The sequence below is a fragment of the Natronospirillum operosum genome (genome assembly GCF_004768465.1).
Lineage (GTDB): Bacteria > Pseudomonadota > Gammaproteobacteria > Pseudomonadales > Natronospirillaceae > Natronospirillum > Natronospirillum operosum.
The window spans coordinates 166,320-223,990 of record NZ_SRMF01000001.1; the positions used below are offsets into that span (position 1 = coordinate 166,320).

53 protein-coding genes (2 of these 53 cut by a window edge) are annotated in these 57,671 nt (G+C 58.9%); 26 read left to right on the forward strand and 27 right to left on the reverse strand.

The features are described 5' to 3' along the window. From E4656_RS00845 to E4656_RS00865, 5 genes are all read left to right on the forward strand, one after another. On the forward strand, positions 1-213 hold the 3' portion of the coding sequence (locus E4656_RS00845) for an HAD family hydrolase (RefSeq protein ID WP_167855873.1). Its footprint begins 378 nt before the window's first position; the window shows 213 of its 591 coding nt (coding positions 379-591); its start codon lies off the left edge, out of view; its stop codon occupies positions 211-213. 139 nt (positions 214-352) lie between these two features. Beyond that, complete coding sequence (gene adk / locus E4656_RS00850) at positions 353-1,009, forward strand: adenylate kinase (protein ID WP_135480319.1); 657 nt, start codon at positions 353-355, stop codon at positions 1,007-1,009. A gap of 3 nt (positions 1,010-1,012) precedes the next feature. Continuing rightward, a complete protein-coding gene (gene tsaB, locus E4656_RS00855; RefSeq protein WP_135480321.1) occupies positions 1,013-1,699 on the forward strand; it encodes a tRNA (adenosine(37)-N6)-threonylcarbamoyltransferase complex dimerization subunit type 1 TsaB in 687 nt (228 codons plus the stop codon). 107 nt (positions 1,700-1,806) lie between these two features. Beyond that, positions 1,807-2,058, forward strand: a complete 252-nt coding sequence (locus tag E4656_RS00860; RefSeq protein ID WP_135480323.1) for a hypothetical protein — start codon at positions 1,807-1,809, stop codon at positions 2,056-2,058. After that, positions 2,045-2,845 carry a class I SAM-dependent methyltransferase gene (locus tag E4656_RS00865; protein WP_205849060.1) on the forward strand — a complete coding sequence of 267 codons (801 nt, stop codon included), beginning with the start codon at positions 2,045-2,047 and terminating at the stop codon, positions 2,843-2,845. The genes E4656_RS00860 and E4656_RS00865 overlap by 14 nt, the downstream gene beginning before the upstream one ends. Here the strand turns inward: E4656_RS00865 and E4656_RS00870 are convergent. Genes E4656_RS00870 through E4656_RS00880 form a run of 3 tightly spaced genes read right to left on the reverse strand, consistent with a single transcriptional unit; the run spans position 2,826 to position 8,801 of the window. After that, positions 2,826-5,453: a bifunctional diguanylate cyclase/phosphodiesterase gene (locus E4656_RS00870; protein ID WP_135480325.1), complete on the reverse strand. Its 2,628-nt coding sequence runs from the start codon at positions 5,451-5,453 to the stop codon at positions 2,826-2,828. The genes E4656_RS00865 and E4656_RS00870 overlap by 20 nt on opposite strands. Next, entirely contained in the window at positions 5,443-7,584 is a 2,142-nt protein-coding gene (gene pta / locus E4656_RS00875) for a phosphate acetyltransferase (protein WP_135480327.1), read from the reverse strand. The genes E4656_RS00870 and pta overlap by 11 nt, the downstream gene beginning before the upstream one ends. Positions 7,585-7,604: 20 nt before the next feature. Further along, the gene (locus E4656_RS00880) at positions 7,605-8,801 is read right to left on the reverse strand and encodes an acetate/propionate family kinase (RefSeq protein ID WP_135480329.1); all 1,197 of its coding nucleotides are present in this window, start codon (positions 8,799-8,801) and stop codon (positions 7,605-7,607) included. Between the two features lie 101 nt (positions 8,802-8,902). On the opposite strand from E4656_RS00880, the gene E4656_RS00885 reads away from it, so the two are divergent. Further along, positions 8,903-10,420 (forward strand): alpha/beta fold hydrolase, encoded by a 1,518-nt coding sequence (locus E4656_RS00885; protein ID WP_135480331.1) that lies wholly within the window; start codon positions 8,903-8,905, stop codon positions 10,418-10,420. Positions 10,421-10,428: 8 nt separating this feature from the next. Here E4656_RS00885 and E4656_RS00890 read toward each other — a convergent pair whose 3' ends face one another. Genes E4656_RS00890 through E4656_RS00925 form a run of 8 tightly spaced genes read right to left on the reverse strand, consistent with a single transcriptional unit; the run spans position 10,429 to position 18,455 of the window. Next, positions 10,429-11,913, reverse strand: coding sequence for a PH domain-containing protein (locus E4656_RS00890; protein WP_135480333.1), 1,485 nt, complete (start codon positions 11,911-11,913; stop codon positions 10,429-10,431). Then, positions 11,910-12,464 carry a PH domain-containing protein gene (locus tag E4656_RS00895; RefSeq protein ID WP_135480334.1) on the reverse strand — a complete coding sequence of 185 codons (555 nt, stop codon included), beginning with the start codon at positions 12,462-12,464 and terminating at the stop codon, positions 11,910-11,912. The genes E4656_RS00890 and E4656_RS00895 overlap by 4 nt, the downstream gene beginning before the upstream one ends. Next, complete coding sequence (locus tag E4656_RS00900) at positions 12,461-12,880, reverse strand: Na+/H+ antiporter subunit G (RefSeq protein ID WP_240753874.1); 420 nt, start codon at positions 12,878-12,880, stop codon at positions 12,461-12,463. Before E4656_RS00900 ends, E4656_RS00895 begins: the two co-directional genes overlap by 4 nt. 11 nt (positions 12,881-12,891) lie before the next feature. After that, complete coding sequence (locus tag E4656_RS00905; protein ID WP_135480336.1) at positions 12,892-13,161, reverse strand: K+/H+ antiporter subunit F; 270 nt, start codon at positions 13,159-13,161, stop codon at positions 12,892-12,894. Next, positions 13,161-13,694: a Na+/H+ antiporter subunit E gene (locus E4656_RS00910; protein ID WP_135480338.1), complete on the reverse strand. Its 534-nt coding sequence runs from the start codon at positions 13,692-13,694 to the stop codon at positions 13,161-13,163. Before E4656_RS00910 ends, E4656_RS00905 begins: the two co-directional genes overlap by 1 nt. Continuing rightward, complete coding sequence (locus E4656_RS00915; protein WP_205849061.1) at positions 13,691-15,250, reverse strand: monovalent cation/H+ antiporter subunit D; 1,560 nt, start codon at positions 15,248-15,250, stop codon at positions 13,691-13,693. The genes E4656_RS00910 and E4656_RS00915 overlap by 4 nt, the downstream gene beginning before the upstream one ends. Continuing rightward, positions 15,247-15,660: a Na+/H+ antiporter subunit C gene (locus E4656_RS00920; RefSeq protein ID WP_135480340.1), complete on the reverse strand. Its 414-nt coding sequence runs from the start codon at positions 15,658-15,660 to the stop codon at positions 15,247-15,249. Before E4656_RS00920 ends, E4656_RS00915 begins: the two co-directional genes overlap by 4 nt. Beyond that, entirely contained in the window at positions 15,660-18,455 is a 2,796-nt protein-coding gene (locus E4656_RS00925) for a monovalent cation/H+ antiporter subunit A (protein ID WP_135480342.1), read from the reverse strand. Before E4656_RS00925 ends, E4656_RS00920 begins: the two co-directional genes overlap by 1 nt. Positions 18,456-18,770: 315 nt before the next feature. Between E4656_RS00925 and E4656_RS00930 the strand changes: the two genes are divergently transcribed. Continuing rightward, a complete protein-coding gene (locus E4656_RS00930; RefSeq protein ID WP_205849062.1) occupies positions 18,771-19,208 on the forward strand; it encodes a GFA family protein in 438 nt (145 codons plus the stop codon). A 30-nt stretch (positions 19,209-19,238) separates the two neighbouring features. After that, a complete protein-coding gene (locus tag E4656_RS20175) occupies positions 19,239-19,382 on the forward strand; it encodes a hypothetical protein (protein WP_167855874.1) in 144 nt (47 codons plus the stop codon). A 39-nt stretch (positions 19,383-19,421) separates the two neighbouring features. Here the strand turns inward: E4656_RS20175 and E4656_RS00935 are convergent, their stop codons facing one another. Continuing rightward, positions 19,422-19,622, reverse strand: coding sequence for a helix-turn-helix transcriptional regulator (locus E4656_RS00935; protein ID WP_135480343.1), 201 nt, complete (start codon positions 19,620-19,622; stop codon positions 19,422-19,424). A gap of 180 nt (positions 19,623-19,802) precedes the next feature. After that, positions 19,803-20,102: a hypothetical protein gene (locus E4656_RS00940; RefSeq protein WP_135480345.1), complete on the reverse strand. Its 300-nt coding sequence runs from the start codon at positions 20,100-20,102 to the stop codon at positions 19,803-19,805. Positions 20,103-20,382: 280 nt separating this feature from the next. Here E4656_RS00940 and E4656_RS00945 point away from each other — a divergent pair, with 280 nt between their 5' ends. From E4656_RS00945 to E4656_RS00970, 6 genes are all read left to right on the forward strand, one after another. Further along, positions 20,383-20,898 carry a Rossmann-fold NAD(P)-binding domain-containing protein gene (locus E4656_RS00945; RefSeq protein ID WP_167855875.1) on the forward strand — a complete coding sequence of 172 codons (516 nt, stop codon included), beginning with the start codon at positions 20,383-20,385 and terminating at the stop codon, positions 20,896-20,898. Positions 20,899-20,981: 83 nt separating this feature from the next. Further along, positions 20,982-21,368 (forward strand): tautomerase family protein, encoded by a 387-nt coding sequence (locus E4656_RS00950; RefSeq protein WP_135480348.1) that lies wholly within the window; start codon positions 20,982-20,984, stop codon positions 21,366-21,368. A 279-nt stretch (positions 21,369-21,647) separates the two neighbouring features. Next, entirely contained in the window at positions 21,648-22,061 is a 414-nt protein-coding gene (gene rnk, locus E4656_RS00955; protein WP_135480350.1) for a nucleoside diphosphate kinase regulator, read from the forward strand. A gap of 88 nt (positions 22,062-22,149) precedes the next feature. Further along, entirely contained in the window at positions 22,150-22,545 is a 396-nt protein-coding gene (locus tag E4656_RS00960; RefSeq protein WP_135480352.1) for a hypothetical protein, read from the forward strand. 68 nt (positions 22,546-22,613) lie between these two features. Then, complete coding sequence (locus E4656_RS00965) at positions 22,614-23,141, forward strand: hypothetical protein (protein WP_135480354.1); 528 nt, start codon at positions 22,614-22,616, stop codon at positions 23,139-23,141. A gap of 222 nt (positions 23,142-23,363) precedes the next feature. Then, positions 23,364-23,954 (forward strand): GNAT family N-acetyltransferase, encoded by a 591-nt coding sequence (locus tag E4656_RS00970; protein ID WP_135480356.1) that lies wholly within the window; start codon positions 23,364-23,366, stop codon positions 23,952-23,954. A 123-nt stretch (positions 23,955-24,077) separates the two neighbouring features. Here E4656_RS00970 and E4656_RS00975 read toward each other — a convergent pair whose 3' ends face one another. Genes E4656_RS00975 through E4656_RS00990 form a run of 4 tightly spaced genes read right to left on the reverse strand, consistent with a single transcriptional unit; the run spans position 24,078 to position 27,968 of the window. Continuing rightward, the gene (locus tag E4656_RS00975; RefSeq protein ID WP_135480357.1) at positions 24,078-25,100 is read right to left on the reverse strand and encodes an NAD/NADP-dependent octopine/nopaline dehydrogenase family protein; all 1,023 of its coding nucleotides are present in this window, start codon (positions 25,098-25,100) and stop codon (positions 24,078-24,080) included. Between the two features lie 29 nt (positions 25,101-25,129). Next, positions 25,130-26,431, reverse strand: coding sequence for a TRAP transporter large permease (locus tag E4656_RS00980; RefSeq protein ID WP_135480359.1), 1,302 nt, complete (start codon positions 26,429-26,431; stop codon positions 25,130-25,132). Beyond that, the gene (locus E4656_RS00985; protein WP_167855876.1) at positions 26,428-26,928 is read right to left on the reverse strand and encodes a TRAP transporter small permease; all 501 of its coding nucleotides are present in this window, start codon (positions 26,926-26,928) and stop codon (positions 26,428-26,430) included. The genes E4656_RS00980 and E4656_RS00985 overlap by 4 nt, the downstream gene beginning before the upstream one ends. Before the next feature lie 53 nt (positions 26,929-26,981). After that, positions 26,982-27,968, reverse strand: coding sequence for a TRAP transporter substrate-binding protein (locus tag E4656_RS00990; protein ID WP_135480363.1), 987 nt, complete (start codon positions 27,966-27,968; stop codon positions 26,982-26,984). Positions 27,969-28,093: 125 nt separating this feature from the next. Between E4656_RS00990 and E4656_RS00995 the strand changes: the two genes are divergently transcribed. The 10 genes from E4656_RS00995 to E4656_RS01040 all read left to right on the forward strand — a co-directional run bounded on the left by E4656_RS00995 (position 28,094) and on the right by E4656_RS01040 (position 43,466). After that, a complete protein-coding gene (locus E4656_RS00995) occupies positions 28,094-29,050 on the forward strand; it encodes a LysR substrate-binding domain-containing protein (protein ID WP_135480365.1) in 957 nt (318 codons plus the stop codon). A gap of 104 nt (positions 29,051-29,154) precedes the next feature. Continuing rightward, positions 29,155-30,369, forward strand: coding sequence for a serine hydrolase domain-containing protein (locus E4656_RS01000; protein WP_135480367.1), 1,215 nt, complete (start codon positions 29,155-29,157; stop codon positions 30,367-30,369). Positions 30,370-30,536: 167 nt separating this feature from the next. After that, positions 30,537-31,532, forward strand: coding sequence for a helix-turn-helix transcriptional regulator (locus tag E4656_RS01005; RefSeq protein ID WP_135480369.1), 996 nt, complete (start codon positions 30,537-30,539; stop codon positions 31,530-31,532). A gap of 57 nt (positions 31,533-31,589) precedes the next feature. Further along, positions 31,590-32,483, forward strand: a complete 894-nt coding sequence (locus E4656_RS01010) for a substrate-binding domain-containing protein (protein WP_135480371.1) — start codon at positions 31,590-31,592, stop codon at positions 32,481-32,483. 235 nt (positions 32,484-32,718) lie between these two features. Then, positions 32,719-33,915, forward strand: a complete 1,197-nt coding sequence (locus E4656_RS01015; protein ID WP_135480373.1) for a GGDEF domain-containing protein — start codon at positions 32,719-32,721, stop codon at positions 33,913-33,915. Positions 33,916-34,073: 158 nt separating this feature from the next. After that, on the forward strand, positions 34,074-36,953 hold the full coding sequence (locus tag E4656_RS01020; protein WP_167855877.1) for a BREX system ATP-binding domain-containing protein: 2,880 nt from the start codon (positions 34,074-34,076) through the stop codon (positions 36,951-36,953). A 9-nt stretch (positions 36,954-36,962) separates the two neighbouring features. Further along, positions 36,963-39,137 carry a DEAD/DEAH box helicase gene (locus E4656_RS01025; RefSeq protein WP_167855878.1) on the forward strand — a complete coding sequence of 725 codons (2,175 nt, stop codon included), beginning with the start codon at positions 36,963-36,965 and terminating at the stop codon, positions 39,135-39,137. A gap of 15 nt (positions 39,138-39,152) precedes the next feature. After that, positions 39,153-40,442 carry an exonuclease domain-containing protein gene (locus E4656_RS01030; RefSeq protein ID WP_135480378.1) on the forward strand — a complete coding sequence of 430 codons (1,290 nt, stop codon included), beginning with the start codon at positions 39,153-39,155 and terminating at the stop codon, positions 40,440-40,442. 172 nt (positions 40,443-40,614) lie between these two features. After that, entirely contained in the window at positions 40,615-42,297 is a 1,683-nt protein-coding gene (locus tag E4656_RS01035) for a tetratricopeptide repeat protein (RefSeq protein WP_135480380.1), read from the forward strand. Further along, on the forward strand, positions 42,279-43,466 hold the full coding sequence (locus E4656_RS01040; RefSeq protein ID WP_135480382.1) for an ankyrin repeat domain-containing protein: 1,188 nt from the start codon (positions 42,279-42,281) through the stop codon (positions 43,464-43,466). The genes E4656_RS01035 and E4656_RS01040 overlap by 19 nt, the downstream gene beginning before the upstream one ends. Positions 43,467-43,493: 27 nt before the next feature. Here E4656_RS01040 and arfB read toward each other — a convergent pair whose 3' ends face one another. The 10 genes from arfB to gtdA all read right to left on the reverse strand — a co-directional run bounded on the left by arfB (position 43,494) and on the right by gtdA (position 55,107). Beyond that, positions 43,494-43,907 (reverse strand): alternative ribosome rescue aminoacyl-tRNA hydrolase ArfB, encoded by a 414-nt coding sequence (gene arfB, locus E4656_RS01045; protein ID WP_135480383.1) that lies wholly within the window; start codon positions 43,905-43,907, stop codon positions 43,494-43,496. A 134-nt stretch (positions 43,908-44,041) separates the two neighbouring features. Beyond that, positions 44,042-44,689, reverse strand: a complete 648-nt coding sequence (maiA, locus tag E4656_RS01050; protein ID WP_135480385.1) for a maleylacetoacetate isomerase — start codon at positions 44,687-44,689, stop codon at positions 44,042-44,044. Continuing rightward, on the reverse strand, positions 44,686-45,393 hold the full coding sequence (locus E4656_RS01055) for a fumarylacetoacetate hydrolase family protein (RefSeq protein ID WP_135480387.1): 708 nt from the start codon (positions 45,391-45,393) through the stop codon (positions 44,686-44,688). Before E4656_RS01055 ends, maiA begins: the two co-directional genes overlap by 4 nt. 95 nt (positions 45,394-45,488) lie before the next feature. Continuing rightward, the gene (locus tag E4656_RS01060; RefSeq protein WP_135480389.1) at positions 45,489-47,189 is read right to left on the reverse strand and encodes a thiamine pyrophosphate-requiring protein; all 1,701 of its coding nucleotides are present in this window, start codon (positions 47,187-47,189) and stop codon (positions 45,489-45,491) included. Then, positions 47,186-49,132: a TRAP transporter permease gene (locus E4656_RS01065; protein ID WP_167855879.1), complete on the reverse strand. Its 1,947-nt coding sequence runs from the start codon at positions 49,130-49,132 to the stop codon at positions 47,186-47,188. Before E4656_RS01065 ends, E4656_RS01060 begins: the two co-directional genes overlap by 4 nt. A gap of 159 nt (positions 49,133-49,291) precedes the next feature. Next, positions 49,292-50,269: a TAXI family TRAP transporter solute-binding subunit gene (locus tag E4656_RS01070; RefSeq protein WP_135480393.1), complete on the reverse strand. Its 978-nt coding sequence runs from the start codon at positions 50,267-50,269 to the stop codon at positions 49,292-49,294. 62 nt (positions 50,270-50,331) lie between these two features. Continuing rightward, complete coding sequence (locus tag E4656_RS01075) at positions 50,332-51,516, reverse strand: FAD-dependent monooxygenase (protein ID WP_135480395.1); 1,185 nt, start codon at positions 51,514-51,516, stop codon at positions 50,332-50,334. Between the two features lie 188 nt (positions 51,517-51,704). Continuing rightward, positions 51,705-53,147 carry an aldehyde dehydrogenase family protein gene (locus tag E4656_RS01080; RefSeq protein WP_135480396.1) on the reverse strand — a complete coding sequence of 481 codons (1,443 nt, stop codon included), beginning with the start codon at positions 53,145-53,147 and terminating at the stop codon, positions 51,705-51,707. A 45-nt stretch (positions 53,148-53,192) separates the two neighbouring features. Further along, positions 53,193-54,050 (reverse strand): fumarylacetoacetate hydrolase family protein, encoded by an 858-nt coding sequence (locus E4656_RS01085; protein ID WP_135480398.1) that lies wholly within the window; start codon positions 54,048-54,050, stop codon positions 53,193-53,195. 19 nt (positions 54,051-54,069) lie between these two features. Continuing rightward, a complete protein-coding gene (gtdA, locus tag E4656_RS01090; protein WP_135480399.1) occupies positions 54,070-55,107 on the reverse strand; it encodes a gentisate 1,2-dioxygenase in 1,038 nt (345 codons plus the stop codon). 368 nt (positions 55,108-55,475) lie between these two features. Between gtdA and E4656_RS01095 the strand changes: the two genes are divergently transcribed. Continuing rightward, positions 55,476-56,429, forward strand: coding sequence for a TAXI family TRAP transporter solute-binding subunit (locus tag E4656_RS01095; protein ID WP_135480401.1), 954 nt, complete (start codon positions 55,476-55,478; stop codon positions 56,427-56,429). 13 nt (positions 56,430-56,442) lie between these two features. Continuing rightward, positions 56,443-57,671: the 5' portion of a TRAP transporter permease gene (locus tag E4656_RS01100; protein ID WP_167855880.1), read on the forward strand. The gene runs 712 nt beyond the window's last position; 1,229 of the gene's 1,941 nt are visible here — the first part of the coding sequence; its start codon is at positions 56,443-56,445; its stop codon lies off the right edge, out of view.

The window sequence follows — 57,671 nt, forward strand, 5'->3', positions numbered from 1 at the left end:
GCGCGCGACTGGTTCCCCGTGGTCATGACGGCAGACGATGTCAGTGCTCACAAACCGGCGCCGGATGTGTTTCTGCGTGCGGCTGAAGGGCTGGGGGTGGCGCCCGCCGACTGTGCCGCCTTCGAGGATACGGATATCGGCCTTGAGGCCATTCGCGCCGCCGGCATGCAGGCCTGGGATGTCCGCCAGCCGGTGCCGTCGCCGTCAGACTGAAGTATGACGCCCTGCGACTTGTCTCGCGGGGCCGATGCGGTTATGGTAAGCGCCCTTTTTACAGTCACCGTAGAACAACACCAACACGGGCAGATCGACCGCTGATGTCGGTCGACCATAAAGGATCAGGAGTTCATTTATGCGCGTCATACTCTTGGGAGCCCCCGGCGCGGGCAAGGGCACACAGGCGCAGGCGATCTGCGAGCAGTTCAATATTCCCCAGATTTCCACCGGGGACATGCTCAGAGCTGCTGTGGCCGCAGAGTCCGAACTGGGTTTGAAGGTGAAGGATATCCTGGCATCAGGCGCCCTGGTGTCTGATGACGTCATCATCGCCCTGGTCAAGGAACGCATTCAGAACGATGACTGTGCCAACGGTTTCCTGTTTGACGGCTTTCCGCGCACCATTCCGCAGGCCGAAGCACTGAAGGAAAGTGGCGTGGTGATTGATCATGTGGTGGATATCGACGTCGCCGATGAAGAAATCGTCAAGCGTCTGAGCGGGCGTCGCATTCATGAAGGCTCCGGTCGGGTCTACCATGTGGACTACAATCCGCCCAGGGTCGCCGGCAAGGATGACGTCACTGGCGAAGACCTGATTCAGCGCGGCGATGACCAGGAAGATACAGTGCGCAATCGCCTCAAGGTCTATCACGATCAGACTGCCCCCCTGGTTGCCTACTACCAGGATTGGGCCGCCAGGGACCCAAAGTCTGCCCCGAGTTATCATCATGTGGTCGGCAAGGGGTCTGTCGATGACATTACCCGGCAGATCATGGAGCGTCTGCGCGGCTGACCAATGACCCGTCTGCTGGCCCTGGATACCACCACAGAAGCCTGTTCGGTTGCCCTCTGGGAAGCCGACGGTCTGGTGGTATACGATCACACCCTTGAACCCCGAAGTCATACCCGGCGCCTGCTGCCCATGGTGGAAAGCCTGCTGGCACAGGCCGGCTGGTCGCTGACGCAGTTGGCCGGCATTGCCTGTACGCGCGGTCCCGGCAGTTTTACCGGGGTACGGGTTGGCGTCAGCGCTGTTCAGGGTCTGGCGTACGCCGCCGAACTGCCCGTGCTGTCGCTGTCCACACTGGATGTACTGGCCTGGCAGGGTGTGCAGACACAGCCCGAGTGTCGGCACTGGCAGGTCGCCATGGACGCCCGCATGGGCGAGATCTACTGCGCCGACTATGACTGGGATCCGGCTACGGGTCTGCACCGTACCACGCCGGAACAGCTGCTGAAACCGGACCGCCTGACACTGCTCGCCGGCCCGGATGTGGGGCGTATCGGGGCTGGCTGGGCCCTGCCCGAACTGGCTGCCACCGGGGCCAGTGTAGATGCAGCGCTGCCACATGCCCGCAGTGTGGCCGCCTGGGCGCATGAACTGCTGGGTCGTGACCTGGCCGATTGGCAACCACCGCATCAGCTGCAACCTGTCTATCTGCGTGATCAGGTAGCCGATCGGCGGCCTGCAGCCGGCGGCTGAAACGCCATGACTGGCACTGCGAGCAATAATTGCTTATTATTGTGCCAGTGTGGCCGATAACCTGTGTAACCAGTTATCTGTGTAGACGCTAAGCGGGAGACCATAACGTGGCGACGGGCCTGATCAATTCACTGCTCAATCCGGGTATGCGAGTCAGCGGCCAGATGCCGTCGGCGCAGCCTGTACAGGCAGTGCAGCAGACTCCGCGCATGGCTGAACGTCCGCCCGAACAGACCCCCGAGCTGCCACGTCCCGTCAATCGGGCCGGCCCGCGCGACATGCAGGCCATGTCCCAGTACGAAGCTTTTTCCGCGCAGCCGCTGGCTGGCGCCGGCACTGGTTTCAGTGCCACCGTCTGATACCCCCTCTCTGATCTGTATCCATCCCGAAGCAGCCGCCTATGCTGCGGTGCAGGATCTTGTGCTGCCTGCCTTGCCGGTGCGCTCCGAACCCTGGCCCGATGACCGGATGCAACTGGTCCAGGTGCCCGCTGGCGGTGGTCTTGGCCTGCGCTGGCTGGCGCAGCCGCGCATGCATCCGCTGCGGGTGGAGTTTGTTGACGGCGCGCTGGGCCATCGCCGCCTGTATGGCGGCGGTCGTCAGCAGGATCTGTCCCGCGCCTGCGGGCTGCACGAACATCCCCAATTGAGCGTTGTTGATGCCACTGCCGGCCTGGGGCGGGATGCGTTCATACTGGCCACGCTCGGCGCCAGGGTAACGCTGCTGGAGCGGGATCCAGTGATCCATCCCATGCTGCTCGATGGCTGGCAGCGGGCCTGTCGGGCCGCAGCCGCAGCCGACCCGGAACTGGCTGCGGTGCTGGCCTGCATGTCTATAGAGGCTCTGGATGCCCGCGCCTGGGCACCCACAGGTGCCGCGCCACAGGTGATCTATCTCGACCCCATGTTCCCGCCGCGCGACAAGAGTGCCGCCGTCAAGGCCGACATGCAGATGCTGCACGCGCTGGCCGGTCCCGATACGCAGGCCGAAGGGCTGCTGGACTGGGCACTTGCTACTGCGCTCTGCCGTGTGGTCGTCAAGCGACCGCGGCGGGCGCCGCCACTGAACGACCGCGCGCCATCCCATCAACTGACTGGCAAGCGCAACCGCTTCGATGTCTACACACTCAGACGTCTGCCTGGCTGAAACGCTCACACAGGCTCTGCATGGCCTGGGGGCGGGCGTGATAGTAGCCCTGCGTTTCATCACAGTGCAGTTGCTGCAGGCAGGCCAGTTGCTGTTCGTCTTCCACCCCTTCGGCAACCACCCGCATATCGAGGTTATGGCCCAACTGGATGATGGCCTCGACAATGGCCAAGTGGTTGCTGCGGTCGGCCAGATCGCGGACGAAAGACTTGTCGATCTTCAGTGCGGCCAGCGGCAGATTGCTCAGGCTGACCAGGTTGGAGTAGCCGGTACCGAAATCGTCCAGAGAGAAAGTGACGCCATGGGCGGTCAGCCGCTGCATGAAGCGTTCGCAGTCGACATAGTCCTCGACGATAAAGGTTTCAGTGATTTCCAGATCCAGCCGCTCACCGGGCATGTTGTGCAGTCGCATCGCCAGCAGGATGTCCTCGTCCAGATCGCTGCTCTGGATCTGCCTGGGTGACAGGTTGATGGAGAGCGTAATATCTGGCGGCAGGCGATGCATGCAGGCGCTAAACTCGGTCAGTGCCCGGTCCAGCACCCAGCGCCCCAGTGGCACGATCTGGCCGGATTCCTCGGCGATGGGAATGAACTCATCGGGCGCTATCTGCCCGAAACGCTCGCTGCGCCAGCGCAGCAGGGCCTCGATGCCGGTGATCTGGCCGTTGTCAGCCCGAAAGCGTGGCTGGTACTCCAGATACAGCTCATCCAGATCAATGGCCTGCCGCAGTGCCGACTCCAACTGAGTGCGCCGGTTGAAATCTTCGGCCAGGTGGTCCGCATAGATCTGGAAGCTGCCGCGGCCCAGGGCCTTGGCCCGGTACAGAGCCAGATCAGCACACTGGTACATGGCCTCGTAATCGCGCGCATGGTCAGGGAACAGGGCGATACCGATACTGATACCCATGAAGATTTCGTGTGACAGCGCGGACATGGGGGTAGACAGCTTGTCGATGATACGCCGGGCCACATAGGCGGCATGGTCGGCGTGCTGCAGGCTCGGCAGCACAGCCATGAATTCATCGCCACCGGTACGGGCCAGCAGATCGTCCGGCTTCAGCGCCGAGGTAATGCGATGGCTGACAATGCGCAGGACCTCATCGCCGACCTGGTGCCCCAGGGAGTCATTGATATCCTTGAAATGATCCAGGTCAATATGCAGCACCGCCAGCCGATGATTGTGGGTTCGGTGGTCTGCCAGCATCTGTTCCAGCCGCTGCTTGAAATGAAAGCGGTTGGGGATGTGGGTCAGAGCATCGAAATAGGCCAGATGTTCCAGCTTGCGCTCGGTGGCCTTCTTGTCCGTGATGTCGAGCAGGTTGCCGATAATCAACTGGTCGGTGCCATCCTGGGAGCGTCCTGATTCGGCCGTATGCTGCACGGTCAGCGTGCCCCTGCTGGTCTGCAACGAGTGCTCGAGCGAGATAAAACCGATCTCGCCGCGGCTCAGCTGATCCAGGTGGCGTCGCACTTCTATGCCTTCGGGGCCGGGAATCCGCCGTTCCCATTCGGTGACCGGCATGATTGCCGGCGCTTCCATCAACTGCTGCAGGTAGGGTGACAGGGTGCACACATTGGCGCCGGGGGTCTGGCTCCAACTGCCCATGGCCCCAATACGCTGGGCTTCGTCCAGCATGAAGGCCGTGGTCTGCAACGACTTGCGCGCCCGCCGCGACTGCTCCCGACTGCGCGCCAGCAACAGGGTGATGGTCACGCTGACCAGAATCAGCAGGCCGACGGTCACGCCAATGGTCAGACGCACCCCCAGTGGCAGGACGATGTCGTGCCGGGGCTCGACCTGCAGTGTCCAGGTGCCATTGGGTACCCGGGTGGAATGGCTGGCCCAGTCCTGAGGCAATGTTTCGTCGCTGCGCCAGGCCAGAGTCGGCCCGGTGCCCAGTCGTTCCGAGTCGGCATAGACCGCGACATAATAGTGCTCGGCCAGGGTCATTACACCACTGGCCTGCAGTATGCCTGTCAGCGGCAGAACGCTGGCTATCACACCCCAGAGATCACCGTTGTTCGTAAACACACCCTGGTGAATGATGAAGCCGGTGCCGCCCTGCACCAGATCAATGGGGCCGATCAGAACCGGTGCCCGGGTTTCCAGGGCGACCTGAATCATCGGCCATTGGCTGGGTACGTCCGGATAATACAGGCCAAGTGCAGGTTCATTACCCTCGACCGGGAACACCAGATCTATCGTCAGGTCACGCGCCGCCGCGAAATTGGTGTACAGGTCGGCCTGGTCCAGCAGGCGTTCCAGAAAGGCGCTGTAATCCTCCTGGTCGATGTCCGGATTGGCCGCCAGGTGTGCGGTCACGGCTCTGGCTTCTACCAGACGGGCCTCGAGCGCGCCTTCAAGGCGCTGGCCGGTGTCCATCAGGGCACTGTTGACCTGCTGTTGCAGACTGTCCTGATAGCGTTGGGTCAGTTGATCGTCGGTGTAGGCATACACCAGCAGGCCACCGGCGACGATGGAGGGCAGGACCCAGCGCAGTTGTTGCGTCGTGATGCGAAACCAGATCAGAAACAGCAGGCAGCCGACCACGACAGCCAGCGACAGATCATAGATGCTGGCTGTGAGGTAATCGAATTCAGGCGTCATTCTGGGCAGCCTGGATGGCGGTCAGAGCAATGGTATAGACAATATCTTCAACCAGGGCGCCGCGCGACAGGTCATTGACCGGTTTGCGCAGCCCCTGCAGCATGGGCCCGATGGACACCACGTTGGCACTGCGCTGCACGGCCTTGTAGGTGGTGTTGCCGGTGTTGAGGTCCGGAAATACAAACACGGTAGCCCGGCCCGCCACGGGGCTGTCCGGGGCCTTGCTGCTGGCCACGCTGGCAATGGCTGCGGCGTCGTACTGCAACGGGCCGTCTATCAGCAGGTCGGGGCGCTTCTCACGCGCCAGTTCGGTAGCCTGCCGCACCTTGTCGACATCGGCGCCGGTGCCGCTGCTGCCGGTGGAATAGCTGATCATGGCAATGCGCGGTTCGATGCCGAAGGCAATGGCGGAATCGCCGGACTGGATGGCGATATCGGCCAGTTCTTCCGCATTGGGGTCCGGGTTGACCGCGCAGTCACCATAGACATAGACCTGATCCGGCAGCAGCATGAAAAACACCGAGGACACCAGAGTCGCATCCGGCTTGGTCTTGATCAGTTGCAGGGCCGGGCGGATGGTGTTGGCCGTGGTGTGCACGGCGCCGGAGACCAGACCATCCACCTCGTCCAGGGCCAGCATCATGGTGGCCAGCATCACGGTATCTTCCAACTGGGCTTCCGCCATGGGTTCGGTCAGACCCTTGTGACTGCGCAGTTTCACCATGGGGCCAATATAGCGTTCGCGGACCTCGTCCGGGTCGATGATCTCGACCTCGTCCGGCAGTGTGACACCCTGGTTCTCAGCCACCCGCAGCACATCTTCCCGCTTGCCCAGCAGCACACACTGCGCAATACCCCGACTCTGACACTGAGCCGCCGCCTGTACGGTACGTGGTTCGTCGCCCTCCGGCAGCACAATGCGCTTGCGGGCCTCATGGGCCCGCTTGATCAGATAGTGCCGGAACGCCGGTGGGGACTGTCGTCGCTCACCCTGCACCCGCGCCAGTTCGGCCAGCCGTTCGGCATCCAGCGCGGCGGCCACCGCGTCCATGACCAGTTCCATGCGGGCCTGGTCGTCCACCGGCACCTCGGTATTCATGTGGTTCAGCCACTGGGCTGTGGTGTAGGTGTTGTGGGGCGTCAGCATCACCGGCAGCCCGGTATGGAGGGCGGCGCGGCACAGCTCCAGCACCTGCTCGGTCGGCTTCATGTCACCGGTCAGCAGCAGGCCAGCCAGAGGCACATGGTTCAGCGCTGCCATGCAGGCGGCGAGCAGGATGTCGTCGCGGTCTCCCGGAGTCACCACCAGTGCGCCGGGCTTCAGGGTATGCAGCATGTTGGGCATGGTGCGGGCGCAGAGCGTAATACTCTGCACCCGGCGCTCCCGGCTGGCGCCCTGGCTGAGATAGTCTACCTCGAGATAGTCGGCGACATCACTGGTGCGGGGTGCCACCAGTGACGGGTTCCAGCGCACCGCGCCCAGCAGCAGGAAGTCGTCATCAAAGACCGACAGCTTCTCGCGGATGCGTTCGATGGTGATCTCGCGCGGGGCATTCTCGTCCTGACCATCGGATGCACGCACGGTCTGATATTCTGCCGGCGGGGCGCCGACCTTGTTCAGAATGCAGCCCAGAACACGCGGGCTGCGGGTGCCACCGAACAGACTGGCGGCCATGCGCAGGCGCTCATTGAGTTCTTCGGAGCGGAAATCGTTCTTGGCACTGACCAGTATGACCAGCGCGTCCAGCGCCTTGGCCATCTCGATATTGAGCCGGGTCAGGTAGTTGTCGTTGGCGTCCGGTACCAGGCCTTCGACGATCACCAGGTCCGCATCCCGCGCCGACTGCTGATAAAGCTGGATGATCTCCTCCATCAACTGATCTTTGTTGCCGCTGGTGAGCTGACTCTGCGCATAGCTCAGGCTCAGTGGCTCGGCTGGCTGCATACCCAGTGTCTTCTCGGCCGTCAGGGTGGAGCGCTCGGTGCCGCCTTCGCCTTCATGGATCTGGGCAATGGGTTTGCAGAACGCAACGCGGATACCCAACTGATCCATGGCACGGATCAGGCCCAGGGTCACCGAGGTCAGGCCGGTGCCGGCCCCGGTCGGGCTGAGAAAAAACGCGTTCTGCATGTCAGTACTCCCGGTGCGGGTCAGTGTGCGCTGACCAGTGTCAGTGTGTCCTGGGCAATCATCCATTCCTCCCGCGTCGGAATAACCATCACGGCCGGCTCATGGGTCGTGCTGATGATGCCCATCTGGTCGCGCCCATGGGTCAGATTGGCCGTGACATCCAGGTTGAGGCCCAGCCAACCCAGATGGTACACGGTGCGCTCTCTTATCGGAGTCGCATTCTCGCCAATCCCGCCGGTGAACACCAGTGCATCCAGTCCGCCGGTGGCCGTCAGCAGGCCGGCGATCGCCTTGGCCAGGCGGTAGCAGAATACCTCAATGGCCAGTTCGGCCTGTGCATGGCCTTCCTCTGCAGCCTCGATCAGCGTGCGCATGTCGTTGGACAGTTCGCTGATACCGAGCAGGCCACTCTCGCGATTGAGCATGGCGGTGACGCCGTCAAGGTCAAGATTCGTGCGTTCACTGATAAACTGGTGCAAACTCGGGTCGACATCGCCGCTGCGGGTGCCCATCACCAGACCTTCCAACGGGGTCAGCCCCATGGTGGTATCCAGGCTTTGCCCGTTTTTTACTGCACAGGCCGAGCAGCCGTTACCCAGATGGGCTGTAATCACCCTGTGGTCTGCGGGATCAAGCTGCAAAAGGCGTACCGCCTCGCTGCTGACATAGCGATGTGAGCTGCCGTGAAAACCGTAGCGGCGCACGCCGTGGTCCCGATACAGCGCATGGGGCACAGCATAGGTATAGGCCGCCGGGGGCACGGACTGATGGAAGGCGGTATCGAACACGGCGACCTGCGGCAGGTCCGGAAACAGCGTCGAAAGGGCGCGAATGCCTTCCATATTGGCCGGGTTGTGCAGTGGCGCAAGATGATTGAGTGCCTCGATCTGTGCCAGTATGTCAGCAGTAACCTGTACCGAACTGCTGAAGGTTTCGCCACCGTGCACCACTCGATGGCCGGCAGCCAGCAGCCGGTCGGGGCCGAAGCCTTCGGCCGCGAGCATGTCAGTGACGGCGCGCAGCGCCTGCTGGTGATCGGCATCCGGGATGGCAGTCTGACGCGTGCCCACCTGCGTACTGACCTTGAGGGTGGCGTCCGGGGTATCCAGGCGTTCGGCCAGCCCGGATACCGGTTCAGTCTGCTGTGTAGAGTCGAAAACGGAGAATTTGAGTGAGGAACTGCCGCTGTTGATTACCAGAATTAATGAAGCCGTCATGACAGTATGATGCCCTGTGTCTGGAAAATGCGTGATTCACTGTAGACAATTATAGAAAGAATAACAGGGGTAGATGTCCCCGGGAAGTTGAGGACCTGTGCATGATGAAGAAGATACTCCAGCTGGCACTGACCTTTTGGGGGACCCTGGGGCTGGTACTCAGTGTGACTGCCGCCGAACCCCGCCCGTTTTTCGGGCAGTTCGAATCGGGCGGTTTTGTCTGGGTGGAGTCACCCGAAGACATCGAACTGCACTGGAACGGCGAGCCGGTCGATGTGTATCAGCCGCGTACCCTGATCGGTCTGGGGCGTGATGATGCCGGCGAGTTTGAACTGACCCGACGCCTGCCGGACGCAGAAGCAGAAACCTGGACGGTCACGATAGAGCCACGGACCTACCGCGAGCAGCGGGTCGAGGGTGTGCCGCCTTCCACCATCGATCCCGACAGCGAGCAGTTTGCACGCATCCTGCGTGACAGCGAGCGCAGTCACGCAGCCCGGCAATCGCTGACCGAAAACAATGTTGGTGTCACCATGCCCTTTGCCTGGCCGTTGCACGGCCGCATTACCGGCGTCTATGGCAGCCGGCGCTGGTACAACGGTGAACCCGGTACGCCGCACTGGGGTGTTGATATTGCCGCGCCCGAGGGCACACCGGTGCGCGCGCCTGCCGACGGCCTGGTGACGCTGTCTTATGATCTGTTCCTGTCCGGCGAGACGGTGTTTCTGGACCATGGTCAGCGTCTGACCTCGGCCCTGTTGCACCTGTCCGAACGCCACGTCGAGGTTGGTGACTGGGTCCGTCAGGGAGAGGTCATTGGTCTGGTCGGGGCCACAGGCCGGGCCACCGGGCCGCATGTGGACTGGCGCATGGACCTGGCCGGCCAGCGCATTGATCCGGCCCTGTGGGCACCGCCCATGGAGGATGTGTGCAGCATTCGCGGCGATGGCGATGAAGTCGTGATCCTGCTGCATGGGCTGGGGCGCACGGCACTGTCGATGGAAGACATGGCCTTTGCACTGCGCGACGAAGGCTTCAGCACCTGCAACCAGGGCTACCCGTCACGCGATGAGACCATTCAGAACCTGTCGTCCTATGTGGCCAGTGCGGTGCAGAAGGCACGGGAAGAGGGCAAGACCCGCATCCATTTCGTGACCCACAGCATGGGCGGCATCATCCTGCGCTACTATCTCGGCCACAGCAGTCACGCCGAGGACGGTCATGTGGTCATGCTGGCGCCGCCCAACAAGGGCAGTGAAATTGTCGATGTGCTGGATGACATTCCCGGCTTCGAGGAATTCATGGGCCCGGCGGCACTGCAACTGAGTACTGCCCCCGACAGTCTGCCCAACCGGCTGCCGCCGATCGAGATGCCGGTAGGGGTCATTGCCGGGGACCGCAGCAGCGACCCCTGGTTTGCCGGAGTGTTCGAGGAAGATTCGGACGGCAAGGTCAGCGTGGAGTCGACCCGTATGGTCACCATGACCGACCACAGAGTCATGTCGGTAGGTCATACCTTCATGATGCACAGCCGGGATGTACATCATGAAGTCATTCATTTTCTGCAGCATGGCCACTTTACCGAATCCGATATGGACGAGTTGGTGGAAGACAACTGAGCGACTACTCAGAGCCCCTGCAGGCCGGCAATCCGATACAGGAGCTGATCGCGATAGCGCTCGGCTTCCTGTGCGGGCAGCCAGGGCAGCACCAGGCGTCCGCCGGCGCCGCGCACATCCAGCGTGGCGCGCTGCAGGCGGCGCTGCCACCAGGGCTGATGCAGCGCCACTGACTGCACACGACTGGTCGGCAGCCAGCGGATAGTGCGGCCGATCACGCCCTGGCGCAGGCTCAGCCACTCGGCCGAGCAGTAACAGCGCAGCCGCCACCAGCTCAGCACGGACCAGACCAGTACCAGCACTGTCAGACTGCCCACCACCCACAGGACGCCATCAGGCACCCCCTGAAACCACAGCCACAGCAGCACCACGCCGCCCAGCCCCAGCCAGCGCACCAAAGCCGTGACGGCAGCGCCCCAGTGCACGCTCTTCCATGCCGGCTGTGCCGGCAGGCCCAGTTCATGCTGCAGGCTGGCGAGGTTGCTGTCATTCAGTACCGGTACCACAAAGCGTTCGCTGTCCTGCCCCTGCTGGCCATCGCCGGCCTTGCTGATGATCAGAGAATGGCGCCGCAACAGGCGGCCCACCCAACTGCGGCGTTGTGTGATCAGTTGCATCCGGGGGCGGCGCACACTGCGGGTCAGTACCGTGGTCAGGCCCGCCTGGTAACGGAAATGGTCACCCTGGCGTTGCAGGTGATAGCCCTTGTAACGCAACAGGCCCAGCAGCATGGAAATCAGCATCAACACCATGACCAGCCCCAGCAACAGGGCGCCCATGGCCGCAATGCGCTGCCCGGTGGTGAGGGCATCCGTGGTCAGCCAGTCCGGTGCGAGCCAGTTGACTACCACTTCCAGGCGGCGGATCAGCAGCTCCGAGAAGGGTGCCAGTATTGGCACGATCACCAGCAGGTTGTTGTGCATCAGGCCATAGCGCAGCACCTCCGGTGTGGCCAGGTGCAGACTGTAGTCCGGCTCGTCGGTCAACGAGGCCGGGGTACTGTCCGGGTCGATATCCGCCTGATCCCGCACCTGCAGGATCTGATCGCGCAGGGCTTCCGCCTGGTCAACGGGAATGCCCGACAGATGCAGGGTCTGGCCGCTGGCGCCGGCGCTGTCGAGGGTCAGCATAGCCAGCCCGAAAGGGCGGTAGTACCAGGGGATCTGTATATCGGCCTGCTGTACGCGCGCAAATTCCAGCGTCAGGGTGCGCCGGCGCACTATGCCCTGGCGTAGCAGGATGCGGTCGGCTTCCACCGCGTACAGAAAGGTCAGATACCAGGCCAGGGCGCTGCCCAGCAACAGCACGCCGGCCAGCAGGGGGCCATAACTCAGAGCCAGGTTGCGCAGTGATTCATTCAGCGCCACCAGCACCAGCAATGGTGCCACGCTGGCGGCCTCGCTGATCAGTCGCCGTATGCCCCGCAACGCAAAGAACAGAATGGCCAGCGGGGCTACACGGCGCCACTGAGTCTTTTGTTCAGCCGCGCTCATGCGGAGTTGGCCCCGTCGTCCTCTGTCGGTGCGGCCTGCCGCTGATCCAGATGGTGCAGCAGATGCTGCCGCAATTGATCGGCACGATCGCGGGCCAGCCCCGGTATGGCCAGGTCATGGCTGCTGCCCCCTGCGGTGTAGACCAGCAGGCGGGCTATGCCCAGCCAGCGTTCCAGTGGCCCCTGGGATACTTCCAGATGCTGAATGCGGCTGTAGGTGACTGAGGTGGTACGGCGCCACAGGGCGCCCGTGCGCAGGTGCAGGTCCTGTTCTCTGACCACATAGCCGGTATAGCGGTAGCGACGTGGCACCCAGATCACCGCCAGCAGGATGAACAACAGCAATGGCAGTCCGACCCCAACGGAAACCACCAAGGCAGGTGGCAGACCGAGCTGCCACTGTACCCAGATCAGGGGCAGGGTGAGCAGCAGCACCGGCCACAGCCCGACTCTGAGCTGGTGGCGGTAGGCCGGGTCGACGGGCTGGAAATCCAGCGCCCGCAGGGGCGGGAAATGGTCGGTGGTCAGTACTGCATTGGGTTGTTCACTCATTCGGTCTCCTTGCGGTCCCGGGTCTGCCAGTCACTGAGGATCTGCGAATTGTCGCGCGAGGGGCGCTGGGTCCGTGACGGCCAGGGCCGGCCCTGGGTGTGGTCGACAAATTTCACCCCGGTATGGAGCGCCACCTTGGCCATCATGTGCGAGCTCACCGGCGCTGTGATGAACAGAAACATGGAAATCAGAAACTCGTGCACACTCAGCGTTTGCAGCGAAAAGCTGAAATAGATCACCGAAGCGCTCAGCGTGCAGCCTACACCAAGGGTGGTGCCGGCGGTAGGCAGGTGCACACGCATGTAGAAATCCGGCATGCGGGCCAGGCCCAGGGCGCCGATGACCGCAAAGCCGGCGCCGGCCAGGATCAGGGCCGACACCAGCAGCTCGACCAGAAACGGCAGCTCAGTGCTCATGGTATGCACTCCTATTCAATGATGTTGCCGCGCAGCACATACTTGCAGACCGCCACCGTGCCGACAAAACCCATCATGGCGATCAGCATGGCGGCCTCGAAAAACAGCGTCGAACCGAGGAATATCCCCAGCAGGATAATGATCGCAATGGCGTTCACATAGAGCGAATCCAGCGTCAGGATGCGGTCCACCAGATCCGGCCCGCGCACCATGCGGTACAGGTTCAGCAACAGCGACACAGTGAACAGCAGCATGGCGACGATAACGGCAAATCGCAGCATCAGAATATCTCCTTCAGCGGGGCCTCATAGCGGGCCTTGATCAGGGCGATTGTGGCCTCGACATCCGGCACATGCAGCCCGTGCACCAGCAGCCTTTCCTGGCGCGATGACAGGTCGGCGCTGACGGTACCCGGGGTCAGCGTAATGGTGTTGGCCAGTACGGTTATGGCGATGGGGTTGGTCAGCTCCAGATGCACCACGAAGAAGGCCGGCTGCAGGTCCTGCGGTGATTTGAGCAGCAGCCGGATGGCCTGCAGGTTGGCGATGACGATGTCCCAGATCACGATCACGGCGAAGCGAACCAGCTTCGGCCAGGAACGGATATGCACCGGATGCCGCCAGAAACGCCGTGTGATGCGCGGCAGCAGCCAGGCCAGAAAACCGCCCAGCAGAATATTGGCGGGGGTCAGGTTGCCGTCCAGCACCAGCCAGGCGACCAGTATCACCAGGCTGATCAGCGGGTGCGGCAGGAGCCTGAACCAGAGCGGGTCTCTGGGTTCGGTTGGAATGCGTACGGTAGGGCCTTCGCTCATGGTTGACCTCCGAGCAGGGGGGGCGGCAGTGCCGGAGCATCAACGGCCAGGTTCAGTCCGCTGCCCAGCACCGCATCGATATACTGCCAGGGGGCATTCAACTGCAGGGCGACCGACTCGGTGAACTGGATGACCGGCTCCGCCCATATCGCCAGGGCTGGGCTGAACAGCAGCGTTACCAGAGTGACCCCGAATTTGACCGGGTCGGCCTTGCGCGGTGTCGGCGGCTGCCGGTTGGTGCGCCAGAACAGGGTGCTGCCGGCGCGCACCAGGGTGATCAGTGCAATCAGTCCGGCCAGCAACAGCAGGGTCCACAGCAGCGGGGCCAGCGGATGAGTCACGGTGCCGCGGAAGATCAGCACTTTGCTCATGAAGCCCGACAGCGGCGGCAACCCGATAATGGCCGTAGCGCCGATAAAATACATGATACCCAGTGTATTGGGCTGGGCCAGCGGCTGGGCGGGGGTCAGATAATCGCGCGTGGTGCCGCGCTGGGCGCCAATCAGCTCGGCCAGCAGGTAGAGCCCGGCTACCACGAAGGTGGAGTGAATCAGGTAATACAGCGCCCCGCTCAGCACATTGGGGTCATTGATGGCCAGCGTGGTCAGCACCGTGCCAACGGAAATGACCACCAGATAGGACACCGCACGCTTCAGCGTGCGCGCCGCCACCAGCCCGATGATGGCCAGCGTCAGCGTGCCGATGGACAGTATCCACAGCCAGATCTGCATGCTGCCGGCCAGTGCCCCGGCATGGTCGCCGAACAGCAGCCCATGTACGCGCAGGATGGCGTACAGCCCGACCTTGGTCATGATGGCAAACAGGGCCGCCACGGACGGGCTGGCCGCACTGTAGGCCGCCGGCAGCCAGAAATACATGGGCAGCATGGCCGCCTTGAGGCCGAACGCCATCAGCATGATCAGACCGGCGGCCCGGATGATGGGTGCATCCTCCGGGCCGACCTCGCTGACCCGCAGCGCCAGATCGGCCAGGTTCAACGTGCCCAGCATGCCGTACAGGGTGCCGATGCCGATCAAGAAGATGGCGGAGCCGGCCACATTGAGAATCACGTAATGGAAGCTGGCGCGTGTGCGCTCCGGACCGGCGCCGTGCATCAGCAGCGCATAGGAGGCGATCAGCAGCACTTCGAAGAACACAAAGAGGTTGAACAGGTCGCCGGTCATGAAGGCGCCCTGCACCCCCAGCAGCAGAAAATGGAACAGGGCGTGATAGTTGCGCCCGAAACGGTCATCCCCGCGCATGCCGAACAGCAGGGCCAGCAGCCCCAGCACCGCCGTCATGGTCAGCAGCAGGGCGCTCAGGCGGTCGATCACCAGCACAATGCCGAACGGTGCCGGCCAGTTGCCCATGTTGTAGACGCTGATGGTGTCGGCCTGGGCCTGCCACAGCAGTACCACCGATACCGGCACCCCGAGCAGCGCCGAGATCACGCTGACCCAGCGCTGGGTGTTCAGCTCGGCACGCGCCATGAAAATCAGCAGGGCGCCGGTGAACAGCGGCAGCAGTACCGGGAGTACTGGCCAGTGTTGCATCATTGTTCCGGCTCCCCGGCAGTGCCTTCGGCGCCGTCCTGGTTATCGGCCGCATTTCGAGCCTGCCGCTGGCGCTCCGGTTCCCGGCCATGTTCCTCGTAGCCATCGACATGGTCATTGCCCAGCTCGCCGCGGGCGCGCAGGGCCAGCACGGTGATAAAGGCCGTCATGGCAAAGCCGATCACGATGGCGGTCAGTATCAGCGCCTGCACCAGCGGGTCGGAATAACTCTCGCCGCTGCCGATGATGGCCGGCTCGCCGGTACGCAGTCGCCCCATGGCCAGCAGAAACAGGTTCACTGCATAGGAGATCAGCGCCACGCCCATGACCACGGGAAAAGTCCGTGCCCGCAGCAGCAGATAGACACCGGTGCCGGTCAGAATGGCGATCAGAATGGCAAACAGCAGTTCCATCAGCGATTCTCCTCGGAGGCGGTATCCAGTGACTTCAGCTTGCCCAGATTGGCCAGAATCAGCAGCGTGGCGCCGACCACGGCCAGGAAGACACCGATATCGAACAGCATGGCCGTGGCCAGCTCGATCTCGCCCAGCAGCGGGATGTGGAAGTGATCATGCGCCGAGGTCAGGAAGGGCGCGCCGAAGGACCAACTGCCCAGCCCCGTCAGCCCGGCCAACAGCACGCCGGCACCGACCAGCGGGTGGTAGTCCCACTGCATTCGGTTGTTGGACCAGCGCAGACCATTGGCCAGGTACTGCAGAATCAGTGCAATGGCGACGATCAACCCGGCAATGAAGCCACCGCCCGGCATGTTGTGACCGCGCAGGAAGATATAGACCGCCACCATCAGCGCCAGCGGCAGTACCGGCATGTTCAGGATCAGCAGCAACAGGGGGTACTTGTCGCTGGCCCACTGGACATTGGGGTCCTTTTTCGGGTCGAACAGCCGCATGCCGTCCAGCAGCCCGAAGATGCCGATGGCGGCAATGGCCATCACGGTGATTTCACCGAAGGTATCGAAACCCCGGAAATCGACCAGAATCACATTGACCACATTGGTGCCGCCACCGCCGGTGACACTGTTCTGAATGAAGTAGTCGCTGATGGTCTGCTGCGGCCGGGTCAGCACCGTATAGGCCAGCACGCCGACCCCGATGCCGGCCGAGGTGGCCACCAGGCCGTCGCGCACCACATGCGCATAGGTGGAGTCGTTGGGGCTTCTGGGTGGCAGCAGGAACAGAATCAGCATCAGCAGCACTATGGTGACGATCTCCACCGACAGCTGGGTCAGCGCCAGATCGGGCGCCGAGAAGCGCGCAAAGATCAGCGCCATGCCCAGCCCCACCACGCTCAGGAACATCAGTGCCGCAATGCGCTCATGGTGCCAGATGGCTGAATAGATGGCCGTCACCATCATGATCAGCGCAATGGCCACACTGGGCGGGTCCAGCGCCGACAGCGGCACGCCGCCGTTCAGCCGTTCCAGCCCCCAGAGCCCGCTGGCGGCCACCACCACAGTGCCCAGAATCAGCAGGCTCAGGTAATGCTGCAGCGAACCGTTTTCCAGCCGGCCGGTGACCTGCCGCGCGCGCACAATCACCACGTCATGCACGAAGTTCTCGAACGCATCCATGGCATTGACCGCCGGCAGACGTTCCCAGAGTCGCAGCAGGCGCGCAAAGTTCAGATAGGCTACCGTGCCCAGCACCATGGCCACCATGCTCATCAGCAGGGGCAGGTTCCAGCCGTGCCAGATGGCCAGGCTGTAATAGGGCAGCGGGCTGGCCAGGGTGGTTGTGGCCGCCGCCGCCAGCAGCGGCCCTATGATCAGGTTGGGCACAATGCCCACCAGCAGACACAAGCCGACCAGAATCAGAATCGGTGCCCGCATGAAGAACGGTGCCTCGTGCGGGGGCTTGGGCAGTGCTTCGGGCTGTGATGGGCCGTAGAACACACTGTGAATAAAGCGGATGGAATAGGCCACCGAGAACACCTTGGCGAATACCGCCACCACCGGTATCACCCAGCTCCAGCCGCCCAGCACTCGCTGCGCCACTGCCTCGCCGAGAAACATCTCGGTACTCAGAAAACCGTTCAGCAGCGGCACCCCGGCCATGGCCCCGGCTGCGATCAGCCCCAGCATGGCCGTCATCGGCATGTATTTGCGCAGGCCCGACAGCAGGCGCATATCCCGCGTGCCGGTTTCGTGGTCCACAATGCCCACGGCCATGAACAGAGACGCCTTGAAAGTCGCATGGTTCATGATATGGAACAGCGCCGCCACTACGGCCAACCGTGTATCCAGCCCGAACAGCAGAGTGACCAGGCCCAGGTGGCTGATGGTGGAATAGGCCAGCAGGCCTTTCAGATCATGCTTGAACAGGGCCGTCACCGCGCCCAGCGTCATGGTGATCAGCCCGACCATGGAGACCAGAATGAACCACAGCTCCGTGCCCGACAGTGCCGGATACAGCCGGGCCAGCAGAAACACCCCGGCCTTGACCATGGTGGCCGAATGCAGATAGCTGGACACCGGCGTTGGCGCCGACATCGCATGCGGCAGCCAGAAATGGAACGGGAACTGCGCCGACTTGGTGAAAATGCCCAGCAGAATCAGCACCAGAATGACCGGATACCAGGCGTGCTCGCGAATCAGCTCGCCTGAAGCCAGCACCACATCCAGATCGAATGACCCCACCACATGACCCAGCAGCAGTACACCGGCCAGCATGGCCAGCCCCCCGGCGCCGGTGACTGTCAGCGCCATGCGGGCGCCGCGGCGGGCATCGGACCGGCCGTTCCAGTAGCTGATCAGCAGGAAGGAACTCAGGCTCGTGGCCTCCCAGAACAGCACCAGCAACAGCAGGTTGTTGGCCGTGACCACGCCCAGCATGGCGCCCATGAACAGCAGCAACAGGGCAAAGAACTTGCCCATGGGGTCATCGGAAGAGAGGTAGTAGCGGCCGTACAGAATGACCAGCAGGCCTATGGCCAGAATCAGCAGGCAGAACAGAAAGGAAAGACCATCCAGACGAAACGCCAGGTTCAGCCCCAGCTCCGGAATCCAGTTCAGCGAGAAACGCCGTACCTCACCGGCCAGCACTGCCGGCGCCTGACTGAACAGCAACACCAGCCCCAGAGCCGGCGGCAGCGCCGTCGCCCAGGCACAGGCTGTGCGCCCGTGCCGGTGAAACCAGACCGGTAGCAACACACCGATAAACGGCAGCAGTATGATGAGCGCGAGCAGCATGGCGGCAACGAGTCCCGTCGTCAGCGTAGCGCCAACCAGCAGGATCCCTGGTCAGCAGAATCTGGCGCGCAGTATATCGACTTTGGTCGTACGATACTCCACCTGCAGGGAAAAAAAGTGTTGCTTATATATAAGAAGAAAGAATCTGGCGGAAATCTGAAATCTGCTCCACCCCACCGCCGAAACGCGACCCAGGTCACACTCCCAACTTGCATCAGCTGTCCCTGGTGAGCTATACCAACAGCCCGTGGTGCAGACGCTCCTCATTCAGTGCAAAGTTGCATATGCTGATAGTGTTGAGTGACAGGGGATATCATGAGCATTAATGGCAGATGCCTTTGCGGCAGTGTGGAATTCAGGGTAAGGGAGCTGTTGCCTCACTTTTACCAGTGCCATTGCTCCCTGTGTCGGAAAATATCTGGCTCTGCATCAGACACAGCCACCTTTCTGAATAGAGAGCATTTTACCTGGGTAAAGGGTGAAGATGTCGTTCGTTCGTACAAGACCGAAACGGGTTATCGCCACGACTTTTGCAACCAATGCGGCTGCACCGTGCCTCATTTGATGGAGAATGGCACCCAGTACTGGGTGCCAGCCGGGCTGCTTGATGATGCCGGGGACAGCCAGGTGGCGGTTCATCTTTTTGTGGGTTCCAGGGCCAGTTGGGATACGATCGGTGGCAGCGGAACACAATTTGAAGAAATGCCGGCAATGGAGACACTCAACAATACACTGCAACGGACGAATCGCTGACAGCGGGCATAATGCACTGCTGGAGCAAGCATGAAAGCCGAAACACTGGAGACGCTGCGACCCTTGCTGAATATGCTGCGTGGATACTCTGTGCTTGAGGAAGTGCAGACGGCGGCATTCCATCTCGATGGTCGAGACTTTATTCACTTCCATTACCATGGTGCTGACCGGTGATGGACACTGAGGCCTGCGTGAGCAGATCGGCTGGCCAGACTACAACGCATCCGTCTTGTCGAAGACTTCCTCGACACTGAGGTCGAAAGCATCGGCGATGCGAAAGGCGAGCGGCAGCGATGGATCGAACCGGCCGTTCTCGATAGCATTGATCGAATTGCGCGAGACACGCACTCGCTCGGCCAGTTCAGCCTGACTCCAGCCCTTCTCTGCACGCAGTACGCGGATACGGTTGTTCATCCAAACATCCACCTGTATCTCATGCCGGTCTCCCGAGACGTCGTGCCCACCAGATGGAGACGGCAATCGTACCCATAGTCTGCAAGAGGACGACCATAATGACACCGATGGTGATTCCATGCTTGATCGCTCTGTCCGGCGACCCTGCACTAATGGCCGTCGCCAGATCCACCAGCGCATTCATCGAGGGGGAAACAACATCACCAGCACAGCAGCGACCATGCCAATGGTCATGCCTATTGTGCTGGCGACGCGTTGGCCGGCGACTTCCACCTCGTCCAGGCGACGGTTTACGCGCGAAGCAATGAACAGACTGTAGCCCAGCACAAAGATCGCAGTTGCAGTGGTAACTCCCTGAACAATCGCATCGTTCTGTTGTTCCAGCCACGGTAACAGCGCGACAATGACGCCAGGTACGATGAAGACAGGCGAAATCCACAGCATCAGCCGACCAGCTCTTCCGACATGATTTATAGCCATGAGAATCTCCATTCTTGGTGAGTTTTCGGGCAACGCACATAAAGCTTGTCTATATGAAAAGCTAGCTTGTCATTTTTCCTCGAAAATGACAAGTACCCTTTGCAATCCACCGCAGAACTCGCTTGTTCATTTGCGAACGGAATCTTGAACGTGCCCAAATGCTGCTGGAGAATTTCATTGGCAGCGCCTGAGAGAATCGGTGATTCCGTATGACAATTCGAGTCAGGATTGGAGGATGGTGAGTATGTATCGACATACAATCGCTGTGGGAGCAACCGGAATGCTTCGAGCTGCTGCGGTTGAGCTGGCAGCACGCTCAAAGCAGTTTACCTCCGTGGCGCGCACCAGGGGCTCCCTGAGTCGTCTTGATGACGCACTGCGCAATCGCGCACAACATCACCCACTGCAGCTGGATTGGTCGAATGCAGATGATTTTCTGGCTCGAATACAGCAACATGTCTTCGGCACAGAACCGCCTGATCTCGTTGTCGCCTGGATTCATGATGATCAGCTCACACTGCGACTGGCCTTGGATCTGGCCAACTCTGGAGTGGCATTTCGATTCTTCCATATTATTGGAAGCGCCACGGTTAACCCGGCGGAAATTGCAGATAGCTTGCTGGATGAATTCGACCCTCCAGCAAACCTTGATTACCACCAGGTTATTCTTGGCGCCAGGCAGTCCGGCTGGAGATCGCGCTGGCTGACTGACCAGGAAATATCGGCAGGAGTGCTCGGAGCCATTGATCTATTGGACGATCAGTTCGTCGTTGGCATGCTGGATCGATACAGGTGATCGCGCTTTCAGGCCTGACCAGACCATTTCAAGTTGTCCAACTGATAAGGTCCACCTCAGTTTGCACGTACGGAGGAACCAGAATGATAGTGGTATACGGGATCAAGGATCGGTTGAATCCGATAAAGGCCAGGCTCTCGGATGTGATCCACGGCTGCATGCAAACGGTTTTGGGCATGCCGGAAGACAAGCGCGCGCACCGGTTTGTGCCCTTGGAGCGAGAGGACTTCTACTACCCCGGGGGTCGAAGTGATGCCTACACCGTCATCGAGATCAACATGATGGCAGGGCGCAAACCCGAAACGCAAAAGGCGCTTATAAAGGCACTATTCAAGGAAATAGAGGCAGAGCTTGGTTTGGCTCCGGTTGATGTTGAGATCACGATCAAGGAGCAGGAACCCTATCAATGGGGCTTCCGGGGCATGACAGGCGACGAGGCAAAAGATCTCAAGTACAAAGTCAGGGTGTAGCGTCGCCATTGAGTCCGCGCTGCGTGCGCTGAATTTCATTTCACTCGGCAACCCGGCACCGGAGAACCATGACTCTAAAATATGTCACCAGTATTCAGGGCGGGGCTCTGGAAACTGCGGGTTTTCCCGAGCAGGCAATTCCCTACCGGGACAACGAAGAATTGCTGATGTTGGTTTGATCCAGACCGGGCAACTACCGCACCTGTCAGGTACCATAGTGCTGACAGGTGATGAACATTGAGACCTGCGTGAGCAGGAAAGTTGGGGATACCATTGAACATGAACGCAAGACCGGAAATTGTAATTTCAACGCTGGACGCAGACCGGCTTGAGAGCCTGTTGGCGTCCTTGTCAAAAGGCGCGTTTCCTGGAAAGGCTGAGTTGGAGGCCGAACTGGCGAGGGCAGACATAGTGGAGCCGAAGGATGTCCCGCCGACGGTCGTCTCCATGAACTCGACAGTGCGGTTCAGGGTGCAGTCTTCGGAAGAAGAGTTCGAGTTGACGTTGGTGTACCCGAAGGACATGGATGCGAGCGGCAACAAGATCTCGATTCTTGCCCCGGTAGGCAGTGCCTTGCTCGGCCTTGCTCAGGGGGATCAGATCGAATGGCCAAAGCCTGGCGGCGGCTCTCTGAGTGTGACTATCGAGGAAATCGTCTATCAGCCAGAGCGAGCGGGGGAGTATCACCGGTAAAGGAGGGGCCCCTGGCCAGTTCACACCGATTGGAAAGCCCATTGCAGATTTCGTCGTTGGCGCACCGAAAATAATCAGGATGAATTGAATGGGTGAAATTGTCTTTCGGGATCTGAGGATGGTACTGCTGTCTGATGAAGGAGTGCACTCGCTCGAACTGGCTGTTGCAAGTGGCCATGCCGATTTCAGGGTCACGATTCCGCTGACCGAGCATGACAGTGCCGTGATCGAAAATGATCAGGAGAGAGCCGCATTACTCCAGGCGGCTTTGCACCATCCCTTTCAACTGAAAGAGACCTGGCTTGATGAGTCGGAGCAACGGCTATACCTTGATGTCATTCTCCATGCCCCGGAAGCTGATGTTGAAGCGTTCCTGACCGAAAAGGATCACGGGCGTGCCAATGGCGCCATTTCGAACATGGTGCGTATTACCTGCGGCAAGGACCCATCCAGGTTGAGAGGCGGGCGCTGGTTCGGTCACTGAGGCGAGGCTCCCGTTCTTCGCTACATCAGCGGCGCCCTTGGTGGGCGGCCGCACAAGGAGGTTTGGTTATGCGCACATTGATACTGTTTCTGTTGTTCCTTCCCCTAGGCCTGAATGCTGACGAGCCGGCAATAGAGTTCAACAACCATGATGGCGCCTTCGAGGTGAGTTCGACTGTCCACTCTTACCATCCCACCGCTTTCGATGGGGAGGTGGTCGTGCGTGGTGAACTGGTACTGCAGGTCGTTCGAGATCCCTTTTCGAACACTCTGGAGGGCTACAGAATAAGACTGATCCCGGAAGACCTGGAGGTTTTCCCGTATGTGGTCGAGGGATTCTATGCAAAACCCCTGACGACAGTCAGTCTGCTCAACTCGGACGACATTCTGCAGATGGTCTTTACCCCAGATGAGCTGGCTTCGATAGCGGAGTCGGATGAGTTGTTTGTGAGCAGGCGAGGGTATTTCACCGTGAGAGATTACGGGACCTCAGTGGAATGTGATTCACGCCAGTATTACGGCGAGCTTGCGGCGTTTTCACCGGACACCATGGAACTGGCCTACCATTCGGACAGAGAAGAGATGCATGGGTGCTGACCTCGCCAGGGGTCTCTATGAACGCCTCGGATAAATGGGGTCACACATTAGAAAGCCCGAGCCATTGATCCCGCAAGCACTCCCGACATGGCGATGATCTATGGGTTGTTCACACCGACGTGTAATAGCTGCAACAGATAGAGACAGGACAAGGCCCCTGTTTCGGGTGTCCATATAACCGTATTATGGGCAAAATTGAGTAACCGGGGTTGATATAATCGCATGACGGACCTGACCACTCGAACGCTGACCGGTGCCGAGTTGGAACCCTGGCTCGGCGACGTCGCCCGCCTGCGCATCGACGTCTTCCGGGGTTTTCCGTACCTCTACGACGGCTCGCTCGACTATGAGCGCCAGTACCTGCAAACCTACATCGACAGCGACAGCGCGACATGCGTGCTGGCACTGGACGGTGGGCAGGTCGTTGGCGCTGCCACGGGCCTGGCAATGCGCGATGCAGAATCGGAGTTTCGCCAACCCCTGATCGACGCGGGCCTGATAGTGGACAAAGTTTTCTACTGCGCGGAATCGGTACTGTTACCCGGCTACCGCGGTCGGGGCCTTTATCGGCATTTTTTCGGGGAGCGTGAAGCGCAGGCAAGAAGGCTGGGCTTAAGCCAGTGTGTCTTCTGTGCTGTTGATCGGCCAGACGACCACCCGCTGAAACCCGACAATTACCAATCACTCGACCCCATTTGGCGGCGCTATGGCTACCAGCCCCTGACCGGTGTTAAAGCACGTTTCCCGTGGCGGGATATCTGCCAGGCAGAGGAAACCGAGAAGACATTAAGTTTTTACTGCAAAGTGTTGTGATTGATCATAAAGGTCTCGTCAGCAGATAAACGTGTGCCTGAACTCTGGTTTTACAGCACTCAGTATTTTGTCTGACCGCTTCCACGGATCAAAGTCAGGAGGGGGTAGATATGCCCATAAGCCCTATTTCTGCCAGTACCCCTCAATGGCTGGTAGCATGGTGTTTTCGGAGAAGAAGTCGCGCCCCGTATAAGCGCAAGCCAGTCTTATGCCAGCGTTGTGAAGTGGCATGGCGACACCGGCCTGTTCTCCCAGACAGACCAGGGGGACAAGACCATAGGGGATATCCTCAGTGAGGTAGCGGGTGTCGATCGAGCGTGGCCCCAGGGCAGTGGGCCCCTTCTCACTCACCCGCGCGGCCATTTCCGAGACACTGCCCGGCGCCAAACCCGGGAAAGTCTGCAGGTAATGCTCGAATACGTCGCGAACCTGGAAACCAAAACGTTCGGCCAGTGCCATGCGCTCGCCATCAAGCGCCTCGATAACGCGCCCCACCGCTGGGGTAATGCCAGCGTAGTTATCCCACCTTTCCCCCTTTTCAATACGCGTGAGATTGGCCAGCGAGTTGGCAAGATGGATGGCCGGATTCAGATTGCTGAGCGCAACGGCCAGGGCGTTGGGCAAAGGGTGGAAACGTGGCCCAAACAAGGACTCGAGCAGCGCTTTACTGTCGTTGGCAGGGTGTGGACTGGTGACAGAATAGTCGATCCTACTTCTGAGTGTGCCGCTAATAACATGGTTTGCGCTTAAGCGCTGAGCGGTGGCAACGGTAGTCGACCACGAGATAATAGGAACACGCTTGCCGAGAGACTGGAGCCTCATGTCGGCGTAGCTGGAGCTCAGGGATAGCTCGGCACTGAATATCAACGTTTGATGGGGCGCTATGTAGGGGAGGATTTCCTCGATTAGCGACTGAACCCCGCCCGCACAGCGTGCGCACAGCAGTACATCTGCATGCTTGACTGCCGTTTCAATGCTCCTGGTATAGGGGATGCTCCCATGAAACTCTACGGCGCCTTCAACTATTGTATTACCGGCGTGTGCACTGGAGGACTCCGAGTAAACCATCGCCTCAAAGCCATTGTTAACGAGCAGTGCCGCATAGGTGATCCCCACGGCACCACCGCCTAGAATAGAAACTTTCATGATTATCTCTTGTCGGTGAAGTTACGCTATCAGCCTGAAACCGGAAATGACTGTGGAAAGAAGCTTTGTGGAAGGAACAGGAAAACGTCTGGCAGCAGCACCACGCTGGCGATCACCAATAGCGTTAGCCCGATAATCGGGAGGACCGCCAGGAAGGCGCGAGGCATCGACACATTGCCGATCTGTGCTGCGATCAGCAAACAAATTCCATAGGGTGGCGTCGTAAGACCCACAGCAAGGGACAGACACACGACCAGTGCCATATGAATATCCGAGATGCCCGCCACCGCCGTCAACTCCTGTATGATAGGGAGAAAGATGATGACGGCTGTCATGGGGCTCAATACGGTCCCGATGACGACACAAAACAGCATGACCATGAACATGATGGCTATCGAATGATCTGAAATGGAAATGATCAGGTCTGCCACCTCACGTGCTACTCCGAGATAGGCAATCAGCCAGCCCATGATGCCCGCCGCAGCGACGGCAAACATCGGCAGCGAATAGGCGACTACCGTTGATGAGAATATTCCGAATAACTGGTTAAGCTTGATCGTTCGGTAGACGACGACCGCCAGTATCAGGCCGGTGAGCGCTGCGACAGACGCTGCCTCGGTAGCGGTGAAAAAGCCACTGGTGATTCCGCCAAGGATAATGATGGGAATAAGGAGAACGGGTGCGGCAGTCTTTCCTGCGCGTACTCGTCCACGGAAATTGACCTTCTTCGGGTTGGTGACACGATAGCGCGAGGCAACGTGGTAGGTATAACCCATCTGTACCAGGCCAACGAGAATTCCCGGTAGTATGCCTGCCAGAAACAGCGCGGAAATCGATATATTTCCGAAGGCACCGTAGATGATAAAGAGAATCGACGGGGGCACAATGACACCGAGGGTCGACGAGGTCGCTGTCAAGGCGACGGCGAAGGGAGCCGGGTAGCCGGCCTTGGTCATTGCCGGGATCATGATGGCCCCAACACTCGCCGTATCGGCAGCGGCCGAACCGGACATAGAGGCAAACATCATACTGACGAGCACATTGATGTGTCCCAGGCCACCCCTGATGTGACCCACCACCGACTGAGCGAAGTCCATTAGCCTGTCGGTGATACCACTATCATTCATCAGGCGCCCGAGCAGCAAGAAGAACGGTACTGCCAATAGCGCGAAAGAGTTGATGTTTGAAAGCATCTGGTTGACCACCGATGTGGGTGGCAAGCCGAGATTGATGACCGTTATTAATGACGCTACCCCGATGGCGAATGCAATGGGGACTCGCAGCGAAATCAATGCCAGGAAGCTACCAAGAAGAAGAAATACGGATGTCATTTGCTTGCCTTCTTTCTAACAAGAGTGTCTGCCCACAGTTCCCTGATGCTGCATATGGCTATTTCTATGGTGAACAAGATCATCACCAGGCCACTGATGGGAACAACAACATTCTGGTAGAACAGCGGGTAGCCCAGCGAAAAGGAGTATCGGCGCCAGCCAAGCTGTGCGTAATCCCAGCCGCTGGTGGTGAGGACCCAGATCAATGGGAAGCCGAGCAAGAGCGCTAGCAGCTTGAGCAGCTTGTTGGCCCTGACATACTGCTCGGGAATGATCTCTACGACGTAGTGAAGGCCTTTTCGATACCCTGTCGCTGCCCCTATGAAAACACTCCAGATGAAGCAGAACATGGCTATTTCGTCGGTCCAGACGAAAGACATGGAGATAAAGTTTCGAGAGATGACCTGAAAGAGAACAGTAATGACAAAGGCGGTGAACAGTATGCCCCCTGTTATCCTTAGTGCTGCTTCTATCAGGTCATTTAACTTTCTTAGCATATCTACTTCTCGGCTCTGAAGAGGCTGTTGCATGTGTTATTCGCGGCGGCCTGTTAGTCAATGCTGCGAATCAGTTCGAGCAGGTCCGTCACGCCCAGGTCAGCGGCAACACGGTCGTGGAGTGGGGACACAATTTCAATAAATGGCTCCTTGTCCACCTCGGTGAGTATGACCTGCCCGCTCTCTACCAGGGGTTCGAGAAGAGACCTGTCGTAGTCGATGCCTGCATCAATGGCGACCTGGGATGCACGGCTAGCCGCTTGCATCAACGCTGCCTGGTCCTCTTCACTCAGCCTGTCGAAACTTGCCTGGCTCATGGTGATGTGGCTGACCATGAACTGGTGTTCGGTCTGAGCATGATAGTTTGCTACCTCGTAGAGCTTGTTGGCGACATAGGCACTAATGGTGCTCTCGAATGCATCGACTACCCCGGTCTGCATGCCGGTATATAACTCGGTGAACGGTAACGAGGTGGGAAGCGCCCCCGAGGTTTCCCACATCAAGGCATCCATACGCGACCCTGGAACGCGCATGCGCATTCGCGCAATATCCTCGATTGAGGTCACGGGGCGTCTGTTGTTGCTCAGGTTCCGTACACCGCCGCCGGTAAGAGCGAGAAGTTTGAGCCCACTGGCGCTCTGTTCATAGACGTCTTCAAAATAGGAAGACACTTCGCTATCGGGTGCAACGGCTGTTCTGAGGGCCTCTTCATCGGCGAACAGATAGCTCAGACTGAATAGCTGAAATTCAGGAAAGAAGGGGGTGGCTTCCTGGGTACCACCGATAAGCAAGTCAGTCGTGCCCATACGCATCTCATCGAGTGCGGTGGCATCATTTCCGAGTGCGCCACCAGTGAAAATCTGGATATCCACGCGGCCGTCAGTCGCTTCCAGCATATCGCTGCGCAGCGCCTCGGCGGCATCAATCCATGGATGAGGCGCATTGGCTTGTGTAGAGAGTCGGAGTACCTGGGCATGCACAGGAAACGTCATGCCCATTGTGACGGTACAAAATGCGATCACTTTGTAGATGTTTTTCATTGTTCGGCCCTTTTGTTTTTTTAACACTAACAGGTGGTGATGAACCATCAGTACGTTGACAAAGGGTCGGATTTGCTGATCATAATGTCAAATCGCAGTTATGCATTCTATCATGTGAAAATATTATGAAAGAGCGTCAAGAGCTAGACCGACTTCCCCATATCACCCTGCGCCAGGTTGAAGCGTTCCGCGCGGTGATGCACACGCAGAGCATGACATCTGCGGCGCAGATGCTCTCGATCACCCAGCCTGCGGTGAGCCGACTGATCGCTGATCTCGAGGCCAGTCTCGACTTGCGCTTGTTCGAACGTAATGGCCCAAAATTGAAGCCGACGGACAACGCCTTGCGCCTTATGGAAGAAGTGCAGCGTGTGTTCCTGGGGCTACATCAGATCGAGCAGGCGGCGCGGACGATCAAGCGCTTTCCGCAAACGCTGCTGCGAATCGCAGCGCCGCCTTTCTTGTCATTGGGGTTCGTCTCTATGGTGGTGGGTGCCTTGCGGCGTCAATATCCAGAAATGCGCTTCAGTATCCACACCGACAACTCGCTGGCCATTGCCGACCAGGTAGCCCGCGGCCAGCATGATCTCGGGTTCTGTACGCTGCCGAGTGGTACCAGCGATGTTAATGTCATCCACGAGAGTAGCGTCGACGCCGTCTGTTTGTTGCCACGTGACCACGCTCTGGCGAGCTCGAAGATCATCTATGTTGAGCAGCTCGAGAATGAGCCGCTTATCGTGTTGGGACAGAGTGGTAGCATCCGCCCTCAGATTAATGATGTCTTCTCGAATGCAAAGATTTCACTGAATGTCACGGCGGAAATTCTGTTCGCCGCGACAGCAGGAAGCCTTGTTGAGCAAAACGTTGGCCTTGCGCTCATGGACCCGTTTTCTGCGCGCGCAACACAGACAGCTCGCACGGTTGTTCGCCCTTTCAAGCCACGGGTAAAACTGTCTTTTTCGATGATCGCGCCGCACCACCTCAAGCTGGCTGAGCCCATCAGGTATGCCACAAAAGTTCTACATGAAGAGATTGAGCCGATGCTGCAGAACTGGGCATTTCGAGATCTATCCTCACCTTAGGCTGCCCGTATAGTTGCCACTAGCCCCTGCATCTGCAGAGGTTACGCCATCTTCGGTAACTTCCTAGCATTATGGTGACCATTACAACAATAAGGAATCACCTGATGATCTCATCCAAGCCTCTCACCATTGCGGCTTTCACTACCCTGACCTGTTCCATGGCCGCAATGTCGTCAGTTCAGGCAGAATCCATCGACTGGACCAGTCCGACCCTGATTGATGCGCGTGCCAACATGATGTATCCGGGCCTCAACTATCTCACTTTCCAGCACTTCGACCAGATGTTTTCGACCCGAACCGTGGCTGCCGGTTCCGATGTCTGGCAGTTGCCTTCGCGTCCGCAGACCTTGAACGGCCCCTTTGTGTTCGAGGGCGAGGATAACAGCCTGGATGATTTTCTGGAGCAAACACGCACCAATGCGCTGCTGGTCATCAAGGACGGAGCCATCGTGCACGAGCAGTATAGAAACGGCATGGCGCCGGACAGTCGCCATACCGTCTACTCCATGTCCAAGTCCATCATCGCAACGCTGGTCGGAATCGCTCTGGAGGAAGGCGACATAGGCAGTCTGGATGACAGGGTGACGGACTATTTGCCGGCGATGGCCGGCTCCGGCTATGACGATGTGACACTGGAAGATGTATTGCGCATGCGCTCTGGCGTTAACTGGGAAGAGCGCTATGAGTTCGGCAGCGAGACCCAACTGACCGAGGTGCACGATAACGCACTGGTGGCGTATCGCTACCGCTGGTGTGATTACGCTGAAAGATCCGAACCGGACAATGAGCCAGGCGAGCAGTTCAACTACGCGACGCTGGATACCAGTATTCTCGGCTGTGTGCTGGCAGAGGCAACCGGCACCCGGGTGGCAGACTATATGGCCGAGAAGCTGTGGCAACCCGCCGGCATGGAGTTTCCGGGCTACTGGATTATGGACGGTCCGGAGCCGGTGGGGGATGAGTTCTACGGCGCCGGCTTCAATGCCACGCTGCGCGACCTGGGGCGGTTTGGGTTGATGATGTTGAACGAGGGCGTAGCCAACGGGCGCCAGGTCGTCTCGTCTGACTGGGTGCAGGCATCCACTGTGGCAGACGACGGCTTTGAACCCACCGAGCCTGGCTCGCCGTTCGGCTACCAGTACCAGTGGTGGACGCTGACCGACAGCAATGCCTACTCTGCCATTGGATTGTTCAACCAGTTTATCTACGTTGATCCGGACCGTGATGTGGTCATCGTCAAGCTGAGTTATCCCGAAAGTCCCCTGGGCTGGGAGGACGCCAACATCGAGTTCTTCCAACAAGTGGCCGATCAGCTCTGAACGGCCCATTTCTTCCCCCGGGGTTTTGACTTGTCGAAGGACTGGGGGTATATCTGACTCCAAGACTGAGGTGGCCTTGCGCCACCTCGGATAACCGAACTGACCGGCCATATAAATAAAAAAAGGCCAGGGTTCAGGTTTCTACCCTCAGGTCGAGGAGTTCCGCCATGAGCTTGACTGCCCATCAGTTGCGCCTGTTCAGCCGAAGCGTTCTCGCTCTATCAGAATTGACCCAGACCACCGACCCGGATACCTGGTTGAGCAGGGCTGTCTCAGAGCTAAAAGCTCTGGTGCCGTTTGATTCCGCCTGGTGGGGTCAGGTTGAAGCCGGCCAACCGGGAGGGTCGGCCAAAAACGTCATGCACGGGAGCCTGGGGTTGAGCCCGCAGTTCGCTGAAGAGTGGAATACCATTGCCCGATGCGATCATTTTGCGCGTGCTTCCATGGAGAAGCTGGGACAACCGGTCATCTACAATGGTTCAGATGACAATCTCATCAATGAGCCTGCGGCACTGGTCGAGTTCAGCCAGCGCCACGGGTTGTACCATTGTCTGGCCATCACCCTGAAGTTCCCGTCGAGTGGCTTACTGTTTTTCGTGTCCATCTATCGAGACAAGCCCCAGCCAAAATTCAAGCGCATGGATGCAGACTGGCTGGAGGCCTTCAGTGCACATGTATTGAGTGGCTGGGAACGCAGTCTGCGTCAGGCCAATCACGGCAGCCTTCAGGGCCATTGGGACAGTCTGGCCCTGGCCAACTCGAACGGTCGGGTGCTGTACATTGGCAAAGCGTTGAGCCGGGTGCTGGACGAATGCTTCGACAACTGGCGAGGCACATACCTGCCAGACCCCTTGCTGCCGATGCTGGCAACCCGTGCCCGGCTACCTCACAAGGGCCAGGGAGCCCGGCTGATGGTCGAGCCCTGTGGCCGATGGTCTTCAGTGAAGATCAGCAGCAAGGAAGACCTTCGGCTATCGCCCCGTGAATGGAGTGTGGCGCATTTGTATGCACAGGGAATGTCGTACAAGGAAGTGGCGCGGTGCCTCGGAGTAACACCAGCGACGGTGCGGACATACTTGCGACAGGTGTATGGACAGTTGGGAGTGAGCAACAAGGTTGGCTTGGCCAATGCGCTGCGTCCCCGCGGTGTAGTGTCTTGCTGACCACGGGATGTTGACGAAGTCCTGCCCCGTTGCAGTACGCTTGGCCTGGAGGTGGCGATGAGGACCCTGAAACTCACAATATTAGGCTGGCTCTTCGGTTCCGTCCTTTATGCCCATGCAGATTGCGTTGGCGTAATTACAGCCGGTGGCGGATATGTCTTCTGGGGAGAAGTCGAACGTGGCGCCGAGGCGGCCGCCGACGAACTGGGTTTGACCCTCTACACGCGCGGTGCTGCTGATGAAATCAATGTGCAGGCTCAGGGAGCCCTGATCGAGCGAATCTCCAACCTGGGTTGCCGCGGACTGGTACTGGCACCCAACTCCGTTACTCATCTTGAAAGGATCGCCAGCCTGAACGCGGAAGGCATCCCCACAGTGTTCGTCGACCGCGACATCGGTGGCGACCGGGTCAGCGTTATAAAAACGGACAACGACTATGCCGGGGCGTTGGCGGCGCGGGAAATGATCAATGCGCTGGGAACCGAGAGGCAGGTGGCGGTGTTTCGTATGGACCCGGAGGTCGCAACCACGACAGAGCGGGAAGAGGCGTTTATTCGTACCCTGCAGGACGCGGGAGTCACGCTGGTTGTGTCGGATTACCTGGGCACGGAAGTTGGAGATGCGCGCGAGAATGCCTATGCGCTGTTGGTTGCCCACCCGGAGATAGAGGTCGTTTTTACCCCCAATGAATCCACCAGCCTGGGTACCCAGGCAGCGATCAAACGCCTGCCCGTTGCCGACCGACCGATTCACATCGGGTTTGATGCCAATCCGAGACTGATCCAGGCCGTTGAAGACGGGGACATGCTGGGTTTGGTTGAACAGTCGCCCTTTGAAATGGGCTATCAGGGCATTCGAACCGTACACCGTGCTATGCACCAGCAAGCTGTTGAACTCTATCAAAGCGTGCCTGCCACCTTTCGCGTCCGGTCTGATGCCAGCGGCGGGTAATTGAGCTGCCGGAGGGCAACGACCCGAAATCTCTGCTGCTGATCAATGACGGCGTAAACCAGCTTTCTGGCTTCATTTGTTCGGCGAACAGCCGCTAATTATATATATTCAGCAGGAGATGGTCTGAAAGCAAGGTTCCACCAATCTGCTGAATCAACAGCTCGAGACACTGCGAGTCTGACCCCGCCAGGTGAAGGCAAGGCCTCGGCCTGACAGATTCGCGAAAGGGGACTTGATGGATAATCAGCAGACCTCGATTGATCCGGTCAGGCAAGCCGCCAAGGTTGCCATTGTGTACGGTGTGGTCGCCTTTCTGTGGATTGCATTATCGGATTGGCTTCTGCAGCAGTGGGTGGCCGATCCCGAGCGCCTGACGCAACTGCAGACATTCAAGGGTTGGGGGTTCGTCATTGTCACCAGTCTGGCTCTGTTTGCCATCATGCTGCATTTCTTGCGCATTACCGCCAGACATGTCAGGCGCCAGGATGAGCAAAGCCGCCAGCTGCACGGCCTGGGCCAGTTTCGGGAAAGCATCATCGACAATGCCAGCATCTGGATCAATGTGCTGGATCCGCAGTCAAGAATCACGGTCTGGAACAAGGCCGCTGAGCAAATCAGTGGTTATCGCCGGGAGGAGGTGTTCGACAACCCGGCCATCTGGGAGTGGCTGTATCCAGACCCGGATTACCGCCAGGAGGTCATGACCAAGGTTACTGACATTCTGGAAAGGGGGGCCGAGGTGAAGGACTTTGAAACCTGCATCAGATCCAGGGATGGGCAGGAAAAATTCATCTCCTGGAACTCCCGTCGGTTTTTTGATGAAAACGGCCACATGATCGGCTCCATCGCCATCGGTCTGGATATTACCGAGCGCAGAGAGATGGAGCGGGAGCTGGCCAGGCTGGCGGCCAGCGACTCCCTGACCGGACTCGCCACCCGGCGCGAACTGGAGAAACGCTTTCAGGAAGAGTCCGCCCGCTCTTTGCGCTATCAGAACCCCTTGAGCTTGCTGATGGTCGACGTGGACAACTTCAAGCAAATCAATGATGACTTCAGCCACCATGTGGGGGACGAGGTACTCCGTCAGTTGAGTGGCCGGTTGCAGCGGACTGTTCGCGAGGTCGATCACATCGGTCGCTACGGAGGCGACGAACTGGTCATCCTGCTGCCGGAAATGGATGCGCCGGAGGCCAGCGCAATGGCCGAGCGCATTCGCAGGTCCGTCGAGGCCGACTCCCTCCAATGTGACGGCGTTGACAAGCCCATCAAGCTGACCGTCAGCATTGGTGTAGCCAGCTACCCCACCCATGAGCAGTCTCCGGACAACCTGTTCGGCCTTGCTGATCGAGCCATGTACCTGGCCAAGCAATCCGGTCGGAACTGCGTCCGTACTGCGGCCGACAGCCAGGCGCAGGGGAACAGTGAGTCCTGAGCGGCAATTGACTCAGAAAGGGGAAGTATCTCCAGAAGGCACTGTACAGGGATTATGGTCTATTGTTGTATCAGGGGAGCGTTGTAGACGTGAAGGCTGTCTCGACAGCCTTTGCCGGTCAATGACGTCTCGGCATGGCAGAGCGAAAAGGAGGTGTCGTGAATATTATCGAGGTTCTGAAGCAATCCACCGATGAGGGGTTGGACCACCTTGCGAAAGACAAACTGGACGAGGTAGCCAATGTCAGGTTGCCCAGAATTATTGTTGAGCAGGAAATAGCGGCCGCACTCGGTTCTTTCTCTTATGTTGCCGGTGTACTGTCTGCCTCCTACCCGCCTACGTATGCTTTTCTGAAACTGCTGATGGAAGAGCCGGACCATGCGGTGAGCGCTGCCGGTTTCCGGGAGCGGGTCTTGCGTCGGACCGATGAACTGACGGTCTGGGTAGAGTCCGGTGCTGGACTGCCTGGTCACAAAGACTATGGGTTGTATCGGACCATGCTGGCAGCAGCCTGGGAGGATGAGCAGAGGGTCAATGAAAGTGAGGCGCGCATGCTGGAAGCGCTGCGTGAAGCACTTGGCATGAGCATGCGCGAGCATTTGCTGATCGAGCATCATCCGGAAATTCGCAGACTCTGGGACGGCAGCAAGGCCTACGAAAGCGCGCGAAACTATCTACTGTCACGTGGCATTGTTCTGGCATTGGACGAGCAGTACATCCTTGCAGACGAAGTGCGCCTCCAGATTCGGCGGTACTGGGGGATGGAGTTGCATGACGCCGACTATCGAGTGTTGCTTGATCAACTGACGGGCGCGCACCTCAGAGGCGCACTGGAGGCTCATGGATTGCCACTCAGCGGTTCCAAGGATGAACGTATCGAGCGGCTGGTACAGGGATTGATTTCGCCCAGTTCGGTGCTGGAGATGCTGTCTCTGGCTGATTTGAAAGATCTGGCGCGGGGCTTGGGAATGCAGGTGTCCCTGGTCAAGGCAGAACTGGTATCCCGGATCATAGCCCATTTCGATCATCCGCCGGAACACACCGACGCAGAGGAAGAGGTGGTCCAGGAAGTGGAAGAGGAGCCGCCACGGAAATTGGGAGCCGAAGAGCTGTATGGTCTGTTGTCCACGTTCTCGGGAAACCTCCTGTATGAGATGTTGGCCGCTCTCGGGCTGCCGCGCTCTGGCACCAAGGCGGACCGCATCAGCCGTTTGGTCGAAAGCCCCTATTCTGAATACACGATGTTTCAGCAACTGCGACGCAAGGACCTTGTGGCAATTTGTCGCAAGATGAATCTCCCGATTTACGGGCTGAAGGACGAGGTAATCGAGCGACTCTGTGCCGCGCCTGCGCCGGAGGAAGAAGAGGCTCTGGAGGCAGCAGTGGTAACGGACTCGGTGATGCCTGTTGCTGCCGAAGAGGACCAACCGGCTCTGCAGGAATCCGGCAGGGACAAGGCAGTGTCGGCAAGCGCAGTGCCCGGCTTCGAATACGCCTTTCAGAATTACCCGATGCTCGCCGAGGATCAGCAGGTCATGCTAGCGCTGACCCGTGAAGCACGCTCGCTCACTGAACGGGATGTACAGCGGGTAGCCGAACGGCATGGTCTGGGCTGGATGCTGCCAAAGGCCCATATGGCTGAGCTGCTGAGAAAACTGGCCGAGGTCGGCCCACCCCCGATCCGGATTCGCAGTGCCGGTTCGTCCAACATATACGAATGGGTCGACGGTGCTGAGAGTTCGGCAGAGCGCCTGGATAAATGGGCTGCTCGCGACATCATTGATGCACTCCGGCAGGGCGTTGTGCCGGAACGCAACCTGGAAATGATGTATGTGGGGCAGGAAGAGGCTCGGCGTCACATGCGCGAACAGTTCAACTATGTAGCAACCGGGCGCAGTGCGTTCAAATTCATACGAGGGGCCTACGGTTCAGGCAAGTCCTTCATGATGGCCTGGCTGCGGGACGCAGCACTCGATTCGGGATTTGCTGTGGCGACAGTTCGCGTCAGTGCAGAAATGTCACTGGCGAACCTCGCTGATTTCTATCTCGGCATGATGGATGGCTTGCGTGTGCCCGAGAAGCGCAGCGCAAGCGGCCTGTCAGATATTCTCGAAGCCTGGTTGCTGACCATGCAGCGGCGAACGGAACAGGTGGAAGGCATTTCTTCCCGCAATCCGCAGGATCGTGCACGACTGGTAACGCTCGTTCGCGAGCGCATTCAGGAGCAGCTGTCCCAACTGGCCTCTCTCGATGCAGGTCTGGCGCCGGCACTTGGGGCCTTCTACGAAGCCAGAATGGCCGGCAATGAGGAGTTGGCGATGCAGGCGCGCGCCTGGCTGCGGGGCGACAGAAGCCTGCCCAACTCGGCACTGCGCCAGATTGGCGTACGCGGAAGCCTTGAGCCGGAACAGGTGTTGCCCAGGCTCCGTGCATTGCTCGAGATCATCGAGGTGACGCACTTGCGGGGCCTGGTGATCCTTATCGATGAGCTGGAGCTGGTGCGGCGACGTCCGCACAAGGGCACACGGGATCAGGCGTATGAAACCCTGCGGGCCCTGATTGATGAAGTCGGCGAGAATCGCCTGCCGCGCTGTCTGCTGGTCTCCACAGGTACCGATACCTTCTTCGATGATCGTCGCTACGGTCTGGCGAGCTATGAGGCACTGTATCACCGTGTTTGTGCTCCGGAATTGACGGAAAGCTTCAACAGTGTACGCCAGCCGGTCATTCGACTCGAAGGGCTCAACCGGGAGCGGTTGATTGAGTTGGCGACCCGGGCGCGAAGCATTCATGCCAGGGCCTACCACTGGGAGGCCGAGCAGCGCCTCCCGGACAGAGACCTACAGGCACTGGTGGACAAGTGGACAGAGTTCGGTGGCGATTGTATCGACCGCCTGCCTCGACCGTTTTTGCGCCAACTGGTGCACGTGCTCGATATCTGTGAAGAAAATCCACAGATTCAGGCCAGTGAGTGCTTCGCTGATCCAGAAGAAGACCCCGAGGCCAATGAGGCCCTGATGCGGCTGATCACCGAATAGGAGTGAATGATGGCCGTGCAGGCATTGGAGAAGCTGAACCCGGGGCTTCAGCGCTGGATCAAGGAACAGGGGTGGGGCGGGCTGCGCCCCATTCAGGAAGCAGCGCTGGATCCGATCCTGAGCGGTGAAAGCTGCGTGATTGAGGCGCCCACGGCGGGCGGCAAGACAGAGGCAGTGTTGTTCCCTGCCCTGACCAGGGCAGCACTTGAACCACAGGATTCGGTTCAGGTGCTTTACATTGCGCCGCTGCGGGCGCTGCTGAATAACCTTGAGATGCGTGGCGAAGACTACGCTCGCTGCTGCGGCTTGCACGCCTTCAAATGGCATGGTGATGTCAGTCAGGACAAAAAAGTGGAGAGTCTTCGGGCGCCTCCCAACCTGCTGCTGACCACACCAGAATCCATCGAGGCCATTCTTCTGCGCAAACCCGCCTGGCGCAAGTTCTTTCGGGCGTTGGACACGGTTGTGATCGATGAGGCGCACAATTTCGCCGGTGGTGACAGAGGCGGACATTTACTGGCGTTGCTGGCGCGACTGGAAGCGGGGATTGGGCGGCCGTTGCAGCGCATAGCGGTCAGCGCCACCATCGGCAACCCGGATGCCATGTGTCAATGGCTGAGTGGTGTGCGTCAGCCAGCCAGGCGGATTCAGGTTTCGGGCAAGGCCGGTCAGCGCAACGATTTTCTGGTGCATCATTTTGACGACCGGGGCGAGACGGAAGAGACGCCAACGACAGAGCGCGCCTATATGCGCCTGCTTACAACATTGACGTCAGAGTTGAAAGGCAAGCGCAGCATTACCTTTGTACGGTCACGCTCCCGAGCGGAAGACATAGCCAAGGCACTGCAGCAGTTCACGCATGATCGTATTCGGGTGCGAACGCATCACTCCAATGTCAGCAAGTTCTTTCGGGAAGAAGCGGAAAACCTGATTCAGCAAGCTGGGGAGCAGGGCATTGAAGCCATCATCAGCACCTCTACGTTGGAGTTGGGTATCGATATCGGTGAGTTGGACCGGGTCATACAAATGAGCGGGCTCAGCAGCCCCAGTGCTTTTCTGCAGAGGGTGGGCCGGACCGGGCGACGGCCGGGCAAGCCCCGGCACTTTCGCGGCCTGACACAGGATGAAGACGACCTGCTGTTGTTGACGGCAACAGTATCGCTGGGCATCGAGCACCGCTCGGAGTCTCTGAGATTGCGCCAGCGCGCCTTTCATCTGTTGGCTCATCAAATTCTTTGCCTGTCGCTTCAGAACCATGGCATTGCGGCTGACGAAGGGTGGTCGCTGCTAGGTGACACCTATGCGTTTTCGAAGATCGAAAAGGCAGAGTATGACCGACTGATTCGTCATATGCTGGCGGAGGATTTCCTTCGTGAGGCCGACGGTGTTCTGGTGGTTGGTGAAGCCGCAGAGAAACGCTACCTGTCAGGCAACTGGCGCAAGCTGTTTGCCGTCTTCAGCACGGCGCCGCTTTACGACGTGATGGAAGGCCGCACTCAGGTGGGCACGCTGGACAGCAGTTTTGTCGAAGGGCTGGAACTGCCATTCTACTTCACCCTTGCGGGTAAGCTCTGGAAAGCGCTTAGCGTGGATTTTGACAGCCATCTGGTCAAGGCTGCCAGAGCGAGCGAAGGCATCGTGCCCAAGTGGCAGTCGTTCGGTGGGCCTGATGTGCCGCTGGAGACCGCACAACGGGTGGGTGAATTGGTCAACGGCTTTTGTCCGCTGCCGGACTATCTCGACCCTGCTGCATTGAGCGTCATGGCCGCACAGTGTCGAGAGAGCCCGGGCAAAGGGGGCTGGACTCCGCAGTCGATTCAGGTTCGCCGAACGGACAGTGGCAAAGTCGTGATCGTGACTTACGCCGGGGATACTTTGAACCGAACTCTGGCCAAGCTGTTGGAAGCCAAGGGCCGCAAGGTAGTCGGCAACTATGCTGAGGTGGTGGTTTCCGAGAAAGCCTCCGAAGCAGGTGAGCCTGAGCGACAGGTCTGGAGGGTACTGGAACAGCTAGCCACTGAAGGCGCGAAGCAGGTGTTTGCCGAGGCACTGCAGGGCGCTCAGAAGGCATGGCCATTCTCGCCATTCCAGCCCATGTTACCGGATGATCTGACGCGCGCCGCCCTGGTCGATGAAACCACTGATCTGTCGGGTTTGTGTGAATTTCTGAAAGTCAGGTTGTAGCGCAGGGAGGAACTTATGTACGCAGTTGTCGATACTGAAACCACCGGTCTCAGCCCGAAGTCTGACCGCATCATTGAAATGGCCATTATTGGGTTGGATGAAAACGGAGAACAGGAGTGGGAATGGTGCTCGCTGATCAACCCGGAGCGGGACACGGGACATGGCCTAGTGGTCAGAGTCCATCAGATCTACCCCCGGGATGTGCAGGACGCCCCCACCTTTGCCGATTTCGCCGGACATGTCTTGAGCCTGCTTTCCGGGCGGGCAGTGATTGCACACAATGCGGCCTTTGACCTGGGGATGTTGGCGGCGGAGTTTGAACGCTTGCAGAGCCCTTTGCCGCAACTGCCGCAGATTTGCACCATGACGCTGGCGCGGCAGTCGGGTTTCAGAAAGTCCGGGCTGGGTGCATGCTGTCAGGCACTGGGTATTCAGATGGAGGGGGCGCACCATGCGCTGGCCGACGCACGAGCGACTGCAGCATTGGCGAGAGAACTGGTAGGTTTCCCGGCGTGGTCCGTTCAGAGGGAGGTGGAGACCTGCTTCCAGAACATGGGGGCCTGGCCCACCGTCCCGGTTGCACAATGGGAGCCGGTCCTGCGGCCGATAGTGCCTGCACGTAATACTGTGCGCGATGGGGGTGCCCACATGCAAGTGGAAAACGCGCCAGGCAACGAGCCGCCATTGGGTGATGGGGAGGCTCCGCTAGTAGAGGCCTGGTCCATGGATCAGGAAACACCGGAATCTCGTTATTTGGCTGCTGTGGAGTGGGTTCTGGAAGATCGCGAGATCTCCACCGAGCAGCAGCAGGCACTGGCGGAACTGCGCACAGAGCTGGGGCTCAGCGAGGTTCAGGTAATGGAGGTTCATCGAACCTTCCTGAGAGGGCTGGCAGGCAGCATGTGGCGCAGTGGTTCGATCTCTGCCCATGAACAGTATGATCTGGAACTAGTCGGTGCAGCTCTGCAATTGGGCTCTGAAGAGGTGGCTGAGGCCCGGGCCAATCCCATCGGTCTGGATCTGACCAACGAAGACTATCTACTCAAGCCGGAGGCTCGGGTTGTTTTTACCGGCGAAATGTCCATTGCACGCTCGGAATGGAAAAGCAGAGCCACCGCAGCAGGTTTGCGGGTTGTCGGATCGGTTTCTGGCAAGACCGACTTTCTGGTGGTGCCATTTGGGGAGACGGGCTCAGGCAAGTCGGTCAAGGCACGAAAGCTTGGGGTGAGGGTCGTCAGTGAACAACGTTTTCGGCGCATGATTGAACGCCTGGAGCGCGATGGTGCAAGAGCAACTGATTATTGAAGGATTCCGGACACCCACTGAAGATTTAATGCACCTCAAGGCCCGCAGTGCATGCACTCGGTGCAGTTCGGCGTACAACACACCACAGAGCCAGTTGCAGTTGGTGTTTGGTTGCCAACAAAAATATTGACGTCTAGTATGTCAATAGATCGTATAGGGAAGGTTGTAGTTTATGTTTCAGGGACTCGGTGGTGGCAGCCGCATTCTGGTGGGCAGTGTGGCCCTGCTGTGTTTTCAGGCTTTGCCACTGCCCGGCGATGCCCAAACGCGGGGTTTTTCAGAGCAGAGAACTGAGTTGATCACGCATCCGGAACCGGTAGAGCGACACCAGTCACCGCTGCGAGATTATTCCCATCAGGAGAGCCAGCAGCGCGTGCTGCAATGGCTTCGGGATGCCGACTACACAGCCATGGAAGACTATTTCGCCCCCTGCTTTGACAACCCGCCGGTGCTGGGAAGGCTGGAACTGGATTGCCATCAACGGCTCGAGGTTTCGGCGGTCTATGATCTGGAAATTCAATCTGCCCTTCAATTCTGGACCATCGAACATCCCGACAGCTACCTGGCTGCTGTGCTTATGGCCAACCATCTGTGGGAAGCAGCGTGGGCGCATCGTGGGTTCGGATTCTCCAACACCATAAGCAGCGAGCGCATGGACAGTTACAGCTCCTACCTGGAAGGGGCATCTGTTTATGCCGAATCCGCACGGGTTCTGGCGCCGGAGCAGCCTTATGCGGTGGCGATACTGGTGAATCTGTATGGCAGCCAGACCCATCTCAATGATCAGGCCCGGGTGCTGTACGACAGTTATCTGGATGCCAACCCCTACAGCTATATTGTGCGTCAGGAGCACCTGACTCGACTGCAGCCCCGCTGGGGCGGTTCCGATGTTGAATTGCAGGAACTGGTGGATTCGGCAGCTCCTTATCTGGAGGGCAACAGCCAACTGCAACTGCTTTTTCGCTGGCCGGCTGTGTCCATTGCCAACGATTTCCGTACGGGCTACGGTCACCGCGCTCGGGACTCTGAGCGAGCGCTCGAGATGTACCGGTCAGAGCTGGAGGAGCACCCGGACGCAAGCGACACGCGCCTTCAGTTCATTAGTCTGCGCTCGGAGCTTGATGATTATCATCTTGAGGCGCTGCAGGACCTGCAGCCGTTCGTGCGTGATTACCTGCTAACGCACCGAAGTCACAACACACTCAACCTCGCCATGTATCGCGTCTCAGCGTATTTGCCGCGCCTGCACCTGAACGAGCGTGCCCTGAGCCTGCACCCGGATTCCCCGGTACTGCATGCCAAACTGGGCGATGCCTACCGTACCCTGGAGTGGCATGATCTCGCGGTGGAGGCGTATGAGACGGCGCGGCAGCGGGCGCCGTTCGATATACTGGTCGAGCGAGAATATCGTCGTGCGCAGAGGGCACTCGGTGTTGAAGTGCCGGAATGGTCAGAGGACATTGACTATCTGTTCGATTATCTGGTGCATGTGTTTCCGGCCGAACAGTATCTGCCGAGTTTTGTAGAAGGTGCCGCTCAGCAGATTGCAGATCTGGGTGGAACCGCCACGCTGGATGAAATACGAGCAGCGCTTGAATACCAGATTTCTCATGCCGATATCCGGCGCGACATGGAGAGCTTCTGGCGTCGGCAAGCGCTGGACCTCGACGCACTGGACGTCATAACAACCTTCTATGCCGAAATGCGTTCCTGCGCCTGCCATTACACCGAAGCCCACCGTGAGCGTCTGAGAGAGCGTGCCGTCTCGGAACATGAACCCCTGCTGCAGGCCGCTCTGGATCAGGCCTGGGAGTACTATGTACGGAGGGTCAACGCATGGCTGAATGCACTGTGAAGAAGGCCCGGTGGCATCGGGTTCCGGTGTTGCTGTTGGTTCTGCTGTTGGCCCTGACGGGTTGTGCGCGGCAGACGCAGCAGCCGGTGGCCACTGAAACGTTCACCCAGCCGCATCTGCACAGCCTGCTGGAGGCGGGTGAATGGACAGCCGAACTGCAGGCCCTGTTGAACGAGCCAGGCGTCGATCTCTTTGTGCACTACCAGCACCAAAGTGCCATGGACATTGGCCTGTCCAGTGAAAACCCGGATATTCGGCAGCACTTTGAACAACTGCTGCGCAGTCAGCGGTCAGCCATTGCAGAGGCCCATTATCACGTCCTGGGTAACGATGTTGAGGGTATGGATGCCCTGGTGCGCCGGGGCCTGCATCTGAATGCAACCCAATTTCCAGAGTCGCCTACTCACCTGGTACAGGAGGCGGTTCGTCTGCAGCACACCGAAATTCTGGACTACCTGCTGAGTACCGGCATGAACCCGGGGCTGGCCAGGCCCAGTGGCTGGACGGGTCTGCACCAGACGATAGACGACCAATACTTGGAAGGTGTGGAATTGCTGCTGGCTGCCGGAGCACCTGTGGACGCAGTGACCAACAGTGGCTGGACACCGCTGATCCTTGCCTCAGACCACGGCTTCCTGAAGGGCGCTGAGGCGTTGTCGGAGTCCGGGGCAGACCTGAATGCGAAGACTGAAGACACCTGGACAGCACTGATGTTTGCGGTCGATAACGGGCACATTGATACGGTGCGTGAACTGCTGGAGCAGGGCGCAGCGGTGAACCTGACAAACTCTTCCGACTGGACCCCGCTGCACTTCACCGTCAACATGGACAATGATCACGCCGATATCGCACAGTTGCTGATCGAGCATGGCGCTCGGGTAGATGCGTTCCAGTATACCGGTTATACGCCCCTGCATCTGGCGGCCTACAGAGGCCACAACAACACCTTGCAGGTACTGGCTGACGCTGGGGCGCACATTGACAACCGGCACCGGTCAGGGCGCACGCCCCTGATGGACGCCGCAGAGAACGGGCATCTGGCAACGGTCGAGCTGCTGCTGGCTCTGGGTGCGGATGCCGGGATCGAGAGCCTGATAGAGGAAACAGCGTTGCAGTTGGCCCGCGAAAATGAACACTCGGACATCGTTGAGTTGTTGCAGAACCATTGAGCAAGCAGCGCCTGTGGTCGGCAGGCTTCAGGGCTCCACCTTCCCCCGCAACGCCTTGGTCTTGCCCTTGCGGGTTTTGCTGTCGACGCGGCGGCGCTTGGCCGACCGAGTCGGTTTGGTGGGGCGTCGTGGCTTTTCCTGTTTGACGGCATCCAGGATCAGGGTTTTCAGGCGCTGCAGAGCATCTTCCTTGTTTTTCTCCAGGGTGCGGAAAGACTGCGCCTTGATGATGATTACGCCCTCCTTGCTGATGCGCTGGTCGGACAGCGCCATCAGACGCTCCTTGTAAAAGGGCGGCAGGCTCGAGTTCGGAATATCGAACCGCAGGTGCACGGCAGTGGCCACCTTGTTGACGTTCTGACCGCCCGCGCCCTGAGCACGGATCTGGGTGATCTCGATTTCCCAGTCCGCCAACTCGACTGTATTGGATAGTTTCAGCATGGTGGGGATATTAGGGCAGAGGTGCCGGAACCTCAAATCGGCATGCGGGCTGCGCAATATGATGGCACTATGACTGTTGAATCAAACCGCAACCCTTGGGGCTGCGGTAGAGCAATGCTTTGATTTCATGAGGTTTAACTGGCATGGGGGTGCTTTTCGGGCAGGGCGTCAACAAACTCTGGTAATTGCAGGCATCGCTCATAAATGCTTTCAATGATGGGATATGGAGTCATGTCGACGTTAAAGCGCCGGTTGTTGGCCACTTGGGCAAACAGACAGATATCAGCCAATCCGGGCTGATGGCCATAGCAAAACGTTCTTCGACGTTCGTCATTTGCGAGTTGCTGTTCCAGCCCAGTGAACGTTTCATTCACCCAATGGCGGAACCAGATGCTGACCGTCTCCTCGCTTTGATTCAGCTCTTTGCCAATGTACTGCAATACTCGCAAGTTGTTCAGCGGGTGAAGGTCACAGGCCACATTGCAGGCGAGGCTTTTTACCCAGGCTTTGTCCAGCCGGTCGGCCGGTACCAGCGGATGGCGTGGGTATGCATCGTCCAAATATTCCATGATCACCAACGATTGAGTGAGCACAGTACCGTCATTCAGTTCCAGCGCTGGCACCAGTCCTTGGGGGTTTAGTCCCAGAAAGTTTGACTCTTTGTGTTCGTGTTCGCGAAGCACATAAGATTTGTGTTCGTAGTCAATGCCCTTCAGGTGGAGCGCTGCACGCACACGCACCGACGCTGAACTGCGAAAAAAGTTATGCAGTATTAAACTCATGCTCCCACCTTCGGCTCCACGATGGTGATGTTGTGTTCACCCACACCATCAATGCCACCGGTTACTTTATCGCCTACTTCAATGGGTCCAACACCTGACGGAGTGCCGGTGTATATCAGATCGCCGGGTCGAATGCGCATGGTGTGCGACAGGATAGACACTATTTCTTCCACATCCCATATCAAGTCAGCAATGTCCAGGTCCTGCTTTACTTCACCATTGACTGCTAGCCATATCCGACCGGTCGTGGGATGTCCGATTTTGCTCGCTGGCTTGATTGGCCCGATGACGGCAGAGTCATCAAACGCCTTCCCCCAGTCCCACGGCCGACCCGTTTCCCGCGCGGCAAGCTGAAGGTCACGGCGGGTCAAGTCATTACCAACGGCATAGCCATAAATGTAATCATTCGCTCTTTCTGTGGGGATCTGGAATCCTGCTTTACCAATAGCCACCACCAATTCAATTTCGTAATGAAAGTTTTTGGTTTCCGGTGGGTAAGGCACATCACCGCCGTCTGATATGATCGCGTCTGCTGGTTTGGTGAAGAAAAACGGGAATTCGCGATTGGGGTCACGGCCCATTTCCCGAGCGTGGGCTTCATAATTGCGACCTACACAGAATATGCGACGTACGGGAAAATATTTACTGTCTCCATCAATTGGTACAGATGGGGTAGGTTGGGGGGCAAATAAGTATTCAGTCATGGGAATTCTCCATTCAGTCAGGTTTAGGTGAAGTTGATCAGCTGCGGGCTTCTCGCCATCCACTGACCCCTTCAGGGCACTCTCCAGGTTATCGGTCAGAATCCGTCAGTCTTCGCTGTTGTTACCTCAATCAACACTTGTCGACGTTCGTTGCTCACCACCTGGATGGCTTCCTCCAGCACCGTCTGCAGGTCGCCACCGGTTTCTACTCTGGCGGTCCAGGCACGGCTGGCCTGCGCAATCAACAGAAAGTCGGGGCTGGGGGACAGATCAGTCATGGTGGGCTTGTCCTGTCGGGAAGCGGCTCCGTCCGGGAACATGTTCAGTGCCGCTCGGCGAGTAGCATTCCACGCGCTGTTGTTGAGTACGATAGTCAGAATGGGCAGGCCGAACCGCTCCGCCACCTGGTGGCATGCCACCGGGTTGGCAAACTGGTAGGAGCCATCGCCGACGCAACTGATAACCAGTCGCTCGGGGTGTGCCAACTTGGCGCCCAGGGCAGCGGGCAGGCCCCAACCCAGGCCGCCGGAAAAGGGTGGAGTAAACCATTGATTGGGGCCTGATACACGGGCAGGCCCGGGCGGCGGCCCCAGTTCGGAAAACACCAGCGCATTGGCATTCAGATGTTTGCTGAGTGCGTGGGCAATAAAGGCGGGAGGAACCGGCGACTGTTCGGCCATGCTTTTCCAGTCGGCCCTGGTAGCGTTGGGCTTTGCCTTCATGTCGGCCTGATGCAGGTTGCGATGCGGCGCCAGATTTTGTTCACGCATCACACTGGCAATGGCTTCAATGGCCTCAGATGGGTCCGCCTGCAGAGCAATGTCGATGGGGTGGTTGCGCATGGGCAGGTGGCTGAACAATGGGTCTGCTCCGACATGCATGAGGGTGGCACCCTCCCGGGGCTGGGTGTGGCGCTGAATCCAGGGTACCGGGCTGTCAATGACCAGGACGGCGTCAGCGTGGCTCAGATGGTCACCCAATTGATACCCCAGATGCTGTGGGTGGCTCGCTGACATCACATTACGGATAGGGAAGGGTTCAACCACTGGAATACCGAAGGACGCTGAAAACTCGGCCAGTGAGGCACCGAGTCGTCCCTCCGGGTCACCGCGCTGACAGATGATCAGCGGCGCTTTCGAGGCCAGCAGTATTTCCGCCACGCGCACCACGGTCGCCGGGTCCGAAGTGCCGGCATGGGCCGGTTGCTGGCAGCGGGGGTCGTCGGGTTGCCGCCCGCCGGTAATGGTTTCTGCCAGAGGTTCGCGCGGCAGGGCAAGAAATACCGGGCCGAAGGGGTGGCTCATGGCCACTGCTACGGCGCGGTCAACGGCATCCACCATCTGCTCTCCGTAGCGCAGCTCGTAGTCCCATTTCACCGCTTCGCGCACCATGGCGGTCTGATCCCGCATTTCCTGACCATACTGGATGGGCGTCATGCGGCTGCCGTGGCGCTGATACTCGGTAATAGGCGTGCGGCCCGCCAGCATGATGATGGGCACATTGTCGCTTTGCGCATTCAGCAGGCCCATCACACTATTGGCCAGCCCCACATTCACATGCACCATTACCGCCTGTGGTCTGCCGGTGACCAGAAAGTAACTATGTGCCATGGCCACGGCAGCGGTCTCATGCGGTATCACCAGCGGTTCCGGAAATCGGGTGCGGGCTTCCTCGCCGGCGGCTTCATAGGCTTCGATGATGGGCGCGAAATCGGTACCTGCGTTCGCAAACAGGTACTCTACACCGTGAAACCCGAGGCGCTGTAGCAGTGCCTTGGCCGCCGTTATCTCACTCATGCTTCAGCGCTCCTTGGGACCAGCCAGTGCCTCTGCGCGATCAAGGCAAATGCCAGTACACCCGCCGCGTAGGCAACCCAATGGTAGGTCTGACTGGTGATCCCAATCAGCACAGCACCACCAGCCGCCAACAGGATCAGGCGATTGAGGGGTCCTAGTCGACCCTTCAGATAACCGGAGAAAGCGCCGTTCATAAGCAGCACCAGCAGCACGGCAGCGGCAACCACTTCTATCAGCCCGGTCGCGTCAAAGTGCGCCTGGTTGAGCAGGAACTCTGGTCTGAATACAAAGATGAACGGCACCAGATAAGCGATCCAGGCGTAGCGCATGGCAGTAAACGCGACCCCCAACGGTCGCTCATCGGCGATACTGGAGGCCGCGTAGGCCGCGATGGCGATCGGGGGAGTGATCATGGACATCATGCCGAAGTAGAGTACGAACATGTGGGCCGACAGTTTCGGCACGCCTGCCGCCATCAGTGCTGGTACCACCAGTGCCGCCAGCAGTACATAGACGGCTACAGTGGGCATGCCCATGCCCAGCACGATACTGATCAGTCCGGCCATGACCAGCAGTGCCACCAGATTGCCGCCGGCCATTTCAACAATGATGCGAGTCAGGCCAAACACCAGCCCGGTGCCGTTCAGCACGCCGATGACAAACCCGGCGGCGGCGACGATGAGAATGATTTCAATCGATGTTCTGCCGGCCATCTGCATGGCTATAAAGAGGTCTCTTGCGCGAATGCGGTCGCCGCCATAGCCGCGCAGAAGCCCAAGCAGGGCCACAGCCCCGGTGGCCCACAAGGCCGCTGCCTGAGGTGACCGATTGAAGGTGAAAAGCATGACCACCAGCAGGACAAAGGGCAGCAGAAAATGGCCGCCATTCCACATCACCTGACCGATAGGTTTGCGCTCGACCTTGGGGATAGCCTTGACCTTGAGTCGAATGGAGTCTGCGTCAGATTGCATGAACACGGCAAAGAAGAAGAACAGAGCGGGCAGAATGGCTGCCACTACAATGGTTTGGTAGGGCGTTTGTGACAGCTCGGCCATAAGGAAGGCTGCCGCGCCCATGACCGGTGGCATAAACTGCCCGCCAGTGGAGGCCACGGATTCGGTGGCAGCAGCCACTCGCCCGGAGAAACCGGAGCGCTTCATCAATGGAATCGAGATCACCCCGGTAGACGCCACGTTGGATACCGCACTGCCGGAAATGGTGCCAAAAAACGCGGACGCCACGATGGCGATCTTGGCGGCACCGCCTCGGAAACCGCCCATGATGGCGACAGCCAGATCGGAAAAGAACTCACCGCCACCGGCACGATTGAGCAGTGCACCGAAATATATGAAAGGAATCACCACGGTCACACCAATGGTCAGCGGCAGACCAACCATGGCCGTGGTGTCCAGCGTCAGGTGGGGTCCGAGATCAATCAGGTCCCAGGGTCTGGCCGTGAAAGGAGCGGGTGCATTATCGCCGAACAGGCCGTAGGCCATGAACACCAGCACGATGATGACCAGGGGCCAGCCCACCATGCGCCGCAGGCCGTCAATGACCAGGGGTACGATAATGGCGGAAATGGCGAAAGCCTCCTCCGGGTAGTAAAACATCTGCTCTGATAGTATTCGATAGCGATACGCCGCATAGGCACAGGCCGCGAAACCGGCGGTCGCGAGCAGCATATTGAGGTAAGCGGGTCGGCCCGTGTACTCCCGGCCGCGAATGTCCCGGGACAGATACACCAGGGAGATACAAAGGCCAAGTACAACCAGCGAAAACTCCTGGACCAGAAAAGGCTGACCCAGAATCGATCGATGCAGATCGCCCGTCCAGGCAATAACAATCAGGGTAATGGTGCCTGCCAGTAGCCAGCGAAACCAGGTGGCCAGTGGTGGCGGAAGCTGTGGGCTACTGTCTTGAGTCTGGCTGGGTTGGGTCATGAGGTCTGGTCCGATTATTGTCGTTGTGTGGAGCCTCTGAACCATCCCCCACGACACCTTGCGCGTGCCGAACAGAATGGTACAGGGCTGCCTAACCGAAGAGCCATGGGATGTCGGGCACCCCCGTCAATCGACGTCAGAGCGTTGACTCAGCTCGTATCACTCGTGCCACAGTCCGTTGTCCTGATAGTACTGAATGGCGCCCGGGTGATGAGGCATGCCCACGTCCTTGCCCATCATCTCGGGGTCGAGGCCACTGAGCGGCGCGTAGTTGGACGCCAGTGCCTCACGGTGTTCAATCATGCTGCCGACGAGATTGTAGATCACTTCATCAGGTACATGGGCACCCGTGTACAGAATGTAATCATAGGCCATCAGCGGCATGGTTTCGTGAACGCCGGTCAGGTCCTCGCGGGGGTCGACACTACTGATGTAAGTCTGTGGCATTACCTCCTGCATACGAGCCTCTGCTTCCGGCGAGTCATTGATTGGAATGTAACGCAGACCGCCCACAGAGGCGTCCACTTCGTTCACCTTGCCGGCACCCAGGGCAAAGAAACCTACGTCGGTCTGACCCGCAGCGAAATCATCCGCGTTGGAGATGATGCCGGAGGTGGGGACACCCTGCATGTCGTCCAGAGTCAGGTCAGCATTGGCAAGCAGGGCTTCGGTCAGAGAGCCGATGATGCGCTGACCGCTGTATTCCGATGAAATACGCAGCCCTTCAATGTCATTGATGTGCTGGATGTCTGAATCTTCACGGACAAAGAAACCGACTTCAAAGGGATAGACGACACCGACAATGCGCAGGTTCTCATGTGGACGACCATCGAACGGCCCTCTGCCTTCCACTGCGTTTGTCACCTCGAGGATATTGGCCAGGCCAAAGTCGGTGCGCCCCGTATCGACCAGGGGTACCACACGACCGGTACCGCCATAGGGCTGTACGGTAAAGTCTTCCGGCGTTTCGCTGGAAATTACATTGGCGATGGCGGCGCCAATGCCATAGGTGGCAGAACCCTGGCCTGAGGTTCCGATGCCCAGTTGCTGAGCCTGTGCACTGGCTACAAAAGCCAGGCTGAGCCCCAGGGCCACGAGGCCCTTGTGGTTGATGCTCGCTATCTTGGTAGTTGTCATTGTTATCTCCCGATGATTTCGGTTATCAACAGTTTAAAAACCCGCTCATTACCCGCTGGTGGTTACATCAGAGGGACGTTGACGGGGTCGTACGAGAACAGCCAGGCGGAGCGTTCAGCATTCATGTCGCGCTTGGCAAATGCATCACGCAGTGCCTGAGTGCTGTCCAGATGGAACAGGTCCCGGTTGGCGGAGGATTCGTTGACAATACGAGCAGTACGGTCCACCCGGTTCCGCTGATACAGATCGATCGCCGCCGTAGCGTCCGACTCCATCTGCACCGCTCGCGCCAACACAGCGGCATCCTCAACCGCCATGGCAGCACCCTGAGCCATGTAGGGCAGGGTGGGGTGTGCCGCATCACCCAACAGGGTGGCGCGTTGGGTGCTCCAGTTGCGGATGGGGGCACGGTTGTTCATGGCCCAGCGGTAGCACTTGTCACGGTCCGCATGCTGGATGATCTCCTGAATGGTGGGGTGCCAATCGGCAAAATCCCGTACCATTTCTTCCCAGGGAGCGACCGCGACCCAGGATTCATCGTCCCACTCTTCATGCTCAACACAGCCCACCAGGTTCAGCAACTCCCCGCCACGCAATGGGTAGGTCACGGCGTGTTTGCCGGGGCCAACCCAGATGTCGACGCTGGTCTGGCGGTGCTCCTGTGGCAGGTCATTCATGGGAACAATGATGCGCCAGGAGGCGTCGCCGGTGTAGTTCACCGGGGTGTCGCCGGCGATCTGCTTGCGAATGGAAGATTTGATGCCATCAGCGCCAATCAGCAGGTCGCCGTGAGCAGGCTCACGGTTGGTAAAGTGCAGGGTGATACCGTGCTCGTCTTCGACAAACTCGGCGGCTTCAGCGCACAGGTGGATAGCGTCCTTCTTCAGTTCACGTACACGGTCCACCAGTATTCGGTGCAGATCGGCACGGTGTACGGAAATGTAGGGTACATCGTGTCGTTGTTCGTATTGATTGCCCAGCGGGATGTGCTGCAGGACGTCACCTTCATCGTATACGCGAAAACGATATTCGTCCGGCCTGTAGCCACAGTCGACCAAGCGGTCCAGTAGCCCCAGGTGCTGGTACACACGACTGGCGTTGGCGCTGACCTGAATACCGGCACCCACCTCCCCGAGTTGTGACGCCTGTTCGTAGATTTCCACGTCAACACCGGCCTGTAGCAGGCTGGCGGCAGCGGTCAGACCACCAATGCCGCCGCCGGCGATGATTACTTTCTCTATGGACATAAGCTTTACTCCTGATCCTGTTGGTTGCCTGTTGACAGACCACCGCAGGCTGATGCATCAGCTGGCTACACAGCTCTCAGCATTTGGTTGCTGTTATGAATTCCATCTGGCCCGCGTCATCGAACAACACGTGTGGCCAGTGGATCGCAGGGGCCGGTTGAGACATCGAAGTCCCTCTGTAAACCCGATCAGATCTCGTCATCGGTTTCGTAGAACACGGTTTTGGTCTCAAGGAAGTCGTTCAGGCCTTCCACGCCGTGAAGCCGGCCCAGGCCGGAGTGCTTGAACCCGCCGGTTTCGGTTTCCGCGCCCAGGCGATTGTGGGTGTTTACCCAGACGGAGCCGGCGCGGATATGGCGGGTGAGACGCTGAGCACGTTTGACATCCCGGGTCCACACGCTGGCGGCCAGGCCATAACGGGTGGCATTGGCACGGGCCAGCATGTCGTGTTCGTCTGTGGCCCGTTCGATATTGAGCACGGGGCCAAACAGCTCTTCCTGCACCAGAGGATCACTGACGTCATTGATGTGGATCAGGGACGGTGTGATAAATGCGCCCTTGGCCAGGGGGCCGCCGGGATCTGTTCCTTCCAGCAGTATCTCGCCGCTTTTGCGCGCCTCCTGCACACTGCCCAGTAGCCGGTCGCGGCTGGGACGGTCGATAATGGCTCCCATTGTGGACGTCGGGTCGTCCCCGCGCCCGGTCTTGATGGCGGCAAGAGAGGTAATCAGTCTTGCAGCAACTTCATCGAACCGGTCCGGTGCCACCACCACCCGGGTAATCGCCGTGCACATCTGCCCGGCCAGAATGGTGGCGTTGCGTGTAATCACGGGAATGGCTGTGTTCAGGTCGGCATCACTGCACACCAGCGTCGGGGCTTTGCCGCCCAATTCCAGGGAGAGCCGCTTCAGGGTGCCGGAGGCAGCCTTCATGATGGCCTTGCCCGTGCTGCTGGCACCGGTGAAGGAAATCACGTCCACCTCAGGGTCGGTAGTCAGAGCCTGGCCGACAGCGATACCGTTCTCATTGACCGAGTTGACCACGCCGGCGGGCAGTTCTTCGACACCTGCCAGGCACTCCATCATGATGCGGTTAACATTGGCAGTCTGTGGTGCCGGCTTCACCACGACAGTGCAACCAGCAGCCAGAGCGGGTGCCAGGCTGCGGATCAACAGTGTGGCCGGGGCGTTCCAGGGCACGATGATGGCGGCGACGCCGGCGGCTTCGCGGTTGAACATGACCAACTGGTTGGTGTCCAGTTCCGTGACCCGACCGGCAATGGTGCGGGCCAGACCGGCGTAGTAGCGGCACTCGCTGATGCATCCCATGACCTCGTGTACGGCTTCACTTTGCAGCTTGCCGGATTCAGCCACGATCATGGCCGCCAGTTCGTCTTTGCGTGCGGCAATGCGGTCGGCATAAGCCAGAAGTACGCTGGCACGCAGGCGAGGACTGGTTGACCATTTGGCGGCCTCAAAGGTGCGCCGGGCAATCGCCACTGCTTCACGCGCCAGGGTGGCGCTGCCCAGAGCGTATTCGCCTACCACTTCGCCGTCGGCCGGGTTGGTGGTAGTGGCGGTGCCACTGTTGCCAGCGAGCCATTCGCCATTAATCCAGTGATTTGCTTGCATGGTGCTGCCTCTTGTTATGCGACAGGGCGGTCGGGTCTATTGGTGCTATCGAACATTGACTGTCATCTCGCCGATGCGGTCGATTTCAGCCCGCATGACATCACCTCGGGCGATAGGAGCGACCCCTTCGGGGGTGCCAGTGAGAATGACGTCTCCCGGTTCCAGGGTGTACGACTGGGAAGCGAAGGACACACATTTGGCCACCGACCAGATCAGATCCCGGGTGTTGGCATCCTGGCGTGGTTCACCGTTGACACTGATACTCAGCCGGATGTTGCCGGGGTCGCCAAACTCGTCGGCGGTGACCAACCAGGGGCCCAGCACGGTAAAGGTATCCAGTGACTTGCGGTAACTGCGGTCTTCCGTGCCCCGAATGGTGATATCAAGACCGATAAAGTAACCGGCCACATACTCCAGGGCGTTTTCCAGAGAAACGTTGCGGGCGGTCTTGCCGACCACCAGGCCCAACTCCACTTCGTGGTCGGTGCGTCGGCCATCGTCATGGTGTATCTGCACCCCTTCACTGGCGCCAACCAGAGAGCTGTTGGCTTTCAGGAACAGGGCGTATCGGTCAATCAGTGACACCTCGGTGCCAAAGTTGATGCCCTGGTCTTCGCGGGACTCCTCAATGTGCTTCATGTAATTGACTGGGGCGGCAATGATCTTGCCTGGGTTGGCCACGGGACTGAGCAGCTTGATGTCCGCCAGTTTCTGGCGCGGAGCTGTTGCGGCGGCCTCTTCCAGCTTGGGGCGCAGGTCATCAAGCGCGGCCACAAAGGCGTCGCCGCGCTTGAAAGGCCACTGTTGTGGTGGTAAGCAGTCCATGACGACGGCTGTCACGTCCGCTACCTCGTCGCCGCTTACAACGCCGACCCGGTTGTTGTTATAACGACAGATTCGCATGATTTTTCCTCGTATTGAATTACTGCCTCTGCTCACGAAAGAAGCCCAGCTTCTCGTGTGCCGCACGGTCTGAAAAGAAGAACAGAAAGCAGTCTTGTGACGGCTTTATGTGGCGCCATTGCCAGCCCGGAATGGCGATGACGTCCTTGGCCTGGAAAACCATGACCTGGTTATCAATGGTGATTTCCCCGCTGCCTTCCACCACGTGCATCACCATGCTGTCCGTGGAGCGCACCGGCAATGTGTTCTCCCCGCTTTTCAGGTGGGTTAGCCAGGTGGCCATGGTGGGCATGGCCCAGCCACCATCAATGGGATTGGCGTAACGCAGGGTGTGCCCGGAATACGGGTCGGGCTCGCGGTTTTGCGCAGTGGTCACCAGCGTTTCGCGACTGCGTTCATAGGGGTAGTTGAAGATGGGTGTGGTGGCACCGTAGGGGCTCTCGGCGTGTATCGGCAGCATACCCTGGCCGAATGTGGCCATGGAGTCGCCCTCTGGTCTGGAAACTACCTGCCGACTGCTCTTGGACTGTTCCGAAAACACGGCTTCAAAGTACCGCAACATGGGAATGTCCAGACCGTCCATCCAGACCACCGGTCCATTGCCGTCATTGCCATGATCATGCCAGGCCCAGGCAGGGGTAATGACGAAGTCCCCTTCGCGCATGGTAGTCCGCTCGCCACCTACAGCCGTGAAGCCCTGTTCGCCTTCAATGAGAAAACGCAGTGCGGACGGGGTATGCCGATGCGCTGGTGCGGTCTCACCAGGAAGAATCAACTGAATGCCGGCGTACAGGCTTGCAGTCGTACGGGATTCTCCGGGAAAACCCGGGTTCTCGAGCACCAGGACACGGCGTTCGGCTTCCTCGGCAGTAAGCAGTTGGCCGGATTCCATCAGCAGTGGCCTGAGCTCCTGGTACCGCCACTGGTGAGCCGAGGCTTTGGAAGCCGGCTCTTTGGGTACGATGTCCTTCAGTACCTCCCACAAGGGTGCTGCGTGCAGTGGTGACAGTTTATCGTAAAACCTTCTGCGGTCTGGGCTTGCATAGTCAAAAGCCATATCAGGATATACCTCGCAATCCGTTCTTATCGTTATGGGGCGATTCAGCCACGACGTTGTTGCGATAGAGTATGCTTCCGCAGAAAAGTTAATTAAATTGAGTTTTTGTGCTCAGTGGATAACATTTTGGAATGCACGAGCTCGGCACAGATACTTAACCTGTGGTTAATCATGGTGACTGAACATTCATTACTAATTGGCAGGACGTCACCTTATAGTCGGTTTCTACTGAGGGTTCAGTACAACAATCACAACAACCAATTGAACGTCACCTGCCTTGCTCTGGGTGATGATGATACCGGCAGAAAATTGCGGGCTCACACCGGAGATGCAGGCGGACCAGTTCACACGACCGCAGAGGGTTAATCATGAGTATTATGACTAAAGGTTGTCTGTCGGCAGCACTGGTGGTGGCTGCTTTGGCACTGCCCGCACACGCGTTGGCTCAGACCGTCGGTGTTGGAACCATGTCCCAGGGCACGATAAGTTATACAACCGGCTCGGTGATCTCCCGAGTAATGAATGAGGACATGGGGCTTCAGGCTCGGGTTCAGCCCAGCTCCGGCGAAACGGTGCTGATTCCGCTGTTGAACAATGGCGATGTGGATTTTGGTATTGCCAACGTGCTGGAAGCCTATCAGGCCTACACCGGTACCGGTGTCTTCGAAGGGCGTGCGCAGGAAAACCTGCGGGTCGCTGGCGTAGTCTTCCCGCTGCGCACCGCCATGTTTGTGCGCGCAGACAGTGACATCCACACCCTGGCGGACCTGGAAGGCAAGCGTGTGACGATGGGTTTTTCCGCCATGGGCACCATTGACCAGGTAATGGCTGCGGTACTGGCCAATGCTGGGCTCGAACGCGGTGATATTCAGCCGGTCATGGTGCCCAATGTGGTGGCTGGTGCCGAGCAGTTGCAGAATGGCCGGGCTGATGCCTTCTTCTTCGCTCTGGGCGGAGCCAAACCATCGGAAGTGAACGCGTCCGTACCGTTGCGGGTATTGCCAATGAACAACGACGCTGAGTCCATCGAGCGCATGCAGGCGATTTTCCCGGACGGGTATATTGACGTAGCTGAGCCCCTGCCCAACTACGTCGGCATGGATGAGCCGACCGCTGTACTGGCCTACGATAACCTCTTGCTGACCAATAGCACCGTGTCCGAAGAGATGATGCGCACCGTGCTGGACGGTCTGATTGCAGAGAAAGACAGCCTGGTGGCTGGTCTGCCGCTGTTCAATGAGCTGACGGCAGAGGATATCTACAAGCCACAGTTGCAGACACCGTACCATCAGGCAGTCATCGACTGGGCAAACGGGCAGTAAGGGTCACATGAGGATGGTAAACCCGAAGGTTCTGTGTGGCCTGGGCTGGTGCCGAGCCGGCCTGAGCGTGTTGCTGATGGTAGTGATCACCGGCTGGGTGCTGGATATTGCAGCTACCTATCTGGGGCGCTACTACTACAACGAGCAGTTTCTGGCACTGGCGGCTGGGCTGGCAGTGGCCATTGTGTTGCTGGAAGGCAATACAATGGTCAGGCCGGTCTGGTTCGTGGCGCTGAATACCGGGTTTACCCTGGTCGTCCTGTCACTTTTTGTGTACGTCGCTGTGCGTTTTCCGGCATTGCAACTGGAGGTGGCCTCTGCGCCATTGAACGCTGTCGTGATGGGGTTCTTCATGCTCATCGGGGTCATGGAGGCCGTGCGGCGTAAGACAGGGTGGTTTCTGCCCTGTCTGGTTGTCTTTTTGGTCGGGTTTGCTTTTGTCGGGCCGCATCTGCCAGCGGTCTATCAGACCAGACCAGTCTCGTTTTCGCGCATCATGGTGTACCTCTCACTGGATACCAATGCGCTGCTCTCACAAATTCTGGCGATTGCCGCCATTGTCGTCGCCCCGTTTATCGTGTTCGGGTACCTGCTCAACAATTTTGGCGGCAGTGCCGTGTTCTCTGACCTGGCTGCAAAGGCGGTCGGCAGGTACAAGGGTGGACCGGCCAAGGTTTCAGTGGTGGGTTCCGGAGCGTTTGGCATGGTGTCCGGCAGCGCGGTGGCCAATGTGGTGGCTGTCGGTTCGGTGACTATTCCCACCATGGTGCGTGCCGGATATTCCCGCCATGTAGCCGGTTCCATCGAGGCAGTGGCATCCACCGGCGGGCAACTGATTCCCCCGATCATGGGGGCGTCCGCGTTCCTGATGGCCGAACTGCTGCAGATTCCCTACCGCACGGTGGCACTGGCGGCCATTGTGCCATCCCTGTTGTTTTATCTGGCCCTGCTGTTGTCAGTGGATTTTGAAGCCCGCCGCCTGAACATTCAGGGCGATCCCAACCTGAAGCTGGACCTGGACGATGACACCATCGACGAGGTCAACAAGCGCCATCGCTGGCGCTACCTGCTGCCTGCAGGAGTACTGATTTACTTCCTGTTCTGGCGCAATATGTCGCCGGAAATCGCCGGTATCTATTCCACGGCGTCTCTGCTGATCGTACATTTTATCTGGCCGTGGCAGGGCCTGTGGCAACGGATTCAGATGGCCGCTTTTGGTCTGGTTCGCGCCATGGGTCCCAT

Excerpts from the sequence above, each read along its gene's own strand:
- E4656_RS00990 (WP_135480363.1), bottom strand. The coding sequence starts at position 27,968 with ATGAAAAACATCTACAAAGTGATCGCATTTTGTACCGTCACAATGGGC.
- arfB (WP_135480383.1), bottom strand. The coding sequence starts at position 43,907 with ATGCTGAAACTATCCAATACAGTCGAGTTGGCGGACTGGGAAATCGAG.
- E4656_RS01080 (WP_135480396.1), bottom strand. The coding sequence starts at position 53,147 with ATGCAAGCAAATCACTGGATTAATGGCGAATGGCTCGCTGGCAACAGT.
- E4656_RS00960 (WP_135480352.1), top strand. The coding sequence starts at position 22,150 with ATGGGTGAAATTGTCTTTCGGGATCTGAGGATGGTACTGCTGTCTGAT.
- E4656_RS00930 (WP_205849062.1), top strand. The coding sequence starts at position 18,771 with ATGAGCATTAATGGCAGATGCCTTTGCGGCAGTGTGGAATTCAGGGTA.
- E4656_RS01060 (WP_135480389.1), bottom strand. The coding sequence starts at position 47,189 with ATGAGTGAGATAACGGCGGCCAAGGCACTGCTACAGCGCCTCGGGTTT.
- E4656_RS00915 (WP_205849061.1), bottom strand. The coding sequence starts at position 15,250 with ATGATGCAACACTGGCCAGTACTCCCGGTACTGCTGCCGCTGTTCACC.
- adk (WP_135480319.1), top strand. The coding sequence starts at position 353 with ATGCGCGTCATACTCTTGGGAGCCCCCGGCGCGGGCAAGGGCACACAG.
- E4656_RS01055 (WP_135480387.1), bottom strand. The coding sequence starts at position 45,393 with ATGACTGAATACTTATTTGCCCCCCAACCTACCCCATCTGTACCAATT.
- E4656_RS01025 (WP_167855878.1), top strand. The coding sequence starts at position 36,963 with ATGGCCGTGCAGGCATTGGAGAAGCTGAACCCGGGGCTTCAGCGCTGG.
- E4656_RS00895 (WP_135480334.1), bottom strand. The coding sequence starts at position 12,464 with ATGAGTGAACAACCCAATGCAGTACTGACCACCGACCATTTCCCGCCC.
- E4656_RS00965 (WP_135480354.1), top strand. The coding sequence starts at position 22,614 with ATGCGCACATTGATACTGTTTCTGTTGTTCCTTCCCCTAGGCCTGAAT.
- pta (WP_135480327.1), bottom strand. The coding sequence starts at position 7,584 with ATGCAGAACGCGTTTTTTCTCAGCCCGACCGGGGCCGGCACCGGCCTG.
- E4656_RS01000 (WP_135480367.1), top strand. The coding sequence starts at position 29,155 with ATGATCTCATCCAAGCCTCTCACCATTGCGGCTTTCACTACCCTGACC.
- E4656_RS00920 (WP_135480340.1), bottom strand. The coding sequence starts at position 15,660 with ATGGAACTGCTGTTTGCCATTCTGATCGCCATTCTGACCGGCACCGGT.
- E4656_RS00940 (WP_135480345.1), bottom strand. The coding sequence starts at position 20,102 with ATGGCTATAAATCATGTCGGAAGAGCTGGTCGGCTGATGCTGTGGATT.
- E4656_RS01075 (WP_135480395.1), bottom strand. The coding sequence starts at position 51,516 with ATGTCCATAGAGAAAGTAATCATCGCCGGCGGCGGCATTGGTGGTCTG.
- E4656_RS00905 (WP_135480336.1), bottom strand. The coding sequence starts at position 13,161 with ATGCTGCGATTTGCCGTTATCGTCGCCATGCTGCTGTTCACTGTGTCG.
- E4656_RS20175 (WP_167855874.1), top strand. The coding sequence starts at position 19,239 with ATGAAAGCCGAAACACTGGAGACGCTGCGACCCTTGCTGAATATGCTG.
- E4656_RS01005 (WP_135480369.1), top strand. The coding sequence starts at position 30,537 with ATGAGCTTGACTGCCCATCAGTTGCGCCTGTTCAGCCGAAGCGTTCTC.
- E4656_RS00945 (WP_167855875.1), top strand. The coding sequence starts at position 20,383 with ATGCTTCGAGCTGCTGCGGTTGAGCTGGCAGCACGCTCAAAGCAGTTT.
- maiA (WP_135480385.1), bottom strand. The coding sequence starts at position 44,689 with ATGAGTTTAATACTGCATAACTTTTTTCGCAGTTCAGCGTCGGTGCGT.
- E4656_RS00980 (WP_135480359.1), bottom strand. The coding sequence starts at position 26,431 with ATGACATCCGTATTTCTTCTTCTTGGTAGCTTCCTGGCATTGATTTCG.
- E4656_RS01030 (WP_135480378.1), top strand. The coding sequence starts at position 39,153 with ATGTACGCAGTTGTCGATACTGAAACCACCGGTCTCAGCCCGAAGTCT.
- E4656_RS00910 (WP_135480338.1), bottom strand. The coding sequence starts at position 13,694 with ATGAGCGAAGGCCCTACCGTACGCATTCCAACCGAACCCAGAGACCCG.
- E4656_RS01010 (WP_135480371.1), top strand. The coding sequence starts at position 31,590 with ATGAGGACCCTGAAACTCACAATATTAGGCTGGCTCTTCGGTTCCGTC.
- gtdA (WP_135480399.1), bottom strand. The coding sequence starts at position 55,107 with ATGGCTTTTGACTATGCAAGCCCAGACCGCAGAAGGTTTTACGATAAA.
- rnk (WP_135480350.1), top strand. The coding sequence starts at position 21,648 with ATGAACGCAAGACCGGAAATTGTAATTTCAACGCTGGACGCAGACCGG.
- E4656_RS00870 (WP_135480325.1), bottom strand. The coding sequence starts at position 5,453 with ATGACGCCTGAATTCGATTACCTCACAGCCAGCATCTATGATCTGTCG.
- E4656_RS00925 (WP_135480342.1), bottom strand. The coding sequence starts at position 18,455 with ATGCTGCTCGCGCTCATCATACTGCTGCCGTTTATCGGTGTGTTGCTA.
- E4656_RS00970 (WP_135480356.1), top strand. The coding sequence starts at position 23,364 with ATGACGGACCTGACCACTCGAACGCTGACCGGTGCCGAGTTGGAACCC.
- E4656_RS01085 (WP_135480398.1), bottom strand. The coding sequence starts at position 54,050 with ATGCGAATCTGTCGTTATAACAACAACCGGGTCGGCGTTGTAAGCGGC.
- E4656_RS00995 (WP_135480365.1), top strand. The coding sequence starts at position 28,094 with ATGAAAGAGCGTCAAGAGCTAGACCGACTTCCCCATATCACCCTGCGC.
- E4656_RS00880 (WP_135480329.1), bottom strand. The coding sequence starts at position 8,801 with ATGACGGCTTCATTAATTCTGGTAATCAACAGCGGCAGTTCCTCACTC.
- E4656_RS01095 (WP_135480401.1), top strand. The coding sequence starts at position 55,476 with ATGAGTATTATGACTAAAGGTTGTCTGTCGGCAGCACTGGTGGTGGCT.
- E4656_RS00885 (WP_135480331.1), top strand. The coding sequence starts at position 8,903 with ATGATGAAGAAGATACTCCAGCTGGCACTGACCTTTTGGGGGACCCTG.
- E4656_RS01035 (WP_135480380.1), top strand. The coding sequence starts at position 40,615 with ATGTTTCAGGGACTCGGTGGTGGCAGCCGCATTCTGGTGGGCAGTGTG.
- E4656_RS00900 (WP_240753874.1), bottom strand. The coding sequence starts at position 12,880 with ATGAGCACTGAGCTGCCGTTTCTGGTCGAGCTGCTGGTGTCGGCCCTG.
- E4656_RS00935 (WP_135480343.1), bottom strand. The coding sequence starts at position 19,622 with ATGAACAACCGTATCCGCGTACTGCGTGCAGAGAAGGGCTGGAGTCAG.
- E4656_RS01040 (WP_135480382.1), top strand. The coding sequence starts at position 42,279 with ATGGCTGAATGCACTGTGAAGAAGGCCCGGTGGCATCGGGTTCCGGTG.
- E4656_RS00985 (WP_167855876.1), bottom strand. The coding sequence starts at position 26,928 with ATGCTAAGAAAGTTAAATGACCTGATAGAAGCAGCACTAAGGATAACA.
- E4656_RS00890 (WP_135480333.1), bottom strand. The coding sequence starts at position 11,913 with ATGAGCGCGGCTGAACAAAAGACTCAGTGGCGCCGTGTAGCCCCGCTG.
- E4656_RS00950 (WP_135480348.1), top strand. The coding sequence starts at position 20,982 with ATGATAGTGGTATACGGGATCAAGGATCGGTTGAATCCGATAAAGGCC.
- tsaB (WP_135480321.1), top strand. The coding sequence starts at position 1,013 with ATGACCCGTCTGCTGGCCCTGGATACCACCACAGAAGCCTGTTCGGTT.
- E4656_RS00975 (WP_135480357.1), bottom strand. The coding sequence starts at position 25,100 with ATGAAAGTTTCTATTCTAGGCGGTGGTGCCGTGGGGATCACCTATGCG.
- E4656_RS01070 (WP_135480393.1), bottom strand. The coding sequence starts at position 50,269 with ATGACAACTACCAAGATAGCGAGCATCAACCACAAGGGCCTCGTGGCC.
- E4656_RS01065 (WP_167855879.1), bottom strand. The coding sequence starts at position 49,132 with ATGACCCAACCCAGCCAGACTCAAGACAGTAGCCCACAGCTTCCGCCA.
- E4656_RS01015 (WP_135480373.1), top strand. The coding sequence starts at position 32,719 with ATGGATAATCAGCAGACCTCGATTGATCCGGTCAGGCAAGCCGCCAAG.